At 61.1% G+C, this 56,095-nt stretch carries 50 protein-coding genes, 4 tRNA genes and 1 pseudogene (1 of these 55 cut by a window edge); 10 read left to right on the top strand and 45 right to left on the bottom strand.

The features are described 5' to 3' along the window. From nuoI to ACTHJ1_RS13825, 12 genes are all read right to left on the bottom strand, one after another. Nucleotides 1-272, bottom strand: the 5' portion of a protein-coding gene (nuoI, locus tag ACTHJ1_RS13880) for an NADH-quinone oxidoreductase subunit NuoI (protein ID WP_440193316.1). The gene continues 217 nt to the left of window position 1, outside the view; 272 of the gene's 489 nt are visible here — the first part of the coding sequence; its start codon is at nt 270-272; its stop codon lies beyond the left edge, outside the window. A gap of 20 nt (nt 273-292) precedes the next feature. Further along, nucleotides 293-1,369 (bottom strand): NADH-quinone oxidoreductase subunit NuoH, encoded by a 1,077-nt coding sequence (gene nuoH, locus ACTHJ1_RS13875; RefSeq protein ID WP_440193314.1) that lies wholly within the window; start codon nt 1,367-1,369, stop codon nt 293-295. Next, nucleotides 1,369-3,693, bottom strand: coding sequence for an NADH-quinone oxidoreductase subunit NuoG (gene nuoG, locus ACTHJ1_RS13870; RefSeq protein ID WP_440193312.1), 2,325 nt, complete (start codon nt 3,691-3,693; stop codon nt 1,369-1,371). The genes nuoH and nuoG overlap by 1 nt, the downstream gene beginning before the upstream one ends. Before the next feature lie 15 nt (nt 3,694-3,708). Continuing rightward, complete coding sequence (nuoF, locus tag ACTHJ1_RS13865) at nt 3,709-5,073, bottom strand: NADH-quinone oxidoreductase subunit NuoF (RefSeq protein ID WP_440193310.1); 1,365 nt, start codon at nt 5,071-5,073, stop codon at nt 3,709-3,711. Next, on the bottom strand, nt 5,070-5,561 hold the full coding sequence (nuoE, locus tag ACTHJ1_RS13860; protein WP_440193308.1) for an NADH-quinone oxidoreductase subunit NuoE: 492 nt from the start codon (nt 5,559-5,561) through the stop codon (nt 5,070-5,072). The genes nuoF and nuoE overlap by 4 nt, the downstream gene beginning before the upstream one ends. A 50-nt stretch (nt 5,562-5,611) precedes the next feature. Beyond that, entirely contained in the window at nt 5,612-6,871 is a 1,260-nt protein-coding gene (locus ACTHJ1_RS13855; protein ID WP_440193306.1) for an NADH-quinone oxidoreductase subunit D, read from the bottom strand. 12 nt (nt 6,872-6,883) lie between these two features. Beyond that, a complete protein-coding gene (locus tag ACTHJ1_RS13850) occupies nt 6,884-7,516 on the bottom strand; it encodes an NADH-quinone oxidoreductase subunit C (RefSeq protein ID WP_440193304.1) in 633 nt (210 codons plus the stop codon). A 6-nt stretch (nt 7,517-7,522) separates the two neighbouring features. After that, nucleotides 7,523-7,999, bottom strand: coding sequence for a NuoB/complex I 20 kDa subunit family protein (locus tag ACTHJ1_RS13845; RefSeq protein ID WP_440193302.1), 477 nt, complete (start codon nt 7,997-7,999; stop codon nt 7,523-7,525). A 70-nt stretch (nt 8,000-8,069) separates the two neighbouring features. Further along, complete coding sequence (locus tag ACTHJ1_RS13840; RefSeq protein WP_440193300.1) at nt 8,070-8,429, bottom strand: NADH-quinone oxidoreductase subunit A; 360 nt, start codon at nt 8,427-8,429, stop codon at nt 8,070-8,072. Nucleotides 8,430-8,646: 217 nt separating this feature from the next. Next, nucleotides 8,647-9,780: a porin gene (locus ACTHJ1_RS13835; protein ID WP_440193298.1), complete on the bottom strand. Its 1,134-nt coding sequence runs from the start codon at nt 9,778-9,780 to the stop codon at nt 8,647-8,649. A 400-nt stretch (nt 9,781-10,180) separates the two neighbouring features. After that, nucleotides 10,181-10,453 carry a hypothetical protein gene (locus ACTHJ1_RS13830; protein ID WP_440193296.1) on the bottom strand — a complete coding sequence of 91 codons (273 nt, stop codon included), beginning with the start codon at nt 10,451-10,453 and terminating at the stop codon, nt 10,181-10,183. Between the two features lie 121 nt (nt 10,454-10,574). Next, nucleotides 10,575-10,651, bottom strand: a tRNA-Arg gene (locus ACTHJ1_RS13825). Between the two features lie 394 nt (nt 10,652-11,045). On the opposite strand from ACTHJ1_RS13825, the gene ACTHJ1_RS13820 reads away from it, so the two are divergent. Then, the gene (locus ACTHJ1_RS13820) at nt 11,046-11,744 is read left to right on the top strand and encodes a flagellar brake protein (protein ID WP_440193294.1); all 699 of its coding nucleotides are present in this window, start codon (nt 11,046-11,048) and stop codon (nt 11,742-11,744) included. Here ACTHJ1_RS13820 and ACTHJ1_RS13815 read toward each other — a convergent pair. Further along, a complete protein-coding gene (locus ACTHJ1_RS13815) occupies nt 11,725-11,883 on the bottom strand; it encodes a hypothetical protein (protein ID WP_440193292.1) in 159 nt (52 codons plus the stop codon). The two genes, ACTHJ1_RS13820 and ACTHJ1_RS13815, sit on opposite strands and share 20 nt — an antisense overlap. On the opposite strand from ACTHJ1_RS13815, the gene ACTHJ1_RS13810 reads away from it, so the two are divergent. Then, nucleotides 11,882-13,504: a putative bifunctional diguanylate cyclase/phosphodiesterase gene (locus tag ACTHJ1_RS13810; protein WP_440193290.1), complete on the top strand. Its 1,623-nt coding sequence runs from the start codon at nt 11,882-11,884 to the stop codon at nt 13,502-13,504. The genes ACTHJ1_RS13815 and ACTHJ1_RS13810 overlap by 2 nt on opposite strands. A 192-nt stretch (nt 13,505-13,696) precedes the next feature. Here ACTHJ1_RS13810 and ACTHJ1_RS13805 read toward each other — a convergent pair whose 3' ends face one another. Next, a complete protein-coding gene (locus ACTHJ1_RS13805; RefSeq protein WP_440193288.1) occupies nt 13,697-14,662 on the bottom strand; it encodes a Bug family tripartite tricarboxylate transporter substrate binding protein in 966 nt (321 codons plus the stop codon). A 61-nt stretch (nt 14,663-14,723) separates the two neighbouring features. Beyond that, nucleotides 14,724-16,178 carry an N-acyl-D-amino-acid deacylase family protein gene (locus ACTHJ1_RS13800; protein WP_440193286.1) on the bottom strand — a complete coding sequence of 485 codons (1,455 nt, stop codon included), beginning with the start codon at nt 16,176-16,178 and terminating at the stop codon, nt 14,724-14,726. Between the two features lie 96 nt (nt 16,179-16,274). On the opposite strand from ACTHJ1_RS13800, the gene ACTHJ1_RS13795 reads away from it, so the two are divergent. After that, a complete protein-coding gene (locus ACTHJ1_RS13795) occupies nt 16,275-17,219 on the top strand; it encodes a LysR family transcriptional regulator (RefSeq protein ID WP_440193284.1) in 945 nt (314 codons plus the stop codon). 150 nt (nt 17,220-17,369) lie between these two features. On the opposite strand, the gene cls is transcribed toward ACTHJ1_RS13795, so the two are convergent. The 11 genes from cls to ACTHJ1_RS13740 all read right to left on the bottom strand — a co-directional run bounded on the left by cls (nt 17,370) and on the right by ACTHJ1_RS13740 (nt 32,145). Next, a complete protein-coding gene (gene cls, locus ACTHJ1_RS13790; protein WP_440193282.1) occupies nt 17,370-18,824 on the bottom strand; it encodes a cardiolipin synthase in 1,455 nt (484 codons plus the stop codon). Between the two features lie 40 nt (nt 18,825-18,864). Continuing rightward, nucleotides 18,865-20,517 carry a SulP family inorganic anion transporter gene (locus ACTHJ1_RS13785; RefSeq protein ID WP_440193354.1) on the bottom strand — a complete coding sequence of 551 codons (1,653 nt, stop codon included), beginning with the start codon at nt 20,515-20,517 and terminating at the stop codon, nt 18,865-18,867. After that, a complete protein-coding gene (locus ACTHJ1_RS13780; RefSeq protein WP_440193358.1) occupies nt 20,493-20,681 on the bottom strand; it encodes a hypothetical protein in 189 nt (62 codons plus the stop codon). Before ACTHJ1_RS13780 ends, ACTHJ1_RS13785 begins: the two co-directional genes overlap by 25 nt. A gap of 148 nt (nt 20,682-20,829) precedes the next feature. After that, nucleotides 20,830-21,255 carry a poly-beta-1,6-N-acetyl-D-glucosamine biosynthesis protein PgaD gene (gene pgaD, locus ACTHJ1_RS13775; protein WP_440193280.1) on the bottom strand — a complete coding sequence of 142 codons (426 nt, stop codon included), beginning with the start codon at nt 21,253-21,255 and terminating at the stop codon, nt 20,830-20,832. Continuing rightward, nucleotides 21,252-22,592, bottom strand: coding sequence for a poly-beta-1,6-N-acetyl-D-glucosamine synthase (gene pgaC, locus ACTHJ1_RS13770; RefSeq protein WP_440193352.1), 1,341 nt, complete (start codon nt 22,590-22,592; stop codon nt 21,252-21,254). The genes pgaD and pgaC overlap by 4 nt, the downstream gene beginning before the upstream one ends. Then, nucleotides 22,592-24,613: a poly-beta-1,6-N-acetyl-D-glucosamine N-deacetylase PgaB gene (pgaB, locus tag ACTHJ1_RS13765; RefSeq protein ID WP_440193278.1), complete on the bottom strand. Its 2,022-nt coding sequence runs from the start codon at nt 24,611-24,613 to the stop codon at nt 22,592-22,594. Before pgaB ends, pgaC begins: the two co-directional genes overlap by 1 nt. A 13-nt stretch (nt 24,614-24,626) precedes the next feature. After that, on the bottom strand, nt 24,627-26,942 hold the full coding sequence (gene pgaA, locus ACTHJ1_RS13760) for a poly-beta-1,6 N-acetyl-D-glucosamine export porin PgaA (RefSeq protein WP_440193276.1): 2,316 nt from the start codon (nt 26,940-26,942) through the stop codon (nt 24,627-24,629). A 683-nt stretch (nt 26,943-27,625) separates the two neighbouring features. Beyond that, nucleotides 27,626-28,693, bottom strand: a complete 1,068-nt coding sequence (locus tag ACTHJ1_RS13755; RefSeq protein ID WP_440193274.1) for a GSCFA domain-containing protein — start codon at nt 28,691-28,693, stop codon at nt 27,626-27,628. Nucleotides 28,694-28,716: 23 nt separating this feature from the next. After that, nucleotides 28,717-29,514, bottom strand: a complete 798-nt coding sequence (locus ACTHJ1_RS13750; RefSeq protein ID WP_440193272.1) for a hypothetical protein — start codon at nt 29,512-29,514, stop codon at nt 28,717-28,719. A gap of 1,377 nt (nt 29,515-30,891) precedes the next feature. Next, on the bottom strand, nt 30,892-31,461 hold the full coding sequence (locus ACTHJ1_RS13745) for a hypothetical protein (protein ID WP_440193270.1): 570 nt from the start codon (nt 31,459-31,461) through the stop codon (nt 30,892-30,894). 435 nt (nt 31,462-31,896) lie between these two features. Then, on the bottom strand, nt 31,897-32,145 hold the full coding sequence (locus tag ACTHJ1_RS13740; protein WP_440193268.1) for a DUF1488 family protein: 249 nt from the start codon (nt 32,143-32,145) through the stop codon (nt 31,897-31,899). Nucleotides 32,146-32,200: 55 nt separating this feature from the next. Between ACTHJ1_RS13740 and ACTHJ1_RS13735 the strand changes: the two genes are divergently transcribed. Beyond that, nucleotides 32,201-32,482 (top strand): hypothetical protein, encoded by a 282-nt coding sequence (locus ACTHJ1_RS13735; protein ID WP_440193266.1) that lies wholly within the window; start codon nt 32,201-32,203, stop codon nt 32,480-32,482. 34 nt (nt 32,483-32,516) lie between these two features. Here the strand turns inward: ACTHJ1_RS13735 and ACTHJ1_RS13730 are convergent, their stop codons facing one another. The 12 genes from ACTHJ1_RS13730 to tpiA all read right to left on the bottom strand — a co-directional run bounded on the left by ACTHJ1_RS13730 (nt 32,517) and on the right by tpiA (nt 43,106). Beyond that, entirely contained in the window at nt 32,517-34,511 is a 1,995-nt protein-coding gene (locus tag ACTHJ1_RS13730; RefSeq protein ID WP_440193264.1) for a phage tail tip lysozyme, read from the bottom strand. Nucleotides 34,512-34,513: 2 nt separating this feature from the next. Beyond that, nucleotides 34,514-35,143, bottom strand: a complete 630-nt coding sequence (locus tag ACTHJ1_RS13725; RefSeq protein ID WP_440193262.1) for a hypothetical protein — start codon at nt 35,141-35,143, stop codon at nt 34,514-34,516. 312 nt (nt 35,144-35,455) lie between these two features. After that, nucleotides 35,456-36,088, bottom strand: a complete 633-nt coding sequence (locus ACTHJ1_RS13720; RefSeq protein ID WP_440193260.1) for a hypothetical protein — start codon at nt 36,086-36,088, stop codon at nt 35,456-35,458. Beyond that, nucleotides 36,088-36,483: a hypothetical protein gene (locus tag ACTHJ1_RS13715; protein WP_440193258.1), complete on the bottom strand. Its 396-nt coding sequence runs from the start codon at nt 36,481-36,483 to the stop codon at nt 36,088-36,090. The genes ACTHJ1_RS13720 and ACTHJ1_RS13715 overlap by 1 nt, the downstream gene beginning before the upstream one ends. 265 nt (nt 36,484-36,748) lie before the next feature. Then, a complete protein-coding gene (locus tag ACTHJ1_RS13710) occupies nt 36,749-37,012 on the bottom strand; it encodes a helix-turn-helix domain-containing protein (RefSeq protein WP_440193256.1) in 264 nt (87 codons plus the stop codon). After that, nucleotides 37,002-37,703 carry a Rha family transcriptional regulator gene (locus ACTHJ1_RS13705; RefSeq protein ID WP_440193254.1) on the bottom strand — a complete coding sequence of 234 codons (702 nt, stop codon included), beginning with the start codon at nt 37,701-37,703 and terminating at the stop codon, nt 37,002-37,004. Before ACTHJ1_RS13705 ends, ACTHJ1_RS13710 begins: the two co-directional genes overlap by 11 nt. A 3-nt stretch (nt 37,704-37,706) precedes the next feature. Further along, nucleotides 37,707-37,892, bottom strand: a complete 186-nt coding sequence (locus tag ACTHJ1_RS13700) for a helix-turn-helix transcriptional regulator (RefSeq protein ID WP_440193350.1) — start codon at nt 37,890-37,892, stop codon at nt 37,707-37,709. An 845-nt stretch (nt 37,893-38,737) separates the two neighbouring features. Continuing rightward, nucleotides 38,738-40,180 (bottom strand): ATP-dependent nuclease, encoded by a 1,443-nt coding sequence (locus ACTHJ1_RS13695; RefSeq protein ID WP_440193252.1) that lies wholly within the window; start codon nt 40,178-40,180, stop codon nt 38,738-38,740. 123 nt (nt 40,181-40,303) lie between these two features. Continuing rightward, complete coding sequence (locus ACTHJ1_RS13690) at nt 40,304-41,542, bottom strand: tyrosine-type recombinase/integrase (protein ID WP_440193250.1); 1,239 nt, start codon at nt 41,540-41,542, stop codon at nt 40,304-40,306. A 174-nt stretch (nt 41,543-41,716) separates the two neighbouring features. After that, nucleotides 41,717-41,801: transfer RNA gene (locus tag ACTHJ1_RS13685), tRNA-Leu, on the bottom strand. A gap of 92 nt (nt 41,802-41,893) precedes the next feature. Continuing rightward, nucleotides 41,894-42,343 carry a preprotein translocase subunit SecG gene (secG, locus tag ACTHJ1_RS13680; protein ID WP_440193348.1) on the bottom strand — a complete coding sequence of 150 codons (450 nt, stop codon included), beginning with the start codon at nt 42,341-42,343 and terminating at the stop codon, nt 41,894-41,896. 19 nt (nt 42,344-42,362) lie between these two features. Beyond that, complete coding sequence (gene tpiA, locus ACTHJ1_RS13675) at nt 42,363-43,106, bottom strand: triose-phosphate isomerase (protein ID WP_440193248.1); 744 nt, start codon at nt 43,104-43,106, stop codon at nt 42,363-42,365. A gap of 161 nt (nt 43,107-43,267) precedes the next feature. Between tpiA and hemC the strand changes: the two genes are divergently transcribed. Both hemC and ACTHJ1_RS13665 read left to right on the top strand, forming a co-directional pair. Further along, nucleotides 43,268-44,242, top strand: coding sequence for a hydroxymethylbilane synthase (gene hemC / locus ACTHJ1_RS13670; RefSeq protein WP_440193246.1), 975 nt, complete (start codon nt 43,268-43,270; stop codon nt 44,240-44,242). Between the two features lie 51 nt (nt 44,243-44,293). Continuing rightward, nucleotides 44,294-44,383, top strand: a tRNA-Ser gene (locus tag ACTHJ1_RS13665). Nucleotides 44,384-44,394: 11 nt separating this feature from the next. Here the strand turns inward: ACTHJ1_RS13665 and ACTHJ1_RS13660 are convergent. Further along, nucleotides 44,395-47,349 carry an HD domain-containing phosphohydrolase gene (locus tag ACTHJ1_RS13660; protein WP_440193244.1) on the bottom strand — a complete coding sequence of 985 codons (2,955 nt, stop codon included), beginning with the start codon at nt 47,347-47,349 and terminating at the stop codon, nt 44,395-44,397. A gap of 143 nt (nt 47,350-47,492) precedes the next feature. On the opposite strand from ACTHJ1_RS13660, the gene ACTHJ1_RS13655 reads away from it, so the two are divergent. The 3 genes and pseudogenes from ACTHJ1_RS13655 (at nt 47,493) to ACTHJ1_RS13645 (ending at nt 48,330) form a co-directional block, all read left to right on the top strand. Next, a tRNA-Leu gene (locus tag ACTHJ1_RS13655) sits at nt 47,493-47,577 on the top strand. Between the two features lie 19 nt (nt 47,578-47,596). Then, nucleotides 47,597-47,719: pseudogene (locus ACTHJ1_RS13650) on the top strand (SAM-dependent methyltransferase); the annotation flags it as partial. Nucleotides 47,720-47,733: 14 nt separating this feature from the next. After that, entirely contained in the window at nt 47,734-48,330 is a 597-nt protein-coding gene (locus tag ACTHJ1_RS13645; protein ID WP_440193242.1) for a PIN domain-containing protein, read from the top strand. 12 nt (nt 48,331-48,342) lie between these two features. Here the strand turns inward: ACTHJ1_RS13645 and ACTHJ1_RS13640 are convergent, their stop codons facing one another. The 5 genes from ACTHJ1_RS13640 to rpsO form a co-directional block, all read right to left on the bottom strand. Beyond that, the gene (locus tag ACTHJ1_RS13640) at nt 48,343-49,563 is read right to left on the bottom strand and encodes a threonine ammonia-lyase (protein ID WP_440193240.1); all 1,221 of its coding nucleotides are present in this window, start codon (nt 49,561-49,563) and stop codon (nt 48,343-48,345) included. Nucleotides 49,564-49,578: 15 nt separating this feature from the next. Next, a complete protein-coding gene (locus tag ACTHJ1_RS13635) occupies nt 49,579-50,283 on the bottom strand; it encodes a hypothetical protein (protein ID WP_440193238.1) in 705 nt (234 codons plus the stop codon). Between the two features lie 98 nt (nt 50,284-50,381). Beyond that, nucleotides 50,382-51,731, bottom strand: coding sequence for a glucarate dehydratase (gene gudD, locus ACTHJ1_RS13630; RefSeq protein ID WP_440193236.1), 1,350 nt, complete (start codon nt 51,729-51,731; stop codon nt 50,382-50,384). 73 nt (nt 51,732-51,804) lie between these two features. Beyond that, entirely contained in the window at nt 51,805-53,943 is a 2,139-nt protein-coding gene (gene pnp, locus ACTHJ1_RS13625; RefSeq protein WP_440193234.1) for a polyribonucleotide nucleotidyltransferase, read from the bottom strand. 94 nt (nt 53,944-54,037) lie between these two features. Beyond that, on the bottom strand, nt 54,038-54,307 hold the full coding sequence (gene rpsO / locus ACTHJ1_RS13620; RefSeq protein ID WP_330917712.1) for a 30S ribosomal protein S15: 270 nt from the start codon (nt 54,305-54,307) through the stop codon (nt 54,038-54,040). A 249-nt stretch (nt 54,308-54,556) separates the two neighbouring features. On the opposite strand from rpsO, the gene ACTHJ1_RS13615 reads away from it, so the two are divergent. Next, nucleotides 54,557-55,003, top strand: coding sequence for a hypothetical protein (locus ACTHJ1_RS13615; protein WP_440193346.1), 447 nt, complete (start codon nt 54,557-54,559; stop codon nt 55,001-55,003). A gap of 20 nt (nt 55,004-55,023) precedes the next feature. On the opposite strand, the gene pssA is transcribed toward ACTHJ1_RS13615, so the two are convergent. Next, entirely contained in the window at nt 55,024-55,788 is a 765-nt protein-coding gene (pssA, locus tag ACTHJ1_RS13610; RefSeq protein ID WP_440193232.1) for a CDP-diacylglycerol--serine O-phosphatidyltransferase, read from the bottom strand. Between the last annotated feature and the right edge of the window lie 307 nt (nt 55,789-56,095).

Raw genomic sequence — 56,095 nt, 5'->3', positions numbered from 1 at the left:
CGGCGGGTGCCGTCTTCACGCACGTCCGATTCGATGGTGATCGCCATGGCCGGGCACACCGCTTCGCACAGCTTGCAGGCGATGCAGCGCTCTTCCCCGTTGGGATAGCGGCGCAGCGCGTGCAGTCCGCGGAATCGCGGCGACATGGGCGTTTTCTCCATGGGATAGCGCAGCGTGATCTTGCGCTTGAAGAAATACTTGCCCGTTAGCTTCATGCCCTTGAAGAGCTCGGACAGCAGCAGGCTGCCGAAAAAATCCTTGATCGCTTCCATAATTCGTCTCGTCAGCCCGATCAGTGGTGCCAAATATTCCAGGGCGTCTGCATCCAGATCGCCACCACGACCAGCCACACGCCGGTCAGCGGGATGAAGATCTTCCAGCCCAGGCGCATGATCTGGTCGTAGCGGTAACGCGGGAAAGCCGCGCGGAACCAGATGAACAGCGACACCACGCAGAAGGTCTTGATGGCTAGCCAGACAAAGCCGGGAATCAAGGTGAAAGGCGCGAAGTGCAACGGCGACATCCAGCCGCCCAGGAACATGATCGACGCCATGCACGACAGGAAGATCATGTTGGCGTATTCGCCCAGGAAAAACAGCGCGAAGGCCGTACCCGAGTATTCGACCATGTGGCCGGCCACGATTTCCGATTCGCCTTCGACCACGTCGAAGGGATGGCGGTTGGTTTCTGCCACCATCGAGATCACGTAGATCACGAACAGCGGCAGAAGCGGAAGCCAGTTCCACGACAGGAAGGTCAAGCCGTGATCGGCGAACCAGCCTTTGCCCTGCCCCGTCACGATATCGGTCATGTTCAGGCTGCCCGAGACCAGCAGCACGGCTACCATCACGAAGCCCATGGCCAGCTCGTACGAGACCATCTGCGCCGAAGCGCGCAGCGCGCCCAGAAAGGCGTATTTGGAGTTCGACGCCCAGCCCGCCACGATCACGCCATACACGCCCACCGAGGTGATGGCCATGACGTACAACAGACCGGCGTTGACATTGGCCAGCACCACTTCGGGGGAAAAGGGCACGACTGCCCAGGCAGCCAGCGCGGGCATGAGCACTACCACCGGCGAGATAATGAAGAGGATCTTGTTGGCTTGGGAAGGCACCACCACTTCTTTCGTGATCAGTTTGAACACGTCGGCGAAGGGCTGAAACAACCCCTTGGGACCCACGCGCGTGGGGCCCAGCCGGATGTGCATGAAGCCGATCATCTTGCGTTCCCACAAGGTGAGGTAGGCCACGCACAGGATCACCGGAATGGCGATCACGACGATCTTGATGATGGTCCAGACCACCAGCCAGACGGTCGGGCCCAGCAGGGCCGCGCCGTGGGTTTCGAGTACATCAAGCCAATTCATCAGGCACGCTCCACGCTGATTTCGCCGAAGGAGCCGCCCAAGGGGGCGGTCTGCTCGAAAGCCGCCGCAATGCGCACGGCACGAACGGCTACGGCGTCGTCTTGAACCGCATCCAGGACCACCGAGCCTGCAGCCGTCTTGACGCGCACCTGCGCACCGGCGGACAGGCCCAGCTGCGACAGCGTCGCGCCGTTGAGGCGAGCCACCGGCGCGCTCGAGGCCGGGGCGGCCTGCAGCGGACCGGAGCGGCGCACGATGGCATCGGTGCGATAAATCGGCACATCGGCCAGGCGCTCCAGGCCGCCGGACGCGGCGCGCGCAGCCGGAGACGCCTTGATCTGGTTGGACAGGCGGGCTTCGATGCCGCCGGCCAGCACGGCATCGCGCACCGACTCGGAACTTTCGTCTTCGAAGCCCGACAGCTGCAGCACGTTACCCATCACGCGCAGCACCTTCCAGCCCGGGCGGCTCTCGCCCAACGGCGCGACAGTGCCCTTGAAACTCTGGGCCGTGCCTGCGGCGTTGACGAAGGTGCCGGAGGTTTCCGTGAACGGCGCAACCGGCAGCATCACGTCGGCCCAGTCTTGCGCAGCCGAACGGTAAGAAGTGAGCGCAACGGAGAACGCATTCTTGAGCGCGGCCACGGCTTGCGGGCCGTTGTCGGCGTCGAGCAGCGGCTCGGCATGAAGCACCACGTAAGCCTTGAGCGGCTCGGCCAACATGGCCGCCGCCGTCTTGCCGCCACGCTCCGGCACGGCACCGGCCAGGTAGCCGCCCACGGTGTTGCCGCCGGACGTCAGGAAGCCGAGCTTGCCGCCGGCCAGGTTGGCCAGCACGCCTGCGTTGGCGGCCAGGGTGGAGGCAGCCGGAGAATTCACGGCCATATTGCCCAGGAAAACAGCGGTGTTGGAACCCGAGGCCAGGCTGGCCGCAATGCGCTTGGCCTCGTCGCTCGGTACCACCTGAGAGAACTCGGCCGGCACGGCCATCGACTTGGCCTGGGCCAGCGCCACGGCCACCTCGGCCAGGGCGTTCGCCATGCCCGAGGGCGCCGTGGTGATGCGCGCGGTCACGGGCATCAATTGATTGTCGGCCGAACCGTCGATCAGCAAAATCTGCGTGCCGTGTTTGGCGGACTGGCGCAGACGCTGGGCGATGAGCGGATGGTCCTTGCGCAGGAAGGATCCGACGATCAGCACACGGTCCAGGTTGCCCACCTCGGCGATGGGCATGCCCAGCCAGGGCGCGCCGGACAGCGCAGCATCGAAACCGGCGTCGGTCTGGCGCAGACGGAAGTCGACGTTCTCGGAACCCAGGGCGCGCATCAGGCGGCCCAGCAGCGCGAACTCTTCGGTCGTGGCGTATTCGGTGGCCAGCGCGCCGATCTGGCCCGCACCGGCGCCGTCACGCGCGCGGGTCAGGCCTTGGGCCGCAGCCTGCAGCGCGTCAGACCAGGAGGCTTCACGCCAGCTGCCGTCCGCATTTCTGATCATGGGCAGCGCCAGGCGGTCTTCGCTGTTCAGGCCTTCGTACGAGAAGCGGTCGCGGTCGCTGATCCAGCACTCGTTGATGGCTTCGTTTTCGAAGGGCACGACGCGCAGGACTTCATCGTCCTTGACCTGCACCACCAGATTGGCGCCCAGGCTGTCGTGCGGGCTGACCGAGCGGCGGCGCGCCAGCTCCCAGGTGCGGGCGCTGTAGCGGAAAGGCTTGGAGGTCAGCGCACCGACCGGACAGATGTCGATCATGTTGCCCGACAGTTCGGACTCGACGCTGCGTCCCACGAAGGTGGTGATCTCGGAGTGTTCTCCGCGGCCCACCATGCCCAGTTCCATCACGCCGGCGATCTCCTGGCCGAAGCGCACGCAACGAGTGCATTGGATGCAGCGGGCCATTTCCTCGGCGGACACCAGCGGCCCCATTTCCTTGTGGAAGACCACGCGCTTTTCTTCCTTGTAGCGCGAGGTGGACTTGCCGTAGCCCACCGCCAGATCCTGCAGCTGGCACTCGCCGCCCTGATCGCAGATCGGGCAGTCGAGCGGGTGGTTGATCAGCAAGAACTCCATGACCGACTCTTGCGCGGCACGGGCCTTCTCGGACTGGGTATGCACCACCATGCCGTTGGTCACGGGCGTGGCGCAGGCCGGCAGAGCCTTTGGCGCCTTCTCGACCTCGACCAGACACATGCGGCAGTTGGCCGCGATGGACAGTTTCTTGTGATAGCAGAAGTGCGGCACGTAGAGCCCGATCTTCTGGGCAGCATGCATGACCATGCTGCCCTCGGGGACTTCGACCTTATTGCCGTCGACGGTTATTTCAACCATTGCTGTTCCTGAGGCTTACAGATAGTGCGGGACCACACACGACTTGTGCTCGATGTGGTGCGCGAATTCGTCGCGGAAATGCTTGAGAAAGCCGCGCACCGGCATGGCGGCGGCGTCGCCCAGCGCGCATATGGTGCGGCCCATGATGTTGCCGGCCACGCTATCGAGCAGATCCAGATCTTCGGGACGGCCTTCGCCGTGCTCGATACGATGGACCATGCGGTAGAGCCAGCCGGTGCCTTCGCGGCACGGCGTGCACTGGCCGCAGCTTTCTTCGAAGTAGAAGTACGACAGGCGCAGCAGCGATTTGACCATGCAGCGGGTCTCGTCCATGACAATGACCGCGCCAGAACCCAGCATGGAGCCGGCCTTGGCGATGGAGTCGTAGTCCATGGTGCAGTCCATCATGATGTCGGTGGGCAGCACCGGCGCGGACGAACCGCCGGGAATCACCGCCTTGAGCTTCTTGCCGCCGCGCATGCCGCCGGCCAGTTCCAGCAGCTCGGGGAAAGGCGTTCCCATCGGTATCTCGTAGTTGCCCGGACGCTCGACGTCGCCCGTGATCGAGAATAGTTTGGTGCCGCCGTTGTTCGGCTTGCCGACCTCGAGATAGGCCTGGCCGCCGTTGCGGATGATCCAGGGCACCGCCGCGAAAGTCTCGGTGTTGTTGATGGTGGTGGGCTTGCCGTACAGACCGAAGCTCGCCGGGAACGGCGGCTTGAAGCGCGGCTGGCCCTTCTTGCCCTCGAGCGATTCGAGCAGCGCGGTTTCTTCGCCGCAGATGTAGGCGCCGTAGCCGTGAAAGGCATGCAGCTGGAAATTGAATTCCGAGCCCAGGATCTTGTCGCCCAGGAAGCCCGCGGCGCGCGCTTCTTCCAGCGCTTCTTCAAAGCGTTCGTACACCTCGAAGATTTCGCCGTGGATGTAGTTGTAACCGACGCTGATGCCCATGGCGTACGCCGCGATGGCCATGCCTTCGATCACGATGTGCGGATTGAAGCGCAGGATGTCGCGATCCTTGAACGTGCCGGGCTCGCCTTCGTCGGAGTTGCAGACCAGGTACTTCTGGCCCGGGAAGGTGCGCGGCATGAAGCTCCACTTCAGGCCGGTCGGAAAACCCGCGCCGCCGCGGCCGCGCAGGGCCGAAGTCTTGACTTCGGCGATCACGTCCTCGGGCTTCATGCCCGTGGTCAGGATCTTGCGCAGGGCCTCGTAGCCGCCGCGCTTGACGTAATCGGCCAGGCGCCAGTTTTCGCCGTTGACGTCGGCCATGATCTGCGGATTGATGTGCCGGCCATGCAGCGCCATCGAGCTTGCCAGATCGGTGCCGTGCGGCGTGGCCTGCAGCCCGTGCGAGAGGGATTGATACAGGGCGCTCATGCGGCCTCCCCTTTCTTCAGCGCATCGACCAGCGCGTCGAGCTTTTCTTCGTTCATCTGCACGCACATATGCTTGTTGTTGACCAGCAGCACCGGCGCATCGCCGCAGGCACCCATGCATTCGCCTTCGATCAGCGTGAACTGGCCGTCGGCCGTGGTCTCGCGATAGTCGATGCCCAGCTTGCGCTTGAGATAGTCGCCGGCGCGCTCACCCGAGCGCAGGGCGCACGGCAGATTGGTGCATACCGAGATCTTGTGCTTGCCCACGGGGGCGACGTCGAACATGTTGTAGAAGGTGGCGACTTCCTGCACGGCGATCGGCTCAACGCCGATGTACTTCGCCACGTCTTCGAGGATGTCGGGAGACAGCCAGCCTTTTTCGTCTTGCGCAATGGCAAGCGCGGCCATGATGGCGGACTGCCGCTGGTCGGCCGGGAACTTGGCGAGCTCCCGATCGATTTTCTGATAGGCCTGTGCGGAAAGCAGCATAGTTGGGGAATCCGGATGGGTGCGGGACCGATGACCAAGCGCGACGCGGCTCAGCGATCGACCTCGCCGAAAACGATGTCCTGTGTGCCGATGATGGTGACTGCGTCGGCAATCATGTGGCCGCGGGTCATTTCGTCGAGCGATTGCAAGTGGGCAAAGCCCGGCGCACGAATTTTCAGGCGATAAGGCTTGTTGGCGCCGTCGGACACCACGTACACGCCGAACTCCCCCTTGGGGTGCTCGACCGTGGAGAAGACCTCGCCCGGGGGCACATGAAAGCCTTCGGTGAAGAGCTTGAAGTGGTGGATCAGCTCTTCCATATTGGTCTTCATGCCCACGCGTTTGGGCGGCGCCACCTTGTGGTTGTCGCTCATCACCGGACCGGGATTGTTGCGCAGCCACTCCACGCACTGGCGAATGATGCGGTTGCTCTGGCGCATTTCGGCCACACGCACCAGATAGCGGTCGTAGCAGTCGCCGTTAACGCCGACGGGAATGTCGAAGTCCATCAGATCGTAGACTTCGTAGGGCTGGGTCTTGCGGGTGTCCCAGGCTATGCCCGAACCGCGCAGCATGGGGCCGGTGAAGCCCAGCGCCTTGGCGCGATCGGGATCGACAATGCCGATATTCACCAGGCGCTGCTTCCAGATGCGATTGTCGGTGAGCAATGTCTCGTATTCGTCCACGCAGCCCGGGAAGCGGTTGGTGAACTCTTCGATGAAATCGAGCAGCGAACCGGAACGGGCATTGTTGAACGCCTTGATGTCTTTTTCGCTGCGGTGGTACTTCGAGCTGGCCTGAAACTGCGCCATGGTGTCGGGCAGGTCGCGATAAACGCCGCCCGGGCGATAGTAGGCCGCGTGCATACGCGCGCCCGAGACCGCTTCGTAGCAGTCCATCAGGTCTTCGCGTTCGCGGAAGGCGTACAGGAACACCGCCATGGCGCCCACGTCCAGCGCATGCGAGCCCACCGACATCAGGTGATTCAGAATGCGGGTGATTTCATCGAACATCACGCGGATGTATTGCGCGCGCAGCGGCACCTCGATGCCCAGCATCTTCTCGATGGCCATCACGTAGGCGTGCTCGTTGCACATCATCGACACGTAGTCGAGGCGATCCATGTAGGGTAGCGCCTGCAGATAGGTCTTGTGCTCGGCCAGTTTTTCGGTGGCGCGGTGCAAAAGACCGATATGCGGGTCGGCGCGCTGAATGACTTCGCCGTCGAGTTCAAGCACCAGACGCAACACACCGTGCGCGGACGGATGCTGCGGGCCGAAGTTGAGCGTGTAATTCTTGATTTCTGCCATGTTTTATCGCTGTCAGCGCCCCATGCCGTAGGTGTCTTCGCGCACGACGCGCGGCGTGATTTCGCGCGGATCGATGGTGACGGGCTGGTAGACGACGCGCCGCTGCTCGTCGTCGTAGCGCATTTCCACCGTGCCGGACAGGGGAAAATCTTTGCGGAAGGGATGGCCGATGAAGCCGTAGTCGGTCAGGATGCGGCGCAGGTCGGGGTGGCCTTCGAAGACGATGCCGAACAGGTCGAAGGCTTCGCGCTCGAACCAGTTGACGCCGGGCCAGCACTCGATGAGCGAGGCCACCATCGGAAACTCGTCGTCAGGCGCCCAGGTACGCAGACGCAAACGCCAGTTGTGCTCGAAAGAGAGCAGGTGCGTCACCACCGCATAGCGGCCGGGAAAGCGGCTGCCTGCGGCGCCCTGCCCCTCGTGCTCGGAGCGCGTGGCATTGCCGTAGGTGAGATAGTCGACGCCGCACAGATCAATGCACGACTCGAAGTGCAGATCGGCGTCCGTACGCAAGCGATTTGCCGCTGCGAGCCATTGGTCGGCCGGCACTTCGAGGGTGATTTCACCGAAGGCTTCGGTGATTGCCGCGTTTTCGCCAAAAGCGGCCTGCAGCTTGGATTTCAGGGTTTCGAGCCTGGTCGTCATGGGTGTTCAGCGTGCAATGGTGTTGGTCAGGCGGATCTTGTTCTGCATTTGCAGCAGGCCGTAGACCAGCGCCTCGGCGGTGGGCGGACAGCCCGGCACGTAGACATCGACCGGCACGATGCGATCGCAGCCGCGCACCACGGAATACGAATAGTGGTAATAGCCGCCGCCATTCGCGCAGGAGCCCATGGAAACCACCCAGCGCGGCTCGGGCATCTGGTCGTAGACCCTACGCAGCGCGGGCGCCATCTTGTTGCACAGCGTGCCGGCCACGATCATCAGATCGGACTGGCGCGGGCTGGGTCGGAACACGATGCCGAACTGGTCCAGGTCGTAGCGCGCCGCGCCGGCGTGCATCATCTCGACCGCACAGCAGGCCAGACCAAAGGTCATGGGCCACATCGAACCGGTCTTGGCCCAGTTGATGAATTTATCGGCGCTGGTGGTGATGAAACCTTGCTTGAGAATGCCGTCTATAGCCATGGTAGTTCTCGACTTGGGGTACGGGGAATGGGTTGCCTGGGCAGTCGGGGCATAACCCCGAGCGCACTGCTTATTCCCAATCCAGTGCGCCCTTTTTCCATTCGTAGATAAAGCCGACCGTCAGGACGGCCAGGAAGACCATGACGGTCCAGAAGCCGACGAGGCCCAACGCGCCCTGGGCAATGGCCCAGGGAAAGAGAAAGGCGATCTCCAGATCGAAAAGAATGAAGAGAATGGCCACCAGGTAGTAGCGCACATCGAACTTCATCCGCGCGTCTTCGAAAGCCTCGAAACCGCACTCGTAGGGGGAGAGTTTTTCGGCGTAGGGACGCTTGGGGCCGATTACGGAGCCCGCTCCTATCAGCGCAAACCCGATCAGGGTTGCCACTACGATAAAGAGAAGGACAGGGAAATACTGTTGCAGGTTCATTGGGCGTCCATCGTCAATGCACAAACTAGTAGATTGTAGCAGTTAGCCGGTTACGTTCGGCTGACGCCGCTTACATCTGCTTTACCAACTGCAGGTAAAACACGGGAAGCACATAAAAAAACCGCCCTTTCGAGCGGTTTTTTTGACAGGCGGGCCGAAGCCCGCCTTGTGAGCCAGTTGCTCGAATCCATAACGGGGTTATACACCCCGCGCTGGATTAGAACTGGTGGCGCATGCCGACCACGCCGATCGTTTCCTTCTGACCGTCAACGTTGCCAGCGCCGTTGACGTAACCCAGGCCAGCGTACACGTTGGTGCGCTTGGACAGGTTGTACTGAGCGCCGATGCCGTAGACGTTCTGAGCGGAACCATTGCTGGTGTAGCCAGAGGTCTGCGAGCCGCCCAGGGTTTGATGCTGGAAGGTGGCGAAGAGGGTGGTAGCGGTGCCAACCGGAGCCGACACGCCCAGCATGAAGGCGTTTTGCTTCATACCGTTGTAGTACTGGTTGCCGTTGGGGGCGGTGAAAGCGCTGATGGAGGAGCCATCGATGGTGCCGACCGAGGCGCCACCAACCAGACCATTCCAGCCGCGAATGTAAGCGCCGTACACACGCACGACTTGGAAGTCGTACGAAGCGTCAGCCACGAGCTGGCGGATCGAGCCCGAACCATGGATCTCGGTCTGAGCGTAGGTCAGGCCGGCGAACAGAGGACCGTTCGTGTAGGTCGTGGTCAGGTCGAAACCGGGGGTGGTGCTGCTGCCCATCGGGTTGCCAGCGCTGTAGCCGTTGTCGTTGACGTTGAAGCTATAGCTGCCACCGACCTGGAAGCCGGCGAACACCGGGCTCATGTAACCGATTTCGTTGTCGGTACGGTAGGTGTTGATCGACGTCGCGACGTTACCCAGGTTGAGCGGGCCGAAGGAGTAGCCGAACGGATCGCTAGCACCGCTCTGCTGCATGTCGGTCGAGATCGTGGGGCCACGGCCAGCACGGACCATACCCCAGGAGGCGTTCTGCAGACCCAGGAAGGCGCGACGACCGAACAGACGCGAACCTTGGTTCGACTTGCCGTTGGTGACTTGGAAGCCGCTTTCGAGCTGGAACGTGGCTTGCGTACCGCCGCCCAGATCTTCCGTACCCTTCATGCCCCAACGAGGACCGGACTGGATGCCATTGGCCGTGCCGACCGAGCTGTAGCTGACACCCTTAGATCCCGTCGTCTTGACGTTGGCGAATTGGATACCCGTATCCAGAATACCGTACAGGGTAACCTGGGTTTCCGCTTGGGCCGCGCCAGCGAAGCCAGCAAAGCCGGCAAACAGGGCGGCAGCGAGCAGAGTCTTTTTCATTGAGAAATCTCCGTTGATTTGAGTGACAAGAGCAGCAATGCAGCTACGCTGCCCTGCATGCCCCCCTAACTCCGCTAAGGGAAGTTGAGAGTATTCCAACAAAATTTAGCGCCACTGGCTACGTTCCGAGCCTGAAAAGACGTGGTTTGCGTTCTTCTTGTTGGAAACCTGCAACACACGACACCGCCAACTTAGGGAGTACCCCAGGAAAATCGGGGCCACATAAGCGAGCACGCGACATTCCTTGCGGCTTTTCTTTATTTAACCTTAACCAGCGCAGCCAACCTAGCGCAACCGCTCTTGGCCGGCTTCCGATGTTGCATTCCGGCATCGCTCATTAGAAATCCGTATTGAAATTTAGGGACATAAGAGCAGCTGATTGACGTTCCGCTCTCGTCACTCAAGTCGACGGAGATTTCTCAATGAAAAAGATGAAAAGAACGCTACTCGCTGCCACCGTGTCTGCTGGCTTTGCTGGCGCAGCCGGGCGCAAACCCAGGCCGCCCAGCACGACACCCTGGATACCGGCATGCAATTTATTGACACCGAAGGCAGGAACGCCACCTGGCGCCCGATCGGTTTTGCCGCAATCGACACGCGTGAGGCGTTCAAAGAAGCGTTGAGTCAGGCGACGTTCAAGGCCGCCCTGCGCCAGACGGAATGGATAAGCCAAAAAAAACGGCCTGAAGATTCATCTTCAGGCCGTTTGCATAACCATTTGCTTCATCTTGGCGACCCCGCCGCGGCATATATATTTAGCCGCCGCACTCAGGCGACACTTTTGACGAGAAATCTGGCGCGCCCGGCAGGATTCGAACCCACGACCCCTTGGTTCGTAGCCAAGTACTCTATCCAACTGAGCTACGGGCGCATTTTGCTGCAGCATCTATTAATTTTGCTGCCGCTTTTTTGCGTTTTTGGCCTAAAACAAGCCATAGCCAAAGAAGCAAAGAAAAAGATTATATCAGTTTTTTAGAATGTTGGCCCAACCCGCACAAGCCGCCTCCCGCCGCATCTTTCTCGCAGACAAACCATAGTGGGTTTGTTATAAACCACGAATCTGGTTACCTTATTTTGCGCGAGACGCAACGCAAGAGACATTTCGTCCGTCTCCCCAAATTTTGCATGCACCGGCTGGTGCTGCTCCATGCGGTTGGGCGGGTCTCCTGACGAGTTTTTTTCCTCCATCCAAAATGAACGACCCGCAAAGCAGCAACACGGAAATCAAAAAAAGGGATATTGAAGATCCCAGGGCCGCCTTTGGTGTGCATAACCCTCGTGCCATAAGCCGATATCTGGCGCAGTCGGTAAATAACGGGGATCTCTACACAGTCCACTTTCGCGGCCAGCAATTCATCACCTGCCTGCTCGATGTCGACGTTCACGAAAACAGCCTCATTTTCGATTCGAGCCAGAGCAGCGAAGCCAACGCAGCGCTCCTGGCCGCAACGCGCAGCCGGTTCCGCGGACAAAGCGGCGGCGTCAACATCGAGTTCGATTTGTCGATCGTGCGAGCTACAAAATTCGACGGCCGATCGGCGCTCATGTCGACGCTGCCCGATGTGCTGTTCTACATACAGCGCCGTCAGTTCTTTCGCGTCAACACGCCGATCATCGATCCGTTCCATTGCTCGGGCAAGATGCTTCTTTCCCACAGCGGCGAGCGCGAATACGACGTCGAAATAAACGACCTGTCGTTGAGCGGCATAGGCCTGCGCTCGCCCGATCCCGTCGACCCCGGCACGCGACTGCCCGAGGCCTACATCGACCTGCGGGAAAACGGCAGCCTCGAAACCGATCTGCGCGTCGTCAATTGCAAGAAGATCGAGCTGGCCAATCGCAAAGAGGTGTATCACATCGGCTGCATTTTCGAGAACCTGTCGATGCAGCAGGAGATCAAGCTGCAAAGATACATCCAGCAGGTAGAGAAAGAGCTGGCAATGCTCAAGGGAACGAAAACCTGAGCTCTTCTCCTCCCGGGCTTTTACGATGAGGCGTTGCAGCGATCATGACGGACGCACTGCGCAGGGAGAAGGCGAATTCAGGGTTGCGGCGACGGATCGGATCCGCGCTGATCGCGATGCCCACGATGGCGAAAGCCATGTCGGCAATCGTGATCGTTGCCTTGGCGCTGGCTACCGCGTGGCTGGTCTATGCAACGGGAGGCATCCGCTACTCCTGGTCGCATCTGATCTATGTTCCGGTCGTGCTGGGCGGCTTCGCTTTCGGGGTATGGGGCGGCGTCCTAGCAGGCATCATCGGCGGACTGGCCCTGGGTCCGCTGATGCCGATCAATACGCTTACGGGAGAGATGCAGACCTTTCTGAACTGGGTCTACCGTCTTATCTTCCTGTGCATCAACGGAGCCCTGGTCGGCGCTTTGTCGCAGCTGTTCCGTCGCTATCTGTATAAGCTGCAATGGCTGCATGATCACCATGACGACACGGATCTGCTGAATCTGTCGGGATTGACCCTGGCGTTGAACGAGATGATACGCAGGACGCCCGATGAGCGCAGGCTGATCGTCGCGGCAATCCAGCTCAACGGCCTGCTCGATATTCAGAACACGTTCGGATCCGAATTCGGCGCGCGCCTGCTGCGCCAGATCATCGATCGCACCAAGCAGATGGTGCCGCCCGAGTCCCTGTTCGCCTTGATGCAGAACGACCGGCTCGCGATCGTGATCGATAGCGACGAGCCGCATCAGTCGACGCTCGACCGAATCGAGGAAATCTTCAACGAATCCTACGTGGTGGATGGCGTGCCCATCCACGTCAAGGCCAACGTCGGCCTTTCGCACTTTCCGGAGCATGCGCGCACGGCCGAAGACCTGCTGCAAAAGGCGGGCGTCGCCATGCACTGGGCCGATCTGAGCAAGTCATCCAGCTCGATCTACAACCTGGCGAACGACCACACCAACCGGGAGAACCTGAGCCTGCTCGGCGCCCTGCCCGGCGCCATCGCGCGCGGCGAGCTGCAGGTCTGGTACCAGGCCAAGATCGCGCTGCCCACCGACGAGGTGGTCGGCAGCGAGGCCTTGCTGCGCTGGAATCATCCGCAGCGCGGCCTGGTGCCGCCAGGCCTGTTCATTCCACAAGTCGAAGAAACCATGTTGATCGATCGCGTGACTCGCAGCGTGATCGCCACCGTGTTCGCCGACATGTCGGGCTGGCGCGCCGCGGGTCACAGGCAGCGCGTGTCGGTGAATCTCTCGGTCCATAATCTGCGAGATGACACGCTGCTCGATGCGATCGACATCAACGCCCGCCGATACGGTCTGACGGCGGACGACATCGAACTGGAAATCACGGAAAGCGCAGTGATGATGGATCTCGACCACGGTATCCGTGTGATTTCGCAACTGCGCGAACGCGGATACCGCGTAGCCATCGACGACTTCGGGGTAGGCCATTCTTCGCTGGCCTATTTGCAGAAGATGCGCGCTTCGGCCTTGAAGATCGATCAGGTTTTCATCAAAACGCTGGCGACGAACCCCAACAACCAGAAGATCGTTCGCGCCATTCTGCTTCTCGCCCAGTCTCTCGGGCTGGAAACGGTGGCCGAAGGCATCGAGGACTATGCCTCGCTGGCGCTACTGCGCGAATGGGGCTGCGAATACGGGCAGGGTTACGCAATCCATCGCCCCGCTCCGGAGACCGATTTTCTGCGCTTTCTCGAATCGCGAACCAGCGCACAGCCTATCGAGCCCCGATCGCCGGATTGAGTCTCATGAGTAGGCGCATGCGCTCGGTGAAACAGATGAGTGCCCGATTCCGGCCGAGTGCGCCGCTGCTCGGCAATAGCCCGGCGGTTCGATCTGAAGAGGTCGGGTGAACGCTAGTGGCCGGGAAGAAAAGCAGCGCTTTCGGCCACGGGCTCGCACAATACCCCTGACGACGTCAGGCTGCGGGAGAAATCAATTCGCCTGAAGCTTGATACCCGCCTTGCGGATTACCTCTGCCCAGCGCTGCGTTTCGGCCTTGATCTGATCGGCGAACTGCTGAGGCGTGTTGCCCACGGGAAAAGCGCCCGCGTTTTCCAGCTTGGCTGCCGTGTCCGGATCATGCATTGCCTGTTCGAAAGCCTGAGCCAGCTTGTCGCGGACCGGATCGGGAAGCCCGGCAGGAGCCACCACGCCGTACCAGGAGGTCACGTCATAACCCTGATAACCCTGCTCGGCGAAAGTCGGCAGATCGGGCAGTCGCGGATTGCGCGCTGTGCCGGTAATGGCCAGCGCACGCAGCATGCCGCTCTTTACATACGGCAGCGTTGAGGGGAAGTTATCGAAGATCACCGGCACGACGCCCGAGATGGTGTCATTGATTGCCGGAGCCGATCCGCGGTAGGCCACGCTGCTCATCTTGGCGTCGATGAGCTGGAGAAACCAGATCATTCCCAGGTCGTTCACGCCACCGGCCCCCGCATTGGCATAGCTCTCCTTGCCGGAATTGGCCCGCACATGCGCGACGAACTCGGCCAGGTTCTTGGCCGGATATTTGGGATTGACCGCCAGAATATTCGGGCTCGCCGCCAGATTGCTGATCGGCGTGAAGTCACGCACGGGATCGTAGGGCAGGTTCGGGAAGAGATGCGGAGCCGTGCCTTGGGTGGAGACTGTCGCCAGCCCCAAGGTATAGCCGTCGGGCTTGGAACGCGCCACGAAACCCACGCCGATGGTTCCCGAGGCGCCGGCCCGGTTCTCCACTACGATCGGTTGCCCCAGCATCGCCCCTGCCTTGGCTGCAGCCACACGGCCGACGATATCCGTCGGACCGCCCGCCGGGAACGGAATGATGAGGGTAAGGGGGTGGTCGGGAAAAGCAGCCCAGGCGGTTGACGTCAGGAACACCAGTGCCAAGGCGGCACAAAGTTTGCGCATCATGATGCAGATCTCCTTGCGTTGAGGGTATTGTCGAAAAATTCGATTGAAGACGACAGGTCGTTCATTTCGCCCGCAGGACCTTGCCCGGCCGCGCCTGGCGATGCGCTGGCGGATAGACGGCAACGCCGTTTACCAGAACGGCGACGATGCCTTGCGAGGGGCGCGTGGGTTCGTCCCAGGAGGCCAGGTCCAGGATCGAATCAGGATCGAAGACCACGACGTCGGCACTCGCACCGGGCCGCAGAATGCCCCGCCCTTCGAGACCGAATACCTGGGCCGGCAGCGACGTCATTTTTGCCACCGCCGATTCCAAAGACATCAGGCCCGAGTCGCGCGCATATCGGCCCAATACCCGAGTAAACGAGCCCCAGAGCCGGGGGTGCGGCCTGGCATCGCCAGGCAGGCCGTCGGAACCGACCATGCAGCGCGGATGTCGAAAGATGCGTTTGACTTCGTCTTCGTCCATGGCGAAATAAATCGCTCCGGCGGGCAGCAGGCGCTGCGCAGCCTCGGTTCGCGAGCACCGCCACTGCGCGGCAATGTCGGCCAGATAGCGCCCGCTGCATTCGGGATGCGGAGTCGACCAGGTAATGCGGATTTCATCGAGAGATTCAGCTCGTTCCGGGATCAGGATGGTGGAGCTTCCCGAATAAGGGTAGATGTCGAGCGCGACATCCAGGCCTTCGACGCGCGCCTGGTCTATCTTGGCCAATGTCGCCGCGCTACGCCCCCAATTGCGCGGCATCATGCATTTGTGATGCGAGAGAACCGTGGCGCAGGCGGCCGCGCGCCCGACGCCCAGAACTTCCTCGACCGAGGCCTCGACGGCATCTGCCTCGTTGCGGATATGGCTGGTGTGCACCCGGCCATGCCGCGCGGCCACGCGCGCCAGGCCTACAAGCTCATCCGGCGTGGCGTAACCGCCGGGTTCGTACGCCAAGCCGGTAGAAAACCCCACAGCGCCCGCCTGCATGGCTTCTTCAAGCATGTGCTCCATGGCTCTCTGCTCGTTGGGGTCGGGCGCGCCGGACGGATCCGCCATAACCGCCAGCCGCAGGTTGCCATGTCCCACGAGCGTCGCGACATTGATCATGGGGCGGGCATCCTTCAGGGCATCCAGGTATGTCGCCATGTCGGGAAAAAGCGGGGTCTTGCCCAAGAGGGCCAAAGCCGCCGCCCGATTGCCCGCCAGCGGCGCCGGCGCGGCGCTCATGCCGCAATTGCCCACCACGACGGTGGTGACGCCCTGAGTGGTCTTCCAGCTCAGATCCGGTTTCTCGAGGAACATCAGATCGTCGTGCCCATGCACATCGATGAACCCGGGCGCGACGATCTTGCCGGCTGCGTCCAGGGTGCGACCGGCAGGCGACCGCGACAGATCTGCGATGGCCGCAATCCTGTCGCCGCAGATGCCTACGTCTGACCGATATCCCGGCGCGCCGCTGCCGTCGAGCACAATGCCTCCGACGATTTTCAGGTCGAGCGGTTCGGAAAGCGGCGCAGGGGCAACGGTCATGACGGATCCAGTCTCGGATTTGATTTCCGATGCAGTATCGTCTTGAGAATCAATCTGAAAAAATTCTTTTAATTGATCGATCAATCTCATTTTGAAATGAATCGCCTACCCAAGCACATCACGATCAAACACCTGAACGCCTTTGTCGCGGTTGCTCAGGAAAGCAGTTTCACGCGTGCGGCCGCCCGGCTTTTTCAGACACAGTCTTCGGTGACCACGCTGATACGGCAGATCGAAACCGCGTTGGGAGCGGAATTGTTTTCCCGCACCAGCCGCAAAGTGCTGCTGACGGCGCTGGGGCAGGAGTTTCTTCCCCGCGTGATGCGCTTGCTGGCCGATTTCGAAGGTGTGATCGGCGATGCCGTGCGATACGGCGCGCTGGAGCGAGGCCGTGTGGGCGTTGCCGCGGCGCCTTCTGCGATTACCGAACTCATCGCGCCGGCCGCGGCGTCCTATTCGAGCCGCTACCCCGGTATCCGCCTGTATCTGCGCGATGACGACTCGGGCAATATCCAGCGCCTGGTGAGTTCGGGCGAGTTCGATTTCGGCCTTACCAGTCGTTGGGCGGACGCGCCCGGTCTGCATTTCGAACCGCTGCTGGAGGATCAGTTCGGCGCCTTATACCGCGCCGACGACCCTGACATCGCGCCAGCTCGCAACGGGACACTGCACTGGAAAGCGCTGGCCGGACGCAAGCTCGTCGGCGTCGTGGACCAGACCGGAATAATGGCTCTGCTCCGTTCCCGCGCAGACATCCCCATCGAAGCTGCCGCGCCTTTCTACGAAGCGTCCAGCACGACGTCCCAAGCCGCGCTGGTCCTGTCCGGGCTGGGCATCGCCTTGATGCCGGCCCTGGCAGCCCATCGCGTCATGCAGCCCGGGCTTCGCTTTGCGCTGCTGGCTCGTCCGGTGGTCATGCGCACGCTGCACATCATCACTCTGCGCGACATTACGCCGACCCCGGCCGCCCAGGCTTTCATAAAAGCCATACTCGCGCATGCCAGGAAAACGAAGCTGCCCGTCGGCTGCCGCTGCCTATAGCCTTATCGATGCGACAAGCCGTTTTACTCGATGCCTGCACGCATGCCTGGCGCAGCAGACGTTCCGCTCGTCTTCGATTTTTCACGCCTCGATGAAGGTGAGCGATGCGTTCCGCCAGAATCTCGGTATTGCGACAGGCGACGGCATCGATCAGAAAATAGGCGCAAATATGGTGAGCAGATTCTGCCAGAGAATTCGGCGCATGGGGCGCTTGCGCATGTCGCTGCGTGAGACTTCGCGGGCGTTGGCCAGGTAGATATGCTGCCGGTCCCGGATCGCTGCCGCGGTGTCGCGGCAATAAAGCAGAATATTGTTATCGAAATTGAGCTCGAGGCTTCTGCGGTCCATGTTCGCCGAGCCGATCAAAGCCGCTTCGCCGTCGGCGACCAGCGTCTTGGCATGAAGCAGCCCGCCCAAAAACTCGAAGATTCTCACCCCCGCTTCGGTCAGTTCGGCATAGGTCGCCCGGCTCATCGCGCCCACCGCGACGGAGTCGTTGCGCGCGGGCAAGATCAGCGTCGTCTCCACGCCGCGCCGAGCGCAGGAGATCAGGGCTTCCATCAGAGGTGGATCTGGCACGAAATACGGTGTCGAGATGATCGCCTCCCGCTCGGCGCCGTAAAGAACGCCGACGAACGCGTCCGACATCGCGCCTTTGGCTGACATGGGGCCTGTGCCGAAGGCAATCGCCGGAAAGCCGCCGACCGCGGGTAGCGCGGGTAACGGCGCGATGGCGCCGGACAGATCCTCACCGGCCTCCACCATCCAGGCGTCGACGAAGAGCATCTGATTCTGACGCACCACCGGGCCTTCGAAACGCATCATGATGTCCACCCAAGGGGCGAAATCGGGCTTGATGCGGAATTCGGGATCGGCGCAGTTCTGGCTGCCGCAATATGTGATCCGATCGTCGACCACCACGATCTTGCGGTGATTGCGTAAATCGATGCGGCTACCTTCCAGAAAGGCGAGTCCTCGGCGCATCTTGAGCGAAACGCAAAGTCGCACGCCGGCGTCGCGCATCGTGCGCCAATGCTCCGATCTGATGATCGCGCGCGAGCCTATGGCGTCGGCCATGACCCGGCATATCACCCCGCGCAGCGCCGCCCGCTTCAAGGCCTCGACGACCTTGAGCCCATTGTGGTCGGTCAGCCATATGTAGAAAGAAATATGGATAGTTGCACGCGCATCGTCGAAATCGCGCACCATCGAATCGATCGCGGCGTTGGAATCGGCGGCGATCGTGGCGCTATTGCCGCCCACGGCCGGCCAGCGGCCGATGCGTTCGCACACCCTGAACGCCGCATGGAATCGGTTCGGCACGCTTGTCAGCACGGCCGCGGCGGCGGCGGCGGCAACGCCTTCGTGCCGCTCCAGTTCTCTGGACACTCTCCTCGCCCGGCGCCGGAATTGCAGCGCCACCCACGGCTCACCGAACAGGACATAGGCCGCGACGCCGATCATCGGCAATAGCAGCAGGATCAGCAGCCACGCCGCCCGGGAATAGGGATTGCGGCTCTCGACCAGCAGCGATCTCACGATGACCGCAAGATGGATCAGCGTCAGCAGGACTATCGAAATCAAATGCGACGGTGGGGTTTCCATCGACGATCGGCCTCTCGTGATTTCATGGAAGGATAGTAATTTAACGATCGTCCGGCTTTACTCCCGCCGAAACAGGCTGCGGCGGCAACAACAGCAGGCTTTCGTCTACGCTCAATTCGGACAGCACGACCCCTGCCCCCTGCTCGTCCGCCACACGCTCGAGCACTTGCAAAGCGGCAGGCTTCAAGCGGGCCAATATCAGCGGTACCTTGCGCGATCGGCACGCAGCGGTTAAGAGCTGCAGAGATTCGAGCGCCGTGCCGTCCAGATCCGGGCTTTCCTCCAGACTGAGCATGACGGCCCGCAAGTCGGGCTGTGCCGAGATCAATTGCATTACGCCGTTGAACAGCCGGTCGGCGTTGGCGAAGAACATCTGCGCTTCGGGCCGTACGATGAGCACGCCCGGAACGGCCTTTGCCTCGGCATGCTGAGCGAGGTCGACAAAGTCATGGCTATCGCCCAGACGCCCGAGCATGCTCAGCTTGGGTTCGGACAGCTTGCGCAGCGTCATGATCAGGCTCAGGCCGATGCCGGCCAGCAGGCCGTGCAGCACGCCCAACACCAGCACGGCCAAAATAGCCGCAGCCGTCACCAACCGATCGCGCCGCCAGACCCAATAAGGACGGAACACCGCCGGACGCAGGGAATGGCTGACGGCGAAGATGACGATGGCAGACAGCACAGCCTCGGGCGTGCGTGCCAGTTGCGGCAGCAGCAGCCACACTGCCAGCACGATGATGAGCGCCGCGCAAAGACCGGCGCGGCGCGATTGAGCGCCGGCTGCTTCATTGGCGGATGTCGCCGAATATCCCGCCCCCACCGGCATGCCGCGCAGCAGGCCGGACAGCAGGTTGGCGCACCCCAGAGAGAACAGGTCGCGATTGGCCGACACCGTATCGCCGTGCTTGAGCGCGAAGTTTCGTATCGAGCCATACGACTCGGCATACAGAATGAGCACCAGCGCCATGCCCAGCTCGATCGCCTGCAGCCAGGCATTGCGATCGAGCCGGGGTACGTGCAGGCCGATATCTTGCAGATCGATGGCGCCCACCACGGCGACGCCGTATCGCTGCCAGTCGACGACATAGCTCGCTGCGATGCCCATGATGATGACCATCAGAGACGCAGGCAAGCGCGAACCGCGTCCGCAGGCAAACAGCAAGGCCAGCGCCAGGCCGCCTACCGCCAGGCTGACCAGGTTGGCATGAGGCAGGCCGGCCAGCAGGTCTACCACAATGCGCAGCGTATCGCCGTGCCTGATCGGCACCACCAGAAAAGTCGGCAGCTGCTTGATCGCCATGGTCAGCGCCAGCCCGAAGGTGAATCCGCGCAGCACCGGCCGGGAAATGAAATCGGACATGCCGCCCAGGCGCGCCGCGGAGGCCAACATGAAAAGAACGCCCGTCACCGCCACCAGCATCGCGGCAACCGCCAGGTGCGCGCCCGGACCACCGGCCATGTTTTGCACGGTAGCCGCCAGCACCGCAGCCGACGACGAGGTTGACGAAACAATGGCGTAGCGACTGCTGCCGGTCAGCCCGTATACGACCAGGCCGATCACCAGCGCGATCAGGCCTGCCTGCGGCGGCAAGCCCGCCAGACCGGAGTAGGCGACCGCCTCGGGAATGAGCAGGCCTGCTATCGATGCGGCCGCGATCAAGTCGCGCATCAGTTGCGCGCCTCGCGCGACCAGCCCGGAAGATGGCGTTCGGCGGCCGCGTGCCTGCGCTGCCTTGCGCCTGGCGATTGCCGGCAATCGCCATAGACGCTGACCTGCCGATGACCCGCCATAAACTGCGTAGGCTGCGGGCGCTCGGCCCGGGCCGCATTGACACCCATATCGTTGCCGTATGTCATGGCTTGCTCCCTATTGCTGTCGCCGCCTCGTTTGCGCGTCGCAGCGTCGGGGCATCGTAACGCTTGCGGCCGCTTTCCGGCTGGCTCTGCGGTCAGCCGCGATTCCGGGCAAGGCGGGAGTTTACCGATTTAAGCCGCGGCACCGGGGCTAGCTGACGCGCGTCTCGATCCCGACGATATGGCCATCGGGCGCGTGGTGAATCACCGACACATAGCTGCGGCGCAACTGATCGAGCTGCTCGACGGAGATGCCGAAGCTGGCCGCCAGGTCCTCGCGCGAGAGCGCGGGCGGCGAAGCGCGCCGGTCCAGCCCGCCAAAACGCTTGGCGTTGTACTTTGCCCATGCGTACAGCACCAACGCAATGCAGACGGCCACCAAAAAGTAGACCAACAGGGTACCCAGGGACGGCAGCAGATGCCTCAGCGTGGATATTTCCTCCGTACCTTGCCGATCGCCTTTCACGATCGACACGACGCCGTTGGCGAGCAGGTAAAGGAACGCGAACCACGCCAGCGCGGTCAACACCGAGTCGATGAGAAAATGCAGCAGAGAACGCGGTGTCCGGATGATCATGATTTTTCGTCGGATTTCTTGATGCCCCGGTCGGGGCTGGTCCAGCGGGCACGCTGGCGCGGCGTCTTGAACAGCACTTTGGGAAAGCTGCACAGCGTGGTCAGCATGCTGATGAGCCAGTAGACCAGCGGATACCAGATCATCCAATACAGCGTCTGGGTAAGCCCGGGCTCGTAGCGGCGGTCTATCCATATGCTCAGGCTGAACTGCCCCAGGCAGACCATCGCCAGCAGCATGCCGGTGAATGCGGGAGGCACCAGGTTGTGGATGTGTACCTGAGGCGGCAAGGCCATAAAATGGCCCAGAGCCCAAAGCAGGACGGACAGCGCGAAGGCGAAGGCCCAGATCGAGGACAGGCAATATTCCAGCAGCATGGGCCAGAGGCGCCGGTGCCGCCAGACCCAGATCGTGCGGATGTTCTTGAGCAGCACCTCGGTGCCGCCCTGGGCCCAGCGCAGGCGCTGCTTCCACAGCCCGCGCAGCGTTTCCGGCATGAGTATCCAGCACAGGGCGCGCGGCTCGTAGAAAATCGACCAGTGATCGCGCTGCAGCTTCCAGCTGATGTCGATGTCCTCGGTCACCATATCCAGGCTCCAGTACCCGACACGATCCAGCGCACTGCGCCGGAATGCGGCGATCACGCCGGACACCGTGAAGATCTGGCCGTAGATGCGCTGCGTGCGCTTGATCAGGCCGATGATGGAGGAGAACTCGCCGACCTGGACGCGACCTATCAGCGTCGAGCGCGTGCGGATGCGCGGATTGCCCGTTACCGCCCCCACGCGCGGATTTTCAAGCATCGGAGCGACCAGATAAGGCACGGCGTTCGGATCGAGAAGCGCATCGCCGTCGATGCAAACCAGATATTCGCCATGTGCCGCCAGCGCGCCCATGCGCAAGGCCATCGCCTTGCCCTGGTTTTGCGCCAGATGCACGACCCTCAGCCGGTCGTGCTCGGTTTCGAGCTTGTCGAGCATGGCGCCGGTTTCGTCGGAGGAACCGTCGTTGATGGCAATCACCTCCACATTCAGATAGCGCTGACCCAGCGCCGCCAGAATGGTGGACGGCCCGTGGTCGGCTTCGTTGAAACACGGGATCAGGATGGAGACCTGCGGATGGCCCTTGAGCTCGGGCGGCGCGACGTCCTCGCCCCACTTCCAGTGGCGTTCCCAGTGCAACCAGTAGTACAGGCCGCCGAACATCCACAGAGCGGACATGAACAGCGGATAGAAGAAGACGAAGTCCAGGATCAAATTGCCGGTCCAGGTCAATGCCACGCCCAGAGGCGCGCCCAGCACGACGCACAGGATAAGCAAGGCAAACAGTCGGTCGAACATCATCGGTAGGGGTACCATTCTTGCGAGATGACGGGCCGGATCGTCTTGATCGCGGGCTGGTTGCGCACAAAATCGTCAGGGTAATAGCCGAAATTATTCACGCCATCGAGCTTGAGCTGCTGCATCCAGCCGGCCAGCACCTTGCTGTCGACACCGGGTTCGCCGGGCTTGCTCCAATCGCGGCTTTGCAGCTCGAAAATCGTACGGTCCATCGCACCCGGATGCTTCTTCACGGCGGACACCAGCATGTCGAGCCAGTTGCGGGCCTGGCCGGCCGGCACTTTCTCCATCAGCGGCATGGCCATGGGCACGGTCCAGTCATAGGCCTGAAGGAAATCGTTCAGGTTCTGGGCGAACCACGCTTCGCTATCCGGATCGAGTATCGGTTCAGCAAAGATATTGCGCGCGGTTTTGACCTGCGGTCCTCGCACTTCGCGCACATGCTCGATCAGCGTGCGCGTGAAGTCGATCAAATACCGGCTCTTGAAACGGGCCCAGCGCCGCATCGCGTCCGGGTCGGCACGCAGCGCCTGGATCGAGCCGGGCAGGCCCGCCCCGGCGTAGGCCGCCAGCGCCTGCGGACCGGCGTCTTCGAAATCGCCGAGCACGGCATCGTCATGGAACAGGACGCCGCCGATCGGCGCGCTGCGCGCCATATCTTCATACAGGCCGATGATGGCGGCGCGCGCGCGCGGATCGAACGGCGACAACCGCCGGTACTGCGACGGATCCGGCGTCGGCGCCGCATCGGGATTGCTCGGGTCCCAGCGCGTGACACGCGCGATGGACGGGTCCAGATCGAAGCTCAGGACCGGCATCCAGGCATAGACCTTGACGTGTGCGCGCGTCTGCAATTGCCAGACCGCCCGGTTGAAAAGATCGGCCCGCATAGGCAGCCAGCGATTCGGAAAATAAACGGATTTGACCAGGCCGTCGCCCTTGGGATCGGCGTAGGCCTGCAGGAAAACCGTGCTGACGCCCATGTCGACGATGCGCTGCACCAGCGCGCCCAGGTTTTTGTCCATCTGCGCCGGATCCGGGTCATACACGTAGTCCAGGTCGGCTTGCACCACGCGCACGATAGGATGCGCTTCCGCGCTCAGCACGAGCTGGGCGAAGCCGGCCATGTCGGGAGAGCCGGCCACCAGGACGCGCGGCTCGGACATGAGCCGATCCACATTGCCCAGGCCGTCGTCCAGGGTGAACGCCGCCTTGTAGCCCAGACTGCGGATGATGGAGATCGCCTCGCCGTTGGCCGATCCGTATGGCCACACCCATACGCGCGGCGTCTTGCCGGTGACCTCGCGCAGCTTCTCGGTCATGCGCCGTGCGTCGTCGCGGATGCGCTTGCGGTAGACGGCGTCCGTTTCGTAGGTATGCGTGGCCGCATCGTAGCGATGCGTGGTCTCGGCCGGTTCGGTGTTGCCCTGGGGGTTGGCTGGAATGCCCATGTGCTGGTCATAGGTGTGCGACGCGATCTCGACCAGGCCGGATTGCGACACCTCGCGCACCTCTTTCCAGGTGGCGAAGCGGCTGCGCGGCTCCATCACGCCGCCGAAGTTCACTTCCGTGTCCGGCGGCGCGCCGACCCAGGCCGCCACCGGCGCCCAGACGGCGTGCCAGCCGTAGGCCTTCAGGATGGGATAGGCGCGGGCGTAGAAGCTCCGGAAGCCATCGTCGAAGGTCAGCAGCACGGCCTTGGGCGGCAAAGGTTTGCCGCCTTGATTGGCGGCCAGGATCTGGTCGATCGAGATGGGCTGGTAACCATTGTCGTGCAGCCACTGCATCTGGGCCACGAAGAGGTCCGTGCGCACAGCCACGAACGTCTGGTTGCGGCCGTTATCTTCGATGTCGTGATAGGCCAGCGTGATGAAATGATTGACCGGCCAGGGCTTGTCGACGCTGGATACGGCCCGCTGGGCGGGCGGGATGAATGTCGGGATGTCGCCTGCATGCGCCGGCAGCAGAAGGACATAGCAAGCCAGCAGCAGGTAGCGCCGGCGGGAAAGAAAAAGCGACATAAGATGCTCCGCCTCAGAATCGGTATGTCAGATCGACCAGAACGGAGTAGTCGCGCTCACGCTGGCCATCGTAGGTTCGGGACGTGGCGGACAGCATGAAGCCGGCGTCCAGCACTTTGTTGTAGCGAAACCGCTGACCGTAGCCCACGGTGTACAGGCCGCTCGTGCCGTAGCCCTGCTCCGTGTAGGTACCCGCCCCCGCCACGATTTGCTGCTCCCAGTCTGTGTCGTAGCGCTGATAAAGCACGTGCGTGAGCCGCAGTTCGGGCACGGCTGTCAGATCGGACCTGGGATTGAAATAGGTCGCATTGCCCAGCGTGTTGTGCGAGGCGGACAGGTCGAGCAGCGCGTCGAGCTTGAATCGGTGCGAGGTATACAGGCGCTGCAGTCCGGCGGCATTGATCTCCATTCGCGTGTTGCCGTCGGTGAAATGCGAGGGCGTGAACGAGAGACTCCATTCGGTGCGGTTGTCGCCGCGCCAGCGCACGTTCGCGTTCAGACTGTTGGCTGTGATGTCATGCTTGAGCGCACGCAGCGGGGTCGCATCGCGCGACAGCAGGGCTGCGCCGCCGCCGATCTGCCAGTGGTCGTTCAGGTCCACCGAGCCCGACAGCGCGGCGCCGGCGCGCAGCCCATAGCCGAAATCGTTGCCTGAGACTTCTCCCTGGACCGTGACGCCGCGGCTACGCCATTGGGCGCCCGCTCGCGCCCAGCGGTAAGTGCCGACGCCCTCCGGAAAGTCGCTGTACGAATACCCTGCGCCGGCAAACGCGCGCCAGTTTTCATCGATGGGCGGCGAGTACAGCGTCGACGAGAGATCGGTTTCGTGGCTGCCCACCACGGGGCTGTCGGTCGATACATCGTGGCCGGCCGTCACGCGCAGTTCGGACATATTGTGGATGTCCCAATCACGCGCCAGGTCCTGCACCGACAGGCTCTGCGGCGAGCGGCTCACCACGTCGTCGCGCAGAAGCCGCGCCTGGCGCCATTCCTGCAGGTCGAGCGCCGTCTCGCCCTGATTGGTCTCGACGTCGATCGAGCGCGGCGATTGTGCCTGCGCCAGCGCGAGATCCTGCTCGGCATGCCGGGGAAGACCGCGCGAGCGATAAATCTGGGATCTTGCCGTATAGAAGCGGGTATTGCCGGGCGCGGCGTCCACCATCGCATCCAGACGCTTCTGCGCCTGCGGCGTGTCGCCTTCGTACAGGTCGCCCTGCCCCTGGGTGAGCGCCAGGTCCAGCTTCAGATCGTTGGGCTGGCGCGACGGATCTCCCGGGACGTACAGCCACGTCGGCTGCCCGGCGACGGCGGCTTTCAATTCGGTGTTGGCCTTGTCCGCATGGCCTGATTCCGTCAAGGCATAGAACAGCCCCGTCTGATCGTTGACCCGGGCCTTCGGGTCTTCTCTGTCTGCCGCCGAAGCCAGCGAACGCTGGTATAGCTGCGCCGCCCTCTCGGGCTGGCGCAGGTAGAGGTAAGCATCGGCCACATCGCTCAGCGCATAGGCGGGAACGGCCACGCCGCGCGCGGCCATGGCCTCATAGCCCGCGACGACATCCTTCATGCGCGCGCGCGCGTGCAGCGCCAGCAGCCGGTCGACCTGCAGGCGCTCGACGTCGGCGCGCGCGGCGGGTCCCTGGGCCTGCCATTCGGGGATCAGCGTGTCGTACAAGGCCAGCGCGCGATCGGCCACCATGTAGCGCTCGGCCTCGCCTCGCGCGGAGGTATCCGCGATGCGGGTCAGCTGCGCGGCCGTGTCGGCCTGCAGCGCCCTGATCTGCGCCGCATCCAGCATGCCGGGATGCGCGTCGGCCACACGCAGGGCGTTTTGCGCGAGGCCCGCGTTCTGCAGCGCCTGGATGTAAGAACGCACCACATACGCCTTGTCCGGCGCCAGGTCGTAGGCCCTGGTGTTTTGGTCGAGTTCGGCATAAGGCTGCCTGCCTATCTGGTAGGCATAGCCCAGGGCAAGATAGCTGTCGGGGTTGCGCGGCTGGCGTTGCACCAGCTTTTCACCCAAGGCCACCGCCTCGGGGATGCGCCGGGCGTCGGCCAGCGTCATGATCCGGCCCAAGGTGAACGCCACCTGCGACGGAAAACGGCGCTCGCCCTCCTGGAACAAGGCCAGCGCCTTGTCCCATTGCGTGGCATCGCGATAGGCGCGTGCGACGGCGATCAGCGACGACGCGGACAGGCTCCCTCCGGGCGCGGCCGATTCATAGTCCTGAATAAGCTTGCTTTCGCCGTCGGGCAGCGCTGCCCACCACAAAACCGGAAAAGCGAGCGCGGCGCAGATCGCCATCGCGGCACGAGGTAAATAAATCGGCATGAAGTTACTCACTTGCTCGCAAGGCATGCCCGCATCGTGCGGATATGCCTAGGCATTCTCGCGAAACGACTCGCGAGAATCGGAAATCGGATGCGACGTCTTGCCTTGCGGGACGCGAGGTCGTCAGGCGGCGTTCGTTATCGGTACTTATGCCTGCATCCGGCTGGGTGCCGGAAGGACCTGATTTGCGGTGAGTGTTGCGGGTACTCAGTGCCGATGCTACAGCACAGGTAGAAGCGCTGCAATTGAAAATGCAGGGGGAGAGTTCTGAAAGCAGTCATGGCAAGCGGCGCCAGATCTGGCAAGGCGGAGCTGCGGCTTTCTGAACCGCATTCTTGAAGCATAACCTTGCGTCTTCAGCGCATGCTCCCTGGCGGTAGGTTATGCAGGGACACATGCTGTTGAGCTGAGATTCTATGAAGCGCGGCCCAGACCGTCAAGGCTAGCAGCCGGAAAGCGCAGGCTGCATTGTTGCCCAAACCCGACATGCTGGCATGTATGACGAATTTCTGACGGGATTTCTAGGCCGCGGCACAGGGCATGCTCTGCGTGTTCGCTACGGGTGTCGGGGAGAACGACGGCATGACGATGCAATGGCTGAGTAAAAAGGGAGGAATTCACACTATTTGCGTGTTCCCGTTCGCCTACGTCCGCTTTTATCTCAATCAGAATAGGGGAAGGTGTTATTTTTTATCTAAATAAGCCTCATCACAATCGGATTGAAGGCTTCGAACTATATCCAGCATGTTTACGGCCTCAGGTTCTGAGTGCGTTATTTTTATATTGTCCGTTGGTGTTGCTTGCCTCGTAATTCGTGACTTGAAGAACATATTCATCACAAATTGCACACCTTCTTCTCCAACCTCTCGCATGTTTTCTTCGTAGTAAATTCCACGGGCTTGAGGACCCGTAATGATCTCATAGGAAGGAAAATAGTCTACATATGATAGCGTTCGGACGCACTCATCGGCTGCGGCGCGCAAGATGCTCTTTGAAGCGATGGAAGACTGTAGAACACCGCGTCGTTCTGCCGTGGCGACCAGCATGACTGGCGAGACGGTCAAAAGTACTTTAACGTTTTTATTTATGCTGCGCACAATATCAAACGTCGTATTGAGATCGTCCAAGCATTCTCCAAAAGACATGTTTTTGAATTCGTGAATGCTTGGGTCAAATGTGCCGGCAATGACCCCTGGACAAATTCCGTAACTATAGTCATAGACCTTGTTTATCCAAGACTCAGTGAGTCCCAACGTAAAAACAAAGACCGTACATGAAGACAATACACTACGCACTCGCCTAAGGTGATATCGCCGATCGGCCATCGCGTCAGCTTCGGACGAGAAGCCATCAGGCACAGCTCGCGGGCGCAGGGCATCGCACCAACGACCATCGGGTCGTTGCACGAACTCGAAGATTGGCTTTCTTAAACCAGCGGCCTGTTGCACCAGCTCCCGCAATTGTCGAGTTGTATAAAGATTGCCATAACGCGCTGAAAACACGCCATATCCGTGCCCAGCTCCTTCCGGAACCATCGGATGCCGCTTTTCGCCGACAAGTAAATGTCCGCCTCGATCAACCAATGCTCGGCCGAAATGCTGAGCGAAACAAGAACCAGCCGTAGCAAAGAGATCATTTTCAATTCTGAATACAAACTTCGGCTCTGGGTCATAGTCGACATCTGCAACCGACCGCCCCTCCACACTTCGGCGCCAGAAATGCAAATCAGGAAGACTACTATATGGATGCATAGTGCTTATCTCATAGTGTCTGTTTAAATGAGTTCGATAATTTTTCTAGCAGTAAGTCGGCCGAACTCAATATTTCCTCGCCCATAGCCGTCATCAAACTCGGGCTTCAAAAAGCCATCCGTAGTGAATGCTTCTAATCGTTCTTCAATGAAATCAATATTCAGCTTTGATGTTATTTGGCGCATCATTTTCATGTTTTCTCGGTGAATTTTTATTCTAATCGACGAGCGCAACGGCGTATATTTTCCATTTTTGCCCATAATGAGCAACGGTGGCGGTGGAGCCACATGAATAATTTTTTTGTGCGGCTGAAAGTGTCGCATCACAAATAAACAGGCCTCAACCCAAGATACGGACTGCTGTGTCCATTGGTTGACATAGAGACCATCGATCGGGGGGCGCTCTGCATCGATATCTTCATATGGAAAGATATCAAAATCCGGCAAGTATGTGGCCCTGCTAAGCTCGCTGCCATTGATCACAGACACAATAACGTCAAAATCAGCCACATCGACCAAAAACTGCCTCAATTCGTAAGTGCAGTCAATACTCAACTCCCCTGCTTCATTTTTTTTAAAATGAGCAGCTGGGTGTGTCTCGCTATTTAGCAAACAGAATTTTGCGCCACAAAACTCTGGAAATTCATCTATTGACGTTATATCGAAGAGACGCCCTTTCGTGTTGACATTCTCCCAACCAAAGGGAGCGTCAATATTGGGATTTTCAGTAGTCAGATCCCGGCGAAGCGATTGGCGCCAGGATCCTATGGCATTCAGCAATGCTACAGTCTGGCAGTAGCCGATAATCGCTATTTTTGACATATAGATGCAATGCTCCAAGTTTCCGCAAAGATAACTGACAACTTTATCTGCTTTGCCCTACAACATCACCAAAATCCTATCATGATCGGCAATACTACTCGAGTGATTTAGAGCTGCTGTATTCAAAGCTGACAGGGATGTCAGTGTATGCAGTCATCGGATTCTGCCAATCATGTCCATAGCGGTCACCTGAAGCCCTGCTGCTCAAAAAAGTATCGAGGCAGATTGAACGTTTGGCTCACTTTTACTTCGGCATCACCTGCAAAACTGGCTCAAATCCCGCTCGCGGCGCCAGTAGGTAGTAGACCCCTGCTGGAGGCTTAAGGGGCTCCGATGGCTTTATCGGTAAGCTGCTGAGCAAGTCTGGGGCAGCCGTAGGCTAGCGTCTTTTGCTTGCCCAGATAACGATAATTCCAGCGCCGGAGCTGGCCGCCGAATTTCGGCAGATACCGACCAAGACACCAACAAGAATGATGGTATGGCAATGTATTGTGATGCACTGCCCTGCACAAATAAAAAACCCTAGAGCGTTGATTTCTCTAGGGTTTATGTAGGCATTGCACTGCTTTGTACTGCTTTCTGGTGCGTCGGCGAGACTGAAATTGTGGCTGGAAAGCCGCATAAATGCTTGATCTAGTCTATTTTAAATCTGATAACGCCCCCAAAAACGCCCCCAAAGCTTGAGCGCTGGGAACGCTCCGGCATGCGATATTGGCGGGTCTGAGCCAACTGGCGGCCATCAGTTCGGGTTACGAGTGAAGACCCAAACCTAAGGGGTAGCGCACTTGCATAGGGTAGCAAGGCGTTGCCCCACGTCGGACTCGCCTCCAGGGCTACATGATTCCTCTAAGGTCAGAGTAGACGAACTTGGGAGTGTCAGTCACTCGGCGGTCTCGCAGGCATTCCAATTCACGTCTGTTCCCCGCCACAATGATGCCGGGCTCGTTGGGTCTTCCACATCTACGCTTTGAAGGTGTAGTCCCATATCTCGCGTTTTTGTACTTAGGCCGATCAAGAAGCGGGAGTCAATCGGGAAAAAAGAATTGTGCGCAGACCCACATACCCAAATATCAATGTAATTCTTCCGAACTATTCGACGAATGCGCACATTCACGAACTGTTCAGTCTTCATCTCCTGACTCTCAGGTGATCCGATCCAATAAAGATTCCCTATAACGACACGCTCCATAATGGCGCGTATCGCGTTGTCTGTCGGCTTTATGAGAGCCCCCACATCTGCTGCACAAACCGTTATGGGTACCATTAGGATGGCCGCGATAGACGCACACGCTTTCGAGCGCATATGGCTTTACAAACCCGCTTTTCGTGAAGTCATGGAAGTGCCGATTTCGTGAGTCGACGAGAAGGCTGCCAACTCTACGCTTGATGGCGCGCATGAGTTATCTCTTCACCTATGTTCTTTGCTTTTTGAGCGATTTCGAGCATCTGTCGAAATCCCTCAGCGTCACCGCCTTGATCTGCAATCACACCGCCAGGTCTGATGTCTTGAACTACAGCATCAATCATCTGATGAAATTCAATGATCTTGACGGCCAGATCTGTGTCAAGTATCCCTAGCCGTTCGATATTGGCCTGATAAATCCTTGCATAGTGCTCTTGTACTTTCACGACATACTTGAACCTCGTTCCTGGCGGTGCTGCGTTTAAACGCGCTACTACCTGCTCCATCTCTTCGATGTATCGCCGATAGCTAACAATTTTCAAAAGCGCATTGACCTCAGCAATCAACGCGTTCGAGATATTTGTTCTTTCGCTCTTTTTCTTGCATAGCTCCAGCAACCAATTTGGGAAGAAAGTCGCAATGCTGCCAACAGCCGCACCTGCGATACCAATACTTGCTGTAATCCATTGGCTTGATGGGCTTTCAAACAGCGGCTTGACGCTTTTAAGTATTTGAATAGCATCTTGCAGTTGCTGCGTATCCATGTAACGATCCTCCGAAGCCTGAAAATCGTATCATCTGAAATGAGCTGCGCCTAAGCATATCGGCGCACTTTATCCCTAACAATACTAGCTTTCATAGCCCGCCCTCGAGCGGGCTTTCGCACATCCGACTTACGAAACGGAGTGCGAAATGTCAGGAAAAGCAGAACGAAGGGCCGAACGGGCGCGACTCAAGAAAAAGCGGCGCGCCTGGTGGGCCGGCATTGATAAGACCGCGGTACAACTCGGTCGCTTGATCGACACGCCCACGCCTTGTAGCTGCTGGATGTGCGGCAACGCCAGGCGCTATTTCGGCATACGCACAATCAATGAAAGACGCTGGCGTCAAGACGAAGAGGAATGAAGCAGTCGTGACATTGCGCAAGCGAAGATCATGAGCAAAAAATTAGTCGACTCGTATCTATGCAGGGCGTAGGCCTATAGATCTTCGGTATGAACGGCCGGCTCTTCACCGCGTGCTAACTTTTTCCGAACTATCTCGTGGATGGGTTTCCAATTTTCCACATACGTGCGCAGCAAATTGGCTGGTTTACGATCGCATCCGAAATGATCTGTGAGCGCTTCAGTGCTGATGTAGCACAACAAGTCTCGATCGGGCGCAACCGTAAATCGGAACTGCACTATGTCGCGGTCCGGGTTATAGAAAGCATTCGGATCGTGTGCCATGATGATCTCTCCTATGACGGCCAGCTAATCGTACCTTTGATGCCCAGATGTGAGCATGACAGACCTTCCCCCCTTTCTCACTGACGCTGAAATTGCCGATATCTGCGCGCCACTTCAGCAGCCAGCCGCACAACTTAGATATCTTCATAGGCTCGGCCTGAACGTAAAGCGCAAGCCCAACGGCCGCCCGCTGGTGGGGCGGGCCGATTTTGAATATGTAATGGGAGGTCGCAAGCAGCCGATCGCCGACCCGACCCCTCCGCCAGTGCAGCCAGATGTCGAGGCATTGAGAGCCTACTTTGCACAGAAGAAGAGGCACGGCAAGCAGGCGACCTAATGGCCGCCTGCCCGTTGTGCCGGTCTTTTTAGATTTAAGGTATTGCTCCGAAATCGGTTGTCATGTCGTAATTGACCCTAGTAGGCATATATCCCTCTGGCGTCTTGGTTTCAGCGCGCGTGCCGTGAGGAGCATGGACGGTCAAATCTATTTTTAGGACTTCCTTGATTGCATCCCGGAAGGATGCGACAAGGTCAGCCTGGCTCACGCCCCCGCCTGCATTCTGAGGGGTAGAGCCTTCGGCGCCACCCAAGCCGGCATAGACGGCCGCGGCATTACGCTGACGCCGCCCCATGTGCATCTCGTTGGCCCCGGGGCGTTCGAAGCCCAGTGTTTGGATCTCCGCAACCTCTTCCGGGTTGTTTGACATACGGATCCTTCTATCCGTATCGCTATACGCGTTCTCCATCTCCCACAGATAGAAGTCGGTCTGCTCGGCGAGCGTGCCCTGAGCAACCGAATGCCCGTACTTCTTCTCGTATTGACGCGCGCGCGGGCCAAGCCATTGCGCAATTCCAGCAGCGCCGGACTTTCCATTCACTACGCCGGGGTCAAGGGTGGAGTTTTCCTGCAACAGGCTGCCGATCTGGCCGGCTGCTTGTGCATCTGTGTAGCCCGCTGCTTTCAAGCGCCCGAACAGATATTTTTCTCGATCGAGCGTGTCGCCCTTCTGGGGCGCCGGCAGCGCCGGGTATTTGGCCTGCAACTCGTCAGCTATCTCGCCATTGGATTTGCCGAACCCATAAGCATGATGCGCCAGCGCACCAATGTAGTCGGCCGCGGGCAAGTCCACCGATGCCCTACCCCAGTCACCGCGCCGAATGTCATCGATACCCTTCTGGGTGTTTGTGTCGGGCAGGCCCAGGGCCTTTGCGACCTTCAAGCCACCATAAGCAGCTACGCCCGCCACCCCAAGGCGACCCAGGATGCCCATCGCTCCGCTCGCCTCCAGCCCGAGAGCTGCGCCCCCAAGTTTCTTCAAAGCGGATGCCCAGCCCAAGATGGCGGAGCCAACTTTGATAGCTACGATTCCTTCAAGAACATTGGAGAATCCCCCCAGCTTATCGACAACTTTGTTCACGTCATCGTACATGCCACGCCAATCGACTTTTCCTAGCTGATCGGTAATTTTTTTCACCGCATCGCCCAACTCATTAGCGATGTCTACGCGGTTAGCATCGAGCCAGGTTGAGAAGCCATGAACTAAGGGGTCGATGATTGGCTCCAGCTTCGAGCCGATGCTATTGCTCAGGCCGGAAACCGAGTTTTCAAGGCCTCCGATGTCCCGGTGAAATTGCTGGGCACGCGCGATCTCTTCGGGTGTCGGGACAAGGCCCTTTTTGATCGCGGCAACCTTGTCCGCCTCCCAGGTGCCCTGCTGGATCATGGGCAAAAGCGCTCCCATCCCGAGGGCACCCGCTGCGGCGCGCTGAGCCTGGACATTCTTCTGGCGTTCAAGCGCCCGCATGATCAGCTGCTGCGTCTTCAGGTAATCGATGGTCCCGTCGCGATTCCTCTGAATCTGGACACCCATCTTTTGCAGATACATCATGGCTTCCGGGTTTGCCCCAAAAGCCGCGCCGCGAATCGCCATCTGGGAGCCGCTCATGCTCGAATCAAATTCCTGCGCAGAGACGCCGGCCTGTCGCGCTGCCACATGCCAGGCCGCCAGGTCTTGGGCATTCATGCCGAGCAGCTTGGACGACTTGTTCAGGTTGAAGCCGAAATTTCCGAATTTGACAGACAAAGCAGTGAGGCCAGCCAAGGATGCGGCGCCGCTTATGGCTGCCAGGCCGGGGACGATCTGGGTGATTCTGTCAACCACGCCGCGCGTGGCATTCTCGACGCCGTGGAAGCCCTTATTCAGCTTGTTGAGGCCACCCTGTCCGGCTGTGCCCAGGCGAGAAAGGCGTTTCTGCACCTTCTCGACAGGTTCGGTCACCTTTCCGAGCGCAGCCTGCAGCCTCTTGATCGCCGCAACAGCCGCGGTATCGTCGGCGCGGATGCGGATAATGAAATCGTCAGCCATGGTTAGTGCTCCTCACTCAGATTTATCTGCCATTCGCCAAAGGGATACGCCAGCATCGGGAGCAGAGAGGCGTTCACCTCGATAAGCTCGTCATCGGCGTGGCTGTCATCGCAGAGAGCCTGGCGGCAGTGCTCTAAAACCTCGTAAGGCTCCAGCTCGAATCCGAATCCGGCCTCAATAGCCTCGTAGCAAGGGCCGCCATTACGCTCCATGGCGATGCGGTTGCGGAGTTGGTAGCCGCCCCAATGTCCATCGTCGCGTGTCTCAGACAGAACTGCTTCCAGTCCTGCGCATTTGGCCGCAAGCGAAACACGGTGACCGAGCGCCGCCCCCGACCATTCAAACTTCTGCCTCCAATCCAACGCGGCCAACTCTGCGCGGATTTCGGTAGCCGTCATCGCGGCCTGGATGTTTCCCGGTTGTTTCCCCGTTGTTTCCCTGAGGCTTCCCAAGGCCTTCCCACGAGTTGCGCGCGGATCTTCCGAATTGCGCAAGCGGCGGAGGCGCTCATTCGACGCCTCCACGTCCACCAGCCCGCCTTCCATCACGAGCTTCCCGCGGCCCTTCCACTTGCTGACGGCGACTGCCGACACGTCATGCATTCGCCCAAATTCTGCTTGTGTCACCAACATAAATTAACCCTCCGTTAACTTAACCAAATGCATTAACCAAGTTTCAAACCCTATAGCTGGGCGAAAACCGCGAGTCTTCGCTCCCGCCCGTAAGCAATCCCCGGGGGAGGACCCGCGCCCCTTGGTCGATTCGCCATGCATGACCCTGGAGCGCCTGGCGACCCGCTTCTGTCCGCAATATGTCCGCATTGCGTGCGGACATATTGCGGGTTATGGCTCTCACAGACTTCTTCTCCCTGTGCCGCTTATTGCTGCTCTTGGACTGGTGCCCGTCGGATTGGCCGTAGAGCTTTCTCGGCATCAGTTCATTGATCACGCTATTGCCTCCCTTGTCATGCCCTTTATCGCCTTCACTTCGCTGCGCATGCAGATGGCTATATCTAGATGGTCACCGTCTCCCGGTGTAGGAGAGGTACGAAAAATGCCTCTGATTGCACCGCCAGACGGTGCAATGTTCGACGCCTCTACACCGCCAGACGGTGCAATCGTCTGCTCTTTTGCACCGCCAGACGGTGTAAGGCTCGCGTTTTTGTGGCGGATGCTCTGGGCGTCCAGATATGCACCGCGCCGGAATGCCTGGGCCGCGCCAGCGTCATAATCGTGATGGTCGGCCAGCGTGTACCAGGTCACCGCGTACCAGCTCGCCCGGTGAGGCCGCTGGCCCTTGACGGTCTGGTGAATCAGGCCGGCGCCTTGCAACTCGCGAAGGGCGCGGGTGATGACATCGTTGCTGCGCCAACCACGCGGACCCAGCATCTTGGCGCTTGCCAGCAGTCGTCCGTTATTTCCTCGGCCGAGTTGGCGCGCCAGTTCGATCATGAGTGCCTTAGCGGGGTGACTCAAACCAAGATAGGCAGAACTGTCCAGCACTGCGGTAGGCAACGCCACAAAGGCCGTGCCGTCCCGCTGCGAGTCGCCCTTGCGCTTGCCGCGCCCGTTCGCCATTACTGCGCCCCCTTTGTCTTGTTCTTGGGTGCAGCACCATAGGGAGACTTTGGAAGCCGTCCCCGGCGTGGCGCCGTGATGACGCTTGTAAGAAACGCCTGAAAGACATTGTCAGTGCGGGCGGCCTCTAGATCGGGGCGAAGCCTAATCCCTGCCACAGGCATCGCTATAAGCTCTTCGCAATCATCAAGCTCGCCAACATAGCAATAGCCTTCCACTTCCTTATCGTTTTCGTTTTTGTATTTACGTAAGGCGTAAGGAAAGAGGATGACGCCAGTACAAGCCTCACCTGTATCCGGGAGGGTGTACTCAACAAGATCACCAACCTGAAATTGGTAGGACGGATCGATAGGCTCGGGGACATGCGCAGATGTGCGCGGGGGATGGTTAGCCATTGCAGCCTCCGTGTGTGGGATAAACCCGCTCCCCATCGCCAAATGAGGAGGGCAGGCAGAAAGCAGGGTTGGCGAACCGGCCACAACGGAAACCGGCATACCCGAAGGTATCCCCGCAATCGCCCGCCCATAGGAGACGTGCAAGTGCATGCAGACGTAAAAAAACGCCAAGGAGGCGTCAGTCCGCCGATGTGATCTCAGGTCGCCAAACCTGGCAGCCGTTGGTGCGGCAGCGCAGCCAGTATAGGGCATGGAGGCGTACAGATCACGCATTGGCGCCCCCGCTGCTGTTATCGGCGCCGGAATGCAGCGTGTACAGCGCTATGCCGTCATGGCGGAATCCTTCGTCATCCCAGATGGAAACCCTGGCTGTGCTGATGTTGTGGCCCATGCGGCGCAGCTCCAGGACGCGGGTATTTGCCTGATAGCAGCCGAGCTTGCGCAGTTCGTAGGAGGTATGGGGGCGCAGCGCCAGGGCGTCCAGGATGCGCTGGCGTTGGGCATTGCCGACGGTGGATTTATTGAGCATGAGTCGCCGCCCCCAGGTGAGGCACGCTCAGGCGATCGATCGCGACCTTGGCCAGCGCGTAGCCCTCGCGGTGATCGGCGGTGCCGTGCATGGCCTCAGCGGCGAAGTGCTGCGCCACAGTGAGCATTGCCAGCCTGGGCATGACCGCCTGGCCGCGCTGTCCCGGCTCGATGCCGGCTGCCTTGTTGACCAGCTTGTTCACGTTCATGTGGACGAAGCGCTCATGGGTCGATCCGGCCGCCAGCGCGTGGATTTCGTCATGCAGGGCGTGGTAGGTCGGCAGGTATTCGGCGCTGCGCATGTCGTGAGCCTGGCGAGCTTCGCGGAATGCTTTGACCAGGCGCACTTTCAACTCGCGCACGCGCCTGGTATTGCGGCTGTAGGTCAGTAACAGGTAGGTTTGGTCCTCGTTCAGCAAGACGTAGCGCTCGGGCTGACCGCGCCCCCGGATTTCTCCGATTTGAAATCGGAGTATTCCCAATTCACGGAAGTCGGCGGCGTAGGCGTTGAGGGTCTTGGCTACGCTCTCGTGTTGCAGGCCCAGGTGCTGAGCCAGCAAGCGGGAGTCAATGCGCGGCTCGTCTTTTGCCTGCACCAGTGCAATAGTGCCGACAAGGGCGGTATGATCGAGGCTGGTCGTCGGGGTCGCGCTCTTGCCGGAGTCGCGGCCCTTTTCATTGGTCGTCATCATGGCTTAATCCCCCACGCTATGCGTGGCCCGCCAGCCTGCGGGATCAGCCAGAAAAGCGGTCACATCCGAGCTGCGCCAGGCCGTAATGCGGCCAAAACGGACAGGCTCCGGGAACTTGCCTTGCCGCGCCCACGTCCAGATAGTTGAGATTGCCGCCCCCGTCGCCATCGCGACAGCCGGAACGCGCATGAAGGATGCCGCGCTCACATCGGGCGGCAATGGGGCATGTCGAGGTTTAGGGGCAACGAACGGCGCCCCGGGGTTGATTTGAGTTTGCACTTTCTGCGCTCCTGATGAACCGCGTTAGACACAACGCAAATCATCAGCGCAGATAACCCCTAGTTTGGGGACAAAAAATCGAAAGCCTTATTTGGCGCGGCTTTCCAGACAGTTTTCTAAGAGAACCATCAGTCCTTTAGGATCGCCCCCGTCCCATCCCCTGACAGCCCATACCAGCCAATCTGGGCATGTCCCGTCAGCGCCTGCGGCGCGTAGGAGTTTCAGAAACCGGCTTGAAGGCAAGCCGGCACACTTGTCTAGAACATCGGAAGGAATGCCGCTCAACCGCCGTTCAATTTCCCCCGCAGTGCGGGATGTTCTATAGAGTCCCTCCACGAGGCCAGGTACGCCATCCTCCGATCCCTCCAGAGCTTCCCTATATCTGGCGGCGTACCGTTTGATTGTCGCCTCCGTATAGCCGCGATTCTTGGCAACCTGCCGTACTGCCTTCATGAACGCGCCACGCCCCGCCCCCTCCTGCCTGAATGCAAATTCAACCTCCAGTACTTCAAGGGCGATAGCGGGCGCCCCCCCCACTGTGAAGTCTCCAATCCGATCCTTGGGGGGGCGCCCCCGCTGATTCGTCATACGCGTCATCCCGCGCGCCGTCCGGGTGATAGAAACCAGCACCAGGCCGGCGGACGTTCCGGCTTTTCTCCCCGTCGGGATAGGTGCTGGCGTAAAGGAATTATGCCGAACGCATCAGCGAGATCACGTTGGCGCCGGGTTTCAATTTATCCAAGCTTTTTTGAACGTTATGGAAGCACATCAATTATGGGATTAATGATTTTTTGGGCCTCATTAGCTGAACAGCACTCCCTTGCCCATTCTGCACACATTGCTCGCCAAAGTGCCTCTGCACCGTAGCGCATGAAGTTTGCCGCGAATCTCACCCATTCATGATGGTCCAGTGTCATTGCATTTACGCAGGCGTCATGCACCAACGAAGTGTCCCGGTTCACAACTGACCAAAGATTGGCCCAGTTTTTCGCGCGCAACCCCTTGAAAACAACCTGTTCAGGGGCATCCCCTCCTGGCAACGCCTGGCAACCTGGACCAGGATCAGTATCACCGTCAACAAAAACACATGTTGGTCGTGTGAATCGTTTATTCACAACCATTGTGCCTAGAGCCAACCCCACATTTGATGCACCGTAGGACACAACAGCACAACGGGGCATAACGCTCTCCCCATAGCGAGCAAGAATCTCTTCAGCAAAGATTTTCGCGGCTTCGTCTTCCACGTAGACATCGCATTCCGGATACGCGGCATCATCCATCTTTGTCATCGCAAATTCGGGGCTAATACCACCGACGATTTGCTTGACTGCTTTCATACCGTTGTTAGTACGCAGAATGCAAAGGCGTGCCTCCAACGGCAGCTCGTCGAGTACATAGGGAGAATGTGTGGTTAAGACGATTTGACATTCTTGCAACCGACATTGCTCAGCCAAATCGCGAATTAATCGACGCTGTGCTCTCGGATGAAGAGATGATTCGATTTCGTCTATAAGAACCAAGCCATATTTCGGCAATTCGATGCTAAGAAGCTCGGAAACTGTGATCTGCCCTGAGCCTTGGTGATAGCCGGAATACTGGAAATTCTTCTCCGTGATAACAGGAACTTCGCGAACATCATCGACACTAGAAAGAGCCATACGCGCCGACGCGTACTCTTGCCCCATTACGAACGAAAGCCGCTTGACTTTGTCAGCGTCGAATAGCTTCGCAGATCGTTCGGTATGTGCCGATTTTGCGATACGTGCATATCCTACGCGCGCGCCCACTGGTTGGATGCGATTTAGATCGTCGTACTTCACTACGCGCTTTGGCCGGTCAGTCTGCCCAAGCCAGCGGGTAGTCGGCTTCCGCAATGAACCCTCAAAATTCTCCTGACCCTGCGAATATCCGTACTTGATTGTGACGGATCGCAACTCATCCCATGCCGTATCTGGGAAAAACTCAGTGGGATAAAACGTGCGTGACTCGCCTACATAGGCACACGCAGCCGCTTGTAGAACCGTGCTCTTGCCTGAGCCGTTCTCGCCTATGACAGCAACAATGGGGAAATCGAACGTAATCCGCTGCTTTTCCCAGCCGCGCATGTTGTCGATCTCTAGCCAGTTCAGTCGTTTAGGCCAGCCTTGCTTACTACCCCATTTTTTTTGTAGCCGTCTTACTTCCTCGTGGATCGCCATGACACTCACCCAAGTTCTGTTGAAAAGCGAGGCCAGCCTAGCTCTAGCAAGCTCTCACCGCATCAATTTACACCAAATAATTTTCATATTTGAAAATTATTTGGTGTTTTAGGTGTCAGAAACCTATAGGGAGCGCGTCAATGGGACGACGTTGCCGCCGACCTTGAGCGCGTCAAGGTAGTCCGCCCATATCTGCATCATGGCCTGGCGCTCCTTGATGAACTTGGTCCGGTTGTAGGCTCGGCCCAGGTTATCCGGCACGGCGTGCGCCAGCTGGTGCTCGATCACTTCGGGCTTCTGCCCAAGCTCTTCATGCAGTATGGTGCGCGCCATAGCCCGGAAGCCGTGGCCGGTGATGTCGGCTTGTGTGTCGTACCCCAGGCGGCGCAGCGCCACGTTAACCGCGGCCTCGCTCATGGGCTTGCCGTTCTTGTTTCGGCCGGGGAATACATACTGCCCGCCCCCGGTCAGGGCTTGCAGATCGCGCAGGATCGCCACGGCCTGGCGCGACAGCGGCACCAGGTGCTCGGTATTTGTCTTGGACGCCGTGTAGCGCCACTCCCCTCGGTCCAGGTCGATTTGCACCCATTCGGCCTGGCGCAGCTCCCCCGGCCGGACAAACAGCAGAGGGGCCAGCTTCAATGCACAAGCCACTGGATAGGTGCCATTGAAACTGTCGAACGCCCGCAGCAGCTCCCCCACCTTGGCCGGCTCGGTGATGCTGGCGAAGTTCTTGGTAACGTGGGCAGGAATCGCGCCGATCAGATCGCGGGCCGGGTCGGACTTGCAGTGCCCCTGCCGGATGCCATAGCGAAACGCCATGCCGATCTCTGCCCGCACCTTGTGGGCGCAGTACCGCGCGCCCCGGGCGTCGATGCGCTTGAGCACGGCCAGGATCTCGGGGGCGTCGATTTCGGTAATGGGTCGCTTGCCCAGCCAAGGGAAGACGTCATTCTGCATGCGGCCCAGAGTGTGGGTATGCGTACTGACGGAGACGGAAGGCTGGCGCTCGGCCAACCAAGCTCGAGTGACGGCCTCGAATGAATTTGCCGCCGCCAGCTTGGCCGCCCGCTTGTCGGCCTTCTTCTTCTCAGCGGGGTCCACGCCCTCCGCCAGAAGCTTACGGGCGTCCTTGTGCCGCTCTCGAGCCTGGGCCAGGGTGGTTTCCGGGTACAGGCCATAGGTCGCCCGCTTTTCCTTCCCGGCTACCCGGTACTTCCCATTCCATGACCGGCTACCAGCCGGCGTGAACAGCAGATACAGGCCGGCGCCGTCGGGCAGCTTCTGCGGTTTGCCCGTTTCCTTGGCCAGGGTTTGCAGGCCCTTGGTCTTGGCCTTGATGACCGCGTCCGTCAGCTTCATTGGGGGCGTTTTCCATGGGTGGGGGCGCTATTTCGCCCGACGCCCCCAATAATGCCCCCAAACAGGGGGCGTTTTCAATGCACTACCTTGCACTGTCTTGCACAAACAAAAAGCCCCAGAGCATTGATTTCTCTAGGGCTTTTGCACTTACTTGTACTGTCTTGCACTACTTTCTGGTGCCGTCGGCGAGACTCGAACTCGCACAGCTTTCGCCACTACCCCCTCAAGATAGCGTGTCTACCAATTCCACCACGACGGCTTGGGTCTTGCTCTATGCCCTGCTTTTCAGATTTCCGCAGCGATAAAGAAGAGGGGTCTGCGGAAAGTCCAAAATTCTAGCACGAAAACGACTTACTTAGCCGGCGCGGCAGGCACGTTGGGAACGGAAGCATCGGACTTGGCTGCGGGCACGGCAGGCGCGGCGGCGCCGCTGGCCGCGGGCGTGCCGGGCGCGCCGGGCACTTCCGAACCTTGGCTCGCGGGCACGTTGCCGCTCTTGGCGGGAGCGGTTTCAAAGCCCTTCATGACGCCGGAACTCATCGAACCGGTCGAGCTCGAGTGGCCGGCGTGCGAAAGATAGGCCAGGCCGATGGTCGTGGCGAAGAACACCACGGCGCACCACTTGGTGGTGCGCGACAGGAAATTGGCTGCGCCCGAAGCGCCGAACAGGCTGCCAGCGGAACCGCTGCCGAAGGACGAACCCATGTCGGCGCCCTTGCCTTGCTGCAGCAGGACCAGAACGATGATTGCCAGCGCCGACAGAAATTGAACGGCCAGCAGGAGGGTGGTAAAGGACATGATGACTCCAGATCGGAAACTTTCAGGCTGCGGCAATGCGCAGGAATTCTTCGGCGACGAGCGCGGCACCGCCCACCAGCGCACCGTCGATATCGGCCATGGCAAAAAGGCTGGCGGCGTTGGCGGCCTTGACGCTGCCGCCATAGAGCACTTGCACCTGGGGCACGCCCAGGGCGGTCAGCTCGGCGCGGATGGCGGCATGGACTTCCTGCGCCTGCTCGGGCGTGGCGCTGCGGCCGGTGCCGATGGCCCAGACGGGTTCGTAGGCAAGAACCATGCGGGCAACGGCGTCCGCCCCCAGGGCCAGCACGGGAGAGAGCTGGCGCCGGATAACGGCCAGCATCTGCCCGGCTTCGCGTTCGTTCAGGGTTTCGCCCACGCACACCACCGGCGTGAGGCCCGCCTGCAGCGCGGCGCAAGCCTTGTCGGCCACGATCTGGTCGGTTTCCCCATGATAGGCGCGGCGTTCGGAATGTCCGGCCAAAACCCAGCGGCAGGCGAAGTCTTTGATCATGGCGGCCGAGACTTCGCCCGTATAGGCGCCCTTCTCGTGCACGCTAACGTCTTGAGCGCCCCAGGAAATGGCGCTGCCTTGCAAGGCCTGCGCGGCCTGGGCCAGATACGGAAAAGGCACGCAGACGCCGACGTGGCTGGACGAGCTTGCATCCGCCGCGCGCAGCGCAGCCAGAAGCAGCCCGTTCTCCGCAAGGCTGCCGTGCATCTTCCAGTTGCCCAGGACGAGCCTGGCGCGAGCTTGTTGGGTCATAGCAAAGAGGGATCGCCGCCCGGAATCTCCCGAGCTAAACCCATGATTGTATCCTGTCGCCGCAAAGCGTGCCTGGCCCTGTTTTCAGAGATTGTTATCATGCAGGCGGGCGAACCATCGCCTGCGCCCCGGCGGGGCATTTTCCGCACTCAGGAACCCAGATGTCCAAGACCTTCAAGATCGGCACCCGCGCCAGCCTGATGGCGGTGCGGCAGACCGAGGCCATTATCCAGGCGCTGCAGGCGCAGTTTCCCCAGCACCGCTTCGAGATGGTCACACGCCAGGCGCGCGCCGATCTCGATCTGAAAAGCCGCCTGGGCGCCCTGGGCGGCAAGGGAGGCGCCTTCGTCACCGCCATGCACGAGATGATGCTCTCGGGCGAAGCCGACATGGTCATGCATTCGCTCAAGGATCTGCCGGGCAACGAAGAGTATTACGCCGATACGCGCTTCTCGATCGGCGCCTGCCTGCCGCGCAGCGATCCGAGCGACGCGCTGGTGCTCAAGCAAGGACTGGCGGCCGACACCGTACCGGCCACGATAGGCACCTCGTCGGTGCGGCGTTCCGCGTTTCTGCGCAGGCTGTACCGCAACGCGCGCATCGTGCCCTTCCGCGGCGCGGCCGACAAGCGCATCGCACGCCTGGACAGCAATACGCCCATGGAATTCAACTACGGCGGCAAGACGCCGCCGCTCGATGCTCTGGTACTGGCGCATGCGGGCCTGACGCGCATCGGGCTGGGCGACCGAATCTCGCGCGTCTTCACGCCAGACGAGATGTGCCCGGCCGTGGGCCAGGGCGTGATCGTGGTCGAATACGCCGCCGGCAACGAAGAGGTCCAGGCCTTGCTGGCCGCGATCAACCACCGTGAAACCATGTACTGCTACCAGGCCGAGCGCGCCCTGCTGCGCGCGCTCAACGGCCACTGCGATTCGCCCATCGGCGCGCACGCCTGGATCGAAGACGGCCAGCTCAAGCTGCGCGGCACCGTGGTGTCGATGGACGGCGCCAGCGCCGTCGACGTGTTCGACAGCAGCAGCAACATCGACCCGGTATCGCTGGGCATGCGCGCAGGTTTGCGGCTGAACAAGCTGGGCGCGCAGTCCATCATCGAAGAAACGCGCTACGCGGAGTGATGCCGCCACGCGGGCATGCATGATGATGGATTATCATGCTGCCTGCCTTCAGGGTGTGTGGCCGAGCGGTTTAAGGCACCGGTCTTGAAAACCGGCGAGGGGTCAAACCCTCCGTGAGTTCGAATCTCACCGCACCCGCCACCAGGCTCGTCTTATGCGGGCCTGATCGCCAGCACGGCATCGATATCCGGTTCGTCGATCTGATCCGGGTTCAGATACTGACGGGCATAGCGCCGCCAGATGCCCTCCTTGAGAAAAAGATCCAGCAGATCCGGATCCAGATGCCTGTCGCGTTTCATGGCGCCCATGATGCGTACGGCCTCGCTGAGCTTTTTGGCCTTTTTGTAGGGCCGGTCGGCGGCGGTCAGAGCTTCGAACACGTCGGCGATGGCCATGCTGCGCGCCACCACGCTCATGTCTTCGCGCCGCAGCCCGCGGGGGAATCCGCTGCCGTCCATTTTTTCGTGGTGGCCGCCGGCGAATTCGGGCACTTGCCGCAGCGCGCCCGTCAGCGGCAGATCCTGCAGCATGACGATGGTGCGGGTCATGTGCCGGTTGATCTCGTAGCGCTCTTCGGCGGTCAGCGTGCCGCGGCCGATGGACAGGTTGTAGATTTCGCCCTGGTTCAAGCGGTGTGCCAGCGGCTTCATGCTGAAACCGCCTTCGCTTTCCAGTTCTGCAAGACGATTGTCGTGATGCTCGATGAGATGCTCCGGGCGGTCGCTCAATAGAGGTTCTTCGACCGGCAGCGAGGCAGCCGGCGCCCGATCTTTGCGCAGCCTCTCGTCGCGCGATATGCCGATGCGGTCGTCGAGCGTGCGCGTCCAGGTACGCTCGCCGATGCGGCGCAGACGCGCGATGTCTTCGTCGGCCATTGTCTCGCCGCCTTCGTTGCAGGCCGCCACGAACGCGAAGTCCTCGTCCAGCGCGCTCAGTTCCGCGTCGCGTCTCGCGGCCAGGGCGGGCGCGTTGCCGCCCTGCGCCACGCCGCGCCAGTAGTCGGTATGGCAACCGGCCTTGAGCAGCTCGAAGCGCATGCGGATCTCGTGCAGCCGGTCGTAGATCGTCTCGAGCTTGGTGGCCTTGTCGACCACGTATTCGGCGGTGGTGAGCTTGCCGCAATCGTGCAGCCATCCGGCCACTTCGACCGCCTCCCATTCTTCCGCGGTCAGCGCGAAGTCTGCGAACGGCTCGTCGCACGCAGCCTGAGCCGCCTGCGTCAACGCCATGGTCAGCATGGGCACGCGCTGACAGTGGCCGCTGGTGTAGGGAGATTTGGCGTCGATCGCGTTGGCGATCATGCGTATCGTAGCATCCAGCAGACTTTTGCGCGCCTTGAGCAACTGCCGCGTCTCGATGGCGATCGCCGCCGTGCCCGACAAGGCACGCGCCACGGCCAGGCTCGCATCCGGCATCGAATCGGCGGCATGCGCCCGCACAGCCAGCACCAGACCGCCGATCACATCCTCGGCGGAGTTGAGCAGCGGAATGACCACGAAGCGGAACACCTGGCCCTGCTCTAGAGGCGCCGGCCCGATCAGATCGGACAGCAGCGGCGACAGCGACGATGCATCGCGGTCGAAATAGACCACCTTGCGGCTCGTCAGTATCTGTCTGACCTGCTCGTCGGCGTCGGAACCCTCCAGGGATCGCGGTTCGACATCCTGCCCCTGCATGCCTCGGGCCGGAACATTCCGGGCGGCAACGGAGAACGCCAGGCCGTCGTCCTCGGACAACAGGATGAGCCCGCCCTCGGCCTCGAGGATGGCCAGCGTCTCCTGCAGCAGCCGCCCGATCAGGCGCGCAGGCTCGCGCTCGGTGATCAGCGCCTGGCCGATCTCGGTGAAGCGCTGGATGGTCTGGCCTGCCTTGCCGATGGCGCGCGACAGCGTTTGCACTTCCTGCACGGACGACTGCATGGCCGGCACCGGACGGAACTCGAAGCTCGCAATGCGTTCAGCCTCGTCGGCCAGCCGCAGCAGCGGGCGGCTGACGGTCCGCGCAGCGACCAGGATGATCAGTCCGACCACGCCCACCAAAGCGATGCCGAGCCAGCTGATGGTGGAAACCAGCTTGCGCTCGCTGGCCAGAACTTCGTCCGAGGGCGTCGCGGCAACGACGCGAAACGTCCAGTAGCCCGAGTGCAAGGGCGCCGAGCGCATGATCCATTCTCTGCCCTGCACCCGCACAATGTGCGACTGGGTCGGGTCTGTCGGCAAGTTCGCCGCGGCCGCCACCATCTCGGCCATGATGCCGGTCGGGGCCGACGACGCGGCAGCGGCCGCATTCGGCTCGCGCGATGCCAAGGGCTCGCTGCTGGCCAGGACCTGGCCGTGATCGTTGGCGATGAGCAGCATCGAAGATGGCGTGCTCTCCATTTGCGTCAGGGCTTGCGACAGATCGGCCAGCGTGAAGTCGGCGCCGGCGACTCCATGGCCGGACTGCAGACGCCGTGCGATGGTCAATCCGCGGTCCTGGCTCAGGAAGAACCCATAAGGATCGGTCAGTATGGCGCCCCGGCTGGCCATGGCCTCCCGGTACCAGGGTCGGGTGCGGGGATCGTAGGGCCGCGTCGGATCGGCCCGTTCCTCGACGGTCGCAAGCCCGGCATCCAGAAAACTCACCTGCCTTCCCCCGCCTGCCGATGCCGGCGGATCGAGTTCGAGGATGTAGTGTGCGCTGCCGGGAGCGTCGACCTTCTGGCGCGCGGCAGCCGTGAGCAGTTTGCGCAGCAGCACGAAGCCGCCGTCGTCGAAGCCGATGTAGAGCGTCGAGGTGAACGGGGAGACATTGAGCGCCAGACTCATGCGCCGGATGAACACCGGCTGGGATGCGCCTTGGTAGTCCGTTGCCTGGGGATCGGCCGCCAGCATCTGCAGCATCGGATCGATCCTGCTGACGCTTTTGTCGATTTCGCTGCGGCTCTGACCGACGGCATGATCGAACAGCGTCTGCGAGGCTTCCTCAACGATGTCGATCGTCTTGTTGTTCACGTAGGCGATCATGACCAGCATGGCCGCCAGGATGGTCGCGCCGAATACCACGGCAAGATGCGTGGCCAGCCGATGGCGCCACCACGCGCCAACGGCTCGATCGAGGATATTCATGTGCGGCACAATCTCGAAGATTGATAGGCCGGCCGCACTGCCTCAGGCCGGTTTGGAAAGCTGCACCGATAATACCCCCGGGCACGATGTTATAGTGCCGCGATCCTGACGCCGCCCATTCCACGGGCCTCTTACGGCATCGCGCACCCATGGCGAAATTGGTAGACGCAAGGGACTTAAAATCCCTCGCCGCAAGGCGTCCCGGTTCGATCCCGGGTGGGTGCACCAGTCGCGAAAACATGCCGTCATGAGCCACGATCAAGACATCGCACCGGAGAGCACCGCAGCGCGGGTCGCCCTGTGGCGGGCTCTGCATGTCATGATCGACCCGCCCCCGCATGGCCTCGAAGACCGGATCGGCATCGCGTTGCCCGGCACCAATGCATGACCGATACCGAAACCGCCTCGCCTCCCTTCATCGTGCTGGACGCCTGTGTGCTGATGTCCACAGTGTTGCGGCAATTGTTGCTGCGCACGGCGCAAAGCGGCGTCTTTCAACCGGTCTGGACGGACCGTATCGGCGAGGAGTGGCGCCGCAATGCGGCCCGCCTGTGGGGCGCGCCCCGCGAGATTCTGGACGGCTTGTGGAATGACATGAATCAGGCCTTTCCTGGCGCCATGGAAAAGGAAACGCAGGCCTACGAAACCGGCCTGCGCTACAGCGACGCCAAGGATTTTCACGTGATCGCCGCAGGCCTGGCGCGGCGTGCGCGCTGCGGACTGCAGCACACGCCCGTGGTGCAGGTCATGACCTGGAATCTGAAGGACTTCAATCGGTCGGAGCTGCGCAGACAAGGCCTGGACGTATTCAGTCCGGACGTCATGCTGGCCCGCTGGTGGCAGGCCGACGCGCCTGCGCTTCGATATGCCCTGGAGACTGTCGAGCAGGACTTCGTGGCGCTTGGGCGCGAGCCGTTGCCGCTGGACGCCATCCTGCATCGGGAAAGACTCTATCGGCTGGCCAAGCTTATCGCCGCGTAAGCGCCGCCTGCGTCAATTGCCGTAATTGCTGGCGGCAAAGCCTGCCTTGTTGAGCGTGTCGATGACTTCCTGGATATGCTCGGGCCCGCGCGTCTGCAGCACGAACTCGACCTCGACGTCGCGCGCCGACAGCGTGGTGAAGGCCCGCTGGTGATGCACTTCGGTAATGTTGGCGTGAGCATCCGCGATCAGCTTGGTGACCTGGGCCATGGCGCCAGGCAGATCGCGCAGATCGACCCGGATGCGGGCCAGTCGGCCGCCGCGCACCATGCCGCGCTCGATGAGTTCGCCCAGCATGAGCGGGTCGATGTTGCCGCCGCACAGCACCAGTCCGATGCGCTTGCCCTGAAACCAGGCATCCTGGCCGCGCGCGCGGTCGCGCAGCAGCGCCGCCAGGCCCGCGGCCCCGGCCCCTTCCACCACCGTCTTTTCGATTTCGAGCAGCACCACGATGGCATGCTCGATATCCGCCTCGGCGACCAGCTCGATGCGATCGACCAGGCTGCCGACGATCCGGCGGGTGATCTGCCCGGGGGACTTGACCGCGATACCCTCGGCGATGGTGTAGGGCCCCGCCGGCATCTCGCGCCCCTGCATGGCGGCATACATGGCGGGAAAGCGCTCTGTCTGCACGCCGATGACTTCGATATCGGGATTGAGGCCCTTGGCGGCAGTGGCAATGCCCGAGATCAGCCCCCCGCCGCCGATGGCGATGACCAGGGTGTCCAGATCGGGCTGGTCTTCGAGCATTTCCAGGGCCACGGTGCCCTGCCCCGCGATGATGGCCTCGTCGTCGTAGGGGTGGATCATGATCAGGCCGCGTTGGCGTATGAGCTCCTGGCTGTGCGCCACGGCATCGTCGAAGGTGTCGCCTTCGAGCACCACCTCGGCACCGAAGCGCCGCGTGTTGGCCACCTTGACCGTGGGCGTAAAGCGCGGCATGACGATGACGGCCGGCACGCCCATGCGCTGCGCGTGATAGGCCACGCCCTGCGCGTGATTGCCCGCCGACACCGCGATGACGCCCTTGGCCCGCTCTTGGGCGGAGAGCGCCAGCATGCGGTTCAGCGCGCCCCGTTCCTTGAACGAGGCCGTGAACTGCAGGTTCTCGAATTTGAGCCAGATCTGCGCGCCCAGCATATCGGACAAGGTGCGCGACAGCATGAACGGGGTCTTGAGCACTTGCCCCTGCAGCCGCTCGCGAGCGGCCTGGATGGTGGAGAGATCGATCATGATGGGAACGTTTCGTCAGCGCACGGGAAGAAAGTTGAAGAGCAACAGGCTTTGGACGTAGTCGATGCCGATGCGACGGATATTTTCGCCCAGAAGACTGGCCACCAGGTCCAGACGACCGATAATTTCGCCGAACTCGCGTTCGAAGCTCAGGTTTGCCGGCCCTTTGCCCATTTCGTTGGAGAGGAGCAGAGGTTCGCCCGAGGCCGTGCGGCGCGTGGCCAGCATCCAGTCCGCAGCCTCGACGTCGCGCGCGGCGTTATAGATGCGCTGGCCGTCTAGTTTGCTGAAGGGGTAGAAGACCCGTTTGCCGTTATGCGCGGCGATAATGGTGTCTGCCAGGCCATAGATGAACGCCGCGACCCGGTCGCCCGTGTATTTGGGATCGAGCGAAACCGACAGAACCTGGATGTCCTGCAGGCCGACCAGACCGGGAGGCGGCTGGCGTTTTTCGATCAGCCCCTTGACCCATTTGACGGCAGCGTCGACGTCCGGCTGGCCGCTCTTGCGCCATTCGCGTGGATTGCGGCGATAGAGCTTGTCGAGCAGCCTGTACAGGCTGTTGAGATTGTCGCGCATGGCCAGGGTGACCGTACGGTCGAAATCGGTCTGTACCACCTGGCCGGCCGACATGGGATCGGTGTTCGGCGTGCTGCCGTCTTTGCGCGGCGGGGTCGACGAGCATCCTGCCAGAAGCAGGACGCTCGAAGCAATCAGCATCCACTGCCTTATCGCCATGCGCCGGGCCTTCTCCAGTTGCGAAGTGCCCTGACTTTACCCCGAAATAGACGGCGGTATCTCTTTCTGCGCAACGACGGTCAGCGCACGAGGCACGGCCGCTTGTTGTCGAATTTCCAGTTGGGAATGAGGTACTGCATGGCGATCGCGTCGTCGCGCGCGCCCAGGCCGTGCTGCTGGTAGAGCGCGTGCGCCCGGTCCAGTTCGTCCATGTCGATCTCGATGCCCAGGCCCGGTTTTTGCGGCACCCGCACCTTGCCGCCGACGATCTGCAGCGGCTCGCGCGTCAGGCGCTGGCCGTCCTGCCAGATCCAGTGCGTATCGATCGCGGTGATCTTGCCGGGCGCTGCAGCGGCCGCGTGCGTGAACATCGCCAGCGAGATGTCGAAGTGGTTGTTCGAATGCGAACCCCAGGTCAGGCCCCAGTCGTTGCACATCTGCGCCACGCGCACCGCACCTTGCATGGTCCAGAAGTGCGGATCGGCGAGCGGGATGTCGACCGATTGCAGCAGCACGGCGTGGCCCATCTGCCGCCAGTCGGTGGCGATCATATTGGTGGCCGTGGGCAGGCCCGTGGCACGGCGAAATTCCGCCATGACCTCGCGACCGGAATAGCCGTTCTCCGCGCCGCAGGGGTCTTCCGCATAGGCCAGCACATCGTGCTTGTCGCGGCACAAACGGATCGCCTCGGCCAGCGACCAGCCCCCGTTGGGATCCAGCGTGATGCGCGCCTCGGGAAAGCGTTCGGCCAGCGCCGTGACCGCTTCCATTTCTGCATCGCCGGCCAGCACGCCGCCCTTGAGCTTGAAGTCGTTGAAGCCGTAGCGCTTCTTCGCGGCCTCGGCCAGGCGCACCACGGCTTCGGGCGTCATGGCCTCTTCGGTGCGCAGACGCTCCCAGTCGTCGCGGCCGTCGGCGCCGCTCGCATACGGCAGATCGGTCTTGTTGCGATCGCCGATGAAGAACAGATAGCCGAGCATTTCGACCTCGCTGCGCTGCTGGCCTTCGCCGAGCAACGCAGCCACCGGCACGCCCAGGTGCTGCCCGAGCAGGTCCAGCAGCGCGGCTTCGAGCGCCGTGACCGCGTGGATCGTCGTGCGCAGGTCGAAAGTCTGTAAACCGCGCCCACCCGCATCGCGGTCGGCAAAGGCTTTACGCACCGCGTTCAGCACGGCTTGCATATTGCCGATGGACTGTCCGACCACGAACGGGTGCGCGTCGGCGATCGTCTTGCGGATCGCCTCGCCGCCCGGCACTTCGCCCACGCCGGTATTGCCAGCGCTGTCGCGCAGCAACACGATGTTGCGCGTAAAGAAAGGGCCGTGCGCGCCGCTCAGGTTCAGCAGCATGCTGTCGCGGCCCGCGACGGGCACGACGCGCAATTCGGTGACGACGGGAGTGTTCGAAGGAGCGGTTTGTGTGGAAGACATGATCAATACCCTGAAAAAAAACGCCGCGCTGGATCACTCCGGCGCGGCGCACTCTACCATGCGAAACCGAGGTTTATTCGGCCTGCGGCGCGGCTTCGGCTTGCTGCTGTTCGATGCCGCCGAGCGCCTTGATCGACAGGCGCAGACGGCCCTTTTCGTCGGCTTCGATGACCTTGACGCGAACCTGCTGGCCCACCTTGAGCACGTCGTTGATGTTGGCGATGCGGTAGTTGGCGATTTCGGAAATGTGCAGCAGACCGTCCTTGCCGGGCAGCACTTGCACGATGGCGCCGAAATCCAGCAGACGCAGCACCGAGCCGTCGTAGACCTGGCCGACTTCGACTTCGGCGGTCAGCTCGGCGATGCGGCGCTGGGCTTCCTTGGCCTTGTTGTCGTCGGCGCTGGCGATGACGATGGTACCGTCGTCGGAGATGTCGATCTGCGTGCCGGTTTCTTCGGTCAGCGCGCGGATGGTGGCACCGCCCTTGCCGATCACGTCGCGGATCTTCTCGGGGTTGATCTTCATGGTGAGCATGCGCGGCGCGAACTTGGACAGTTCGGTATGCGAGCCCGAGATGGCATCGCGCATTTTCTCCAGGATGTGCAGGCGGCCTTCGCGGGCCTGGGCCAGCGCGACCTGCATGATTTCCTTGGTGATGCCCTGGATCTTGATGTCCATCTGCAGGGCGGTGATGCCGTTGTCGGTGCCGGCCACCTTGAAGTCCATGTCGCCCAGGTGATCTTCGTCGCCCAGGATGTCGGTCAGCACGGCGAACTTGCCGTCGTCCAGGATGAGGCCCATGGCCACGCCGGCCACGTGATCCTTGACCGGTACGCCGGCGTCCATCATGGCGAGCGAGCCGCCGCACACCGAGGCCATCGACGAGGAGCCGTTGGATTCGGTGATTTCCGAGACCAGGCGGATGGTGTACTGGAAATCTTGATGATCGGGCAGCAGCGACACCAGCGAACGCTTGGCGAGGCGGCCGTGACCGATTTCGCGGCGCTTGGGCACGCCGATGCGGCCGGTTTCGCCGGTGGCGAAGGGCGGCATGTTGTAGTGGAGCATGAAGCGGTCGCGGTACTCGCCCATGAGCGCGTCGATGATCTGCTCGTCCTGCTTGGTGCCCAGGGTGGCGACCACCAGGGCCTGCGTTTCACCGCGGGTGAACAGGGCCGAGCCGTGCGCGCGAGGCAGCACGCCCAGGCGGATGCTGATCGGGCGCACCGTGCGGGTGTCGCGGCCGTCGATGCGGGGTTCGCCGTTCAGGATCTGGCTGCGCACGATGCGCGCTTCCATGTCGAACAGGATGTTGTCGACGGTGACGCCGTCGGGCGCACCCTGGCCGGCAGCCGCGGCCTGGCTCGCCAGCTTGGCCTGCACGTCGGCATAGACTTCGCGCAGCTTGGTGGTGCGAGCCTGCTTTTCGCGGATCTGGTAGGCGGCAACGAGGCCTTCCTGGGCAGCGGCGGCGACGGCCGAGATCAGGGCTTCGTTCTTGGGCGCGGGCTGCCAGTCCCAGTCGGGCTTGCCGGCTTCGCGCACCAGGTCGTGAATGGCGTTGATGACGGCCTGCATCTGCTCATGGCCGTGCACCACGGCGCCGAGCATGACGTCTTCGGGCAGCTGCTGGGCTTCGGATTCGACCATCAACACGGCGGTTTCGGTGCCGGCCACGACCAGATCGAGCTTGGAGGTCTTGAGCTGCGAGGCCGTGGGGTTGATGACGTACTGGCCGTCGATGTAGCCCACGCGCGCGGCGCCGATGGGGCCGTTGAAGGGAATGCCCGAGATGGCCAGCGCGGCCGAGGCGCCGATCATGGCGGCGATGTCCGGGTCGATTTCGGGGTTGACCGACATCGTGTGGATCACCACCTGGACGTCGTTGTAGAAGCCCTCGGGGAACAGCGGACGCAGCGGACGGTCGATCAGGCGCGAGGTCAGGGTTTCTTTCTCGGAGGGCTTGCCTTCGCGCTTGAAGAAACCACCGGGAATGCGGCCGGCGGCGTAGGTCTTTTCGATGTAGTCGACGGTCAGGGGGAAGAAGTCCTGGCCAGCCTTGGGCTTCTTGGCGGCAACCACCGTGGCCAGCACGACGGTGTCTTCGATCGAGACCATCACAGCGCCGGAAGCCTGGCGGGCAATTTCGCCCGTTTCCAGCGTGACGGTGTGTTGGCCGTACTGGAACGTCTTGGTCACTTTGTTGAACATGACTGTTTATTCCTAAAAAATAAAAAACCGTGGCCGCCGCGACGACAGCGTCGCACCGACCACGGTTGTGTTCATGGGGATACTACCCCGTCGATCACTTGCGCAGACCGAGTTTTTCGATCAGGGCACGGTACGAATCGGGATTGCGGCCCTTGAGATAGTCCAGCAGCTTGCGGCGGCGGCTGACCATGCGCAGCAGACCGCGGCGCGAGTGGTGGTCCTTCATGTGTTCTTTGAAGTGACCGGTCAGTTCGTTGATGCGTGCGGTGAGCAGAGCCACTTGAACTTCGGGGGAACCGGTGTCGCCTTGAGCGCGTTGAAATTGCGCAACGATGTCGGATTTATTGATGTCGGCTACGGACATTTGAGACCTCTATGGACTGGCGTTCGGGCTGAGGGCGCCTGGACGTGGGGTTACATAAACAATTGCACACAGACTCGCATGCAAGTCGACCATTATAGCGGATAGTCTAGAATCCCCCTAATAGGCGGGAACCGCCTGGCTCCTGCCCCGGACCGCCCATGCTGGGGAGCTCTCGTGCATATACGTCACCTATTTCTGCGAAGCGGCGCAATCGCCGCCCTGGCTCTGTCCCTGTCTGCCTGCAAGAATATGGCTCAGGCCAACATGGACCAGATCATTCCTCCCGGGGCGTCCTTTGCGCAAATCGAGGCTCGTTACGGCAAGCCCGATCTGGTCTGCCCGCTTGCAGGCGGCGGACAACGCGCGATCTGGACGTCGCAGCCCAAGGGGCATTACGCCTGGGCGGCCAACGTCAGCGCGGACGGCCACATCGATCGCATGCAGGCGCTGCTTACCGATCAGCATTTCGGCAAGCTGGTGATGGGCTGGACGCCCGAGCAGGTGCGCTGCGAGTTCGGCCCGCCCGCCTATATCGACGGCGTCGGACTACCTGGCTACACGACCATCGTCTGGTCGTACCGTTACCTGCAGGACGGCGTCTGGAATTCGCTGATGTACGTGTACATGGGTCCCCACGGCGATCACGTCACGGGCTACAACCCCGGGCCCGATCCCGCGTACGACGACCGGTACTGAGTCGGAAGCCCGTCCGTCTTTCAGCCGTGGCGTTCCTGCTGCAGGCGGCGCGCCCGGCTCCAGCGCCAGATCCAGACGAACCAGCCTGATACGCCGTAGATCACGAAAAGCGTGAACAGCACCACCGGCGGGTCGCTGGACACGAAGACGAACACCACGACCACCAGCAAAATGCCCCAGAAGGGCACGCTGCGGCCCAGGGCGAATTTCTTGCCGCTGTAGAACGGCGCATCGCTCACCATGGTGATGCCGGCGTACATGGTCAGGCCGAACATGGTCCAGGCCATGAGGTGGTCGTGGATGGGCAGCTTGTTGTCCACCGACAGCCAGACGAAGCCGGCCACCAGCGCCGCCGCCGCTGGGCTGGGCAGGCCTTGGAAGAAGCGCTTGTCGACCACTGCGATATTGGTGTTGAAGCGGGCCAGGCGCAGCGCGGCGCCGGCCACATAGACGAAGGCGGCCAGCCAGCCCCAGCGGCCCATGTCCTGCAGAACCCACTCGTAGGCCACCAGCGCGGGGGCCACGCCGAAAGAGGTCATGTCCGAGAGCGAGTCGTATTGTTCGCCGAAGGCCGACTGGGTGTTGGTGAGGCGGGCGACGCGGCCGTCCATGCCGTCGAGCACCATGGCCACGAAGATGGCGATGGCGGCGACGTCGAAGCGCGCGTTCATGGCTTGCACGACCGCGTAAAAGCCGGAAAACAGGGCGGCGGTGGTGAAGGCGTTGGGGAGGAGGTAGATGCCCCGATGGCGGTGTTCGGGATCGCGGTGAAGCATGTTGGGCATGTCTATGAACTGATCTCGCTGAGCGCGAATAAACAACAGGTTAACCGATTGCGGGGCTGTTTTTGCGTTCGATGAGGGCTGTCGGTTCTTGAAACGCATCGCCGCCCCGAGTGGGGGCATCAGACCATCGGCGGGGTTTGGGCGCCGCCTTAGGCGCCCAAAGTCCCCTGCGGGGACTGCCCCCGCCTCTAAGGTCTGATGCCCCCACTCGGGGCGGCGATGCTTGCTAGGTCTCAGCGCGTTCTTGCGTCGTGCGCCGAGCCCTCGCCCAACTGCTTAGTTCTTGCTCTTGTCGACCAGCTTGTTC

Source organism: Bordetella sp. (assembly GCF_051960075.1).
In the GTDB taxonomy this organism is placed as follows: domain Bacteria; phylum Pseudomonadota; class Gammaproteobacteria; order Burkholderiales; family Burkholderiaceae_B; genus Bordetella.
This window is presented reverse-complemented; position numbering and strand designations above follow the sequence as displayed.

Excerpts from the sequence above, each read along its gene's own strand:
- rpsO (WP_330917712.1), bottom strand. The coding sequence starts at position 54,307 with ATGTCCGTAGCCGACATCAATAAATCCGACATCGTTGCGCAATTTCAA.
- ACTHJ1_RS13710 (WP_440193256.1), bottom strand. The coding sequence starts at position 37,012 with ATGCTCAATAAATCCACCGTCGGCAATGCCCAACGCCAGCGCATCCTG.
- ACTHJ1_RS13690 (WP_440193250.1), bottom strand. The coding sequence starts at position 41,542 with ATGAAGCTGACGGACGCGGTCATCAAGGCCAAGACCAAGGGCCTGCAA.
- ACTHJ1_RS13835 (WP_440193298.1), bottom strand. The coding sequence starts at position 9,780 with ATGAAAAAGACTCTGCTCGCTGCCGCCCTGTTTGCCGGCTTTGCTGGC.
- ACTHJ1_RS13805 (WP_440193288.1), bottom strand. The coding sequence starts at position 14,662 with ATGATGCGCAAACTTTGTGCCGCCTTGGCACTGGTGTTCCTGACGTCA.
- ACTHJ1_RS13840 (WP_440193300.1), bottom strand. The coding sequence starts at position 8,429 with ATGAACCTGCAACAGTATTTCCCTGTCCTTCTCTTTATCGTAGTGGCA.
- ACTHJ1_RS13615 (WP_440193346.1), top strand. The coding sequence starts at position 54,557 with ATGGCTCAGGCCAACATGGACCAGATCATTCCTCCCGGGGCGTCCTTT.
- ACTHJ1_RS13730 (WP_440193264.1), bottom strand. The coding sequence starts at position 34,511 with ATGGCTGACGATTTCATTATCCGCATCCGCGCCGACGATACCGCGGCT.
- cls (WP_440193282.1), bottom strand. The coding sequence starts at position 18,824 with ATGGAAACCCCACCGTCGCATTTGATTTCGATAGTCCTGCTGACGCTG.
- ACTHJ1_RS13660 (WP_440193244.1), bottom strand. The coding sequence starts at position 47,349 with ATGAATATCCTCGATCGAGCCGTTGGCGCGTGGTGGCGCCATCGGCTG.
- ACTHJ1_RS13645 (WP_440193242.1), top strand. The coding sequence starts at position 47,734 with ATGACCGATACCGAAACCGCCTCGCCTCCCTTCATCGTGCTGGACGCC.
- tpiA (WP_440193248.1), bottom strand. The coding sequence starts at position 43,106 with ATGACCCAACAAGCTCGCGCCAGGCTCGTCCTGGGCAACTGGAAGATG.
- ACTHJ1_RS13755 (WP_440193274.1), bottom strand. The coding sequence starts at position 28,693 with ATGCATCCATATAGTAGTCTTCCTGATTTGCATTTCTGGCGCCGAAGT.
- ACTHJ1_RS13800 (WP_440193286.1), bottom strand. The coding sequence starts at position 16,178 with ATGACCGTTGCCCCTGCGCCGCTTTCCGAACCGCTCGACCTGAAAATC.
- gudD (WP_440193236.1), bottom strand. The coding sequence starts at position 51,731 with ATGTCTTCCACACAAACCGCTCCTTCGAACACTCCCGTCGTCACCGAA.
- pssA (WP_440193232.1), bottom strand. The coding sequence starts at position 55,788 with ATGCCCAACATGCTTCACCGCGATCCCGAACACCGCCATCGGGGCATC.
- ACTHJ1_RS13745 (WP_440193270.1), bottom strand. The coding sequence starts at position 31,461 with ATGGATACGCAGCAACTGCAAGATGCTATTCAAATACTTAAAAGCGTC.
- ACTHJ1_RS13810 (WP_440193290.1), top strand. The coding sequence starts at position 11,882 with ATGTCGGCAATCGTGATCGTTGCCTTGGCGCTGGCTACCGCGTGGCTG.
- pgaD (WP_440193280.1), bottom strand. The coding sequence starts at position 21,255 with ATGATCATCCGGACACCGCGTTCTCTGCTGCATTTTCTCATCGACTCG.
- nuoH (WP_440193314.1), bottom strand. The coding sequence starts at position 1,369 with ATGAATTGGCTTGATGTACTCGAAACCCACGGCGCGGCCCTGCTGGGC.
- ACTHJ1_RS13705 (WP_440193254.1), bottom strand. The coding sequence starts at position 37,703 with ATGATGACGACCAATGAAAAGGGCCGCGACTCCGGCAAGAGCGCGACC.
- nuoG (WP_440193312.1), bottom strand. The coding sequence starts at position 3,693 with ATGGTTGAAATAACCGTCGACGGCAATAAGGTCGAAGTCCCCGAGGGC.
- ACTHJ1_RS13720 (WP_440193260.1), bottom strand. The coding sequence starts at position 36,088 with ATGGCGAACGGGCGCGGCAAGCGCAAGGGCGACTCGCAGCGGGACGGC.
- hemC (WP_440193246.1), top strand. The coding sequence starts at position 43,268 with ATGTCCAAGACCTTCAAGATCGGCACCCGCGCCAGCCTGATGGCGGTG.
- ACTHJ1_RS13850 (WP_440193304.1), bottom strand. The coding sequence starts at position 7,516 with ATGACGACCAGGCTCGAAACCCTGAAATCCAAGCTGCAGGCCGCTTTT.
- ACTHJ1_RS13855 (WP_440193306.1), bottom strand. The coding sequence starts at position 6,871 with ATGGCAGAAATCAAGAATTACACGCTCAACTTCGGCCCGCAGCATCCG.
- pgaA (WP_440193276.1), bottom strand. The coding sequence starts at position 26,942 with ATGCCGATTTATTTACCTCGTGCCGCGATGGCGATCTGCGCCGCGCTC.
- ACTHJ1_RS13725 (WP_440193262.1), bottom strand. The coding sequence starts at position 35,143 with ATGTTGGTGACACAAGCAGAATTTGGGCGAATGCATGACGTGTCGGCA.
- pnp (WP_440193234.1), bottom strand. The coding sequence starts at position 53,943 with ATGTTCAACAAAGTGACCAAGACGTTCCAGTACGGCCAACACACCGTC.
- ACTHJ1_RS13695 (WP_440193252.1), bottom strand. The coding sequence starts at position 40,180 with ATGGCGATCCACGAGGAAGTAAGACGGCTACAAAAAAAATGGGGTAGT.
- ACTHJ1_RS13750 (WP_440193272.1), bottom strand. The coding sequence starts at position 29,514 with ATGTCAAAAATAGCGATTATCGGCTACTGCCAGACTGTAGCATTGCTG.
- ACTHJ1_RS13815 (WP_440193292.1), bottom strand. The coding sequence starts at position 11,883 with ATGGCTTTCGCCATCGTGGGCATCGCGATCAGCGCGGATCCGATCCGT.
- ACTHJ1_RS13640 (WP_440193240.1), bottom strand. The coding sequence starts at position 49,563 with ATGATCGATCTCTCCACCATCCAGGCCGCTCGCGAGCGGCTGCAGGGG.
- nuoF (WP_440193310.1), bottom strand. The coding sequence starts at position 5,073 with ATGAGCGCCCTGTATCAATCCCTCTCGCACGGGCTGCAGGCCACGCCG.
- ACTHJ1_RS13780 (WP_440193358.1), bottom strand. The coding sequence starts at position 20,681 with ATGACATACGGCAACGATATGGGTGTCAATGCGGCCCGGGCCGAGCGC.
- ACTHJ1_RS13740 (WP_440193268.1), bottom strand. The coding sequence starts at position 32,145 with ATGGCACACGATCCGAATGCTTTCTATAACCCGGACCGCGACATAGTG.
- ACTHJ1_RS13715 (WP_440193258.1), bottom strand. The coding sequence starts at position 36,483 with ATGGCTAACCATCCCCCGCGCACATCTGCGCATGTCCCCGAGCCTATC.
- ACTHJ1_RS13845 (WP_440193302.1), bottom strand. The coding sequence starts at position 7,999 with ATGGCTATAGACGGCATTCTCAAGCAAGGTTTCATCACCACCAGCGCC.
- ACTHJ1_RS13795 (WP_440193284.1), top strand. The coding sequence starts at position 16,275 with ATGAATCGCCTACCCAAGCACATCACGATCAAACACCTGAACGCCTTT.
- ACTHJ1_RS13735 (WP_440193266.1), top strand. The coding sequence starts at position 32,201 with ATGACAGACCTTCCCCCCTTTCTCACTGACGCTGAAATTGCCGATATC.
- ACTHJ1_RS13700 (WP_440193350.1), bottom strand. The coding sequence starts at position 37,892 with ATGCGCGTTCCGGCTGTCGCGATGGCGACGGGGGCGGCAATCTCAACT.
- nuoE (WP_440193308.1), bottom strand. The coding sequence starts at position 5,561 with ATGCTGCTTTCCGCACAGGCCTATCAGAAAATCGATCGGGAGCTCGCC.
- ACTHJ1_RS13635 (WP_440193238.1), bottom strand. The coding sequence starts at position 50,283 with ATGCTGATTGCTTCGAGCGTCCTGCTTCTGGCAGGATGCTCGTCGACC.
- pgaC (WP_440193352.1), bottom strand. The coding sequence starts at position 22,592 with ATGTTCGACCGACTGTTTGCCTTGCTTATCCTGTGCGTCGTGCTGGGC.
- pgaB (WP_440193278.1), bottom strand. The coding sequence starts at position 24,613 with ATGTCGCTTTTTCTTTCCCGCCGGCGCTACCTGCTGCTGGCTTGCTAT.